The sequence below is a fragment of the Pseudomonas sp. MIL19 genome, from assembly GCF_028680365.1.
Classification (GTDB): domain Bacteria; phylum Pseudomonadota; class Gammaproteobacteria; order Pseudomonadales; family Pseudomonadaceae; genus Aquipseudomonas; species Aquipseudomonas spirodelae.
Genome location: NZ_JAPPVG010000023.1, coordinates 1 through 56502, shown reverse-complemented (window position 1 = coordinate 56502; position 56502 = coordinate 1). Strand labels below are relative to the sequence as shown.

Sequence of the window (56502 nt, the reverse complement as noted above, 5' to 3'; positions counted from 1 at the left end):
CTTTTGATCGATTTGCCGCTTTCAAAATCGGCGGAGGCTGAAGTTAGCCAGAAATACATGACTACTTCAGACCATCCCTAATGCGCACACCCGCTCGCGCATTAACCAAGAGCCCATAAAAAATGCCCGCATTGCGCGGGCATTTTTGTGTGCGGTAGAACCTGCCTGAGTTGACGCGGGTTAGACCACACCCTGCGCCAGCATGGCATCGGCAACCTTAACGAAGCCGGCGATGTTGGCGCCTTTAACGTAGTTGATCCGACCGTTCTCTTCGCCATAACGCACGCAGGCGCTGTGGATGCTTTGCATGATGCTGTGCAGACGCTCGTCCACCTCACCGGCGGTCCAGCTCAGACGCATGGCGTTCTGGCTCATCTCCAGACCACTGGTGGCAACACCACCGGCGTTCGAGGCTTTGCCTGGGGCGAAGCAGATGCCGGCGTCGATAAACAGGTCCACCGCTTCCAGGGTCGACGGCATGTTGGCCCCTTCGGCCACGCAGTAACAGCCATTACTCAACAGCGTGCGCGCGTCGTCGGCATCCAGTTCGTTTTGTGTGGCGCATGGCAGGGCGATGTCGCATGGCAGGTGCCACGGGCGCTGGCCAACCAGGAAGTTGAGGTTGAACTGCGCGGCCATTTCGCTGAGGCGACCACGGCGCACGTTCTTCAGGTCCATCAGGTGCTGCCACTGTTCTTCGGTCAGGCCGTCCGGGGTGTGCAGGGTGCCTTCGGAGTCCGACAGGGAGACCACCATGCCGCCCAACTCCATGACCTTCTGCGCGGCAAACTGGGCAACGTTGCCAGAGCCGGAGATCGCCACGCGCTGGCCGTCAACGCCACGATGAATGCGCTTGAGCATTTCCTGGGCGAAGTACACGCAGCCATAACCGGTGGCTTCCGGACGAACCAGGCTGCCGCCGTAGCTGATGCCCTTGCCGGTCAGCACCGAGGTGAACTGGTTAGCCAGGCGCTTGTACTGGCCGAACATGTAGCCGATCTCGCGGCCACCCACGCCGATGTCGCCCGCGGGCACATCCAGGTCGGCACCAATGTGGCGATACAGCTCGCTCATAAAGGCCTGGCAGAAGCGCATCACTTCGTTGTCGCTTTTGCCCTTTGGATCGAAGTCCGAACCACCCTTGCCGCCGCCCATGGGCAGCGAGGTCAGCGAGTTCTTGAACACTTGCTCGAAGGCGAGGAATTTGAGTACGCCCAAGTTGACCGACGGGTGGAAGCGCAGCCCGCCCTTGTAGGGGCCAATGGCGCTGCTCATCTGCACGCGGTAACCGCGGTTGACCTGCACGCGCCCGGCATCATCGACCCAGGACACCCGAAACATAATCACCCGTTCCGGCTCGACCATGCGCTCCACGATGCCCGCCTGCAGGTAACGCGGGTTGGCTTCCAGAAACGGCCAAAGTGTACGCAGGACCTCTTCCACAGCCTGATGAAACTCAGGCTGATCAGGGTCACGCTGCTTTAGGCGGGAGAGGAAAAGCTCGACGGATTCGCTCATGTGGATATCCCAACAATGCCCATTTAACCGGGCAGATCAACTGAAAAGTGCGCGGCACTTTAACAGCCAACAATGCACTTCGACAGCGCAAAATGTCGCCTTAATGAATCTTTTTAGTGCATTGATATAAAACAACAGTTCTAAAACGGGCATTTCCGCCGGCAGCATATCGCCCATATTAAGGGCGCTTGCGCACAGCCTTAAGGCACGCAGTCTTTCCCACGGAATCAATACAGGCGCTGGAACCGTTGCCAGGCGATCGCACACGCAAGCGCTGATACCCGCGCAATGGGGGCAGCGAGAATCAAGGCAGGCGATTAAAAGCGTACAGAGGTAAAGATGGCGTTCCCAACTGGATTCGAACCAGTATCTAGCCCTTAGGAGGGGCTTATTCTATCCATTGAACTATGGGAACCAAGGCTGGATAGGCGGGCTACCAGCGGGCGGCATCTTAGCGAGCCTGAGCGCGTTTGTCATGCCGCTGCCATTTTCGCCGCGCCATACTGCCCACTGGCGGCTAACCGGCCGTTATCAGGAGAGGAGATCGCCATGCGCCCCGCTGCTTCGCAGTCTTTGCCCGACTCGCCCTTTGCCGACTATCACCTGCGCGCCGCCAGCGTCACCGATGCCGCCGCCCTCGCCGCCTTGCTACAACAATTGGCGCCCGATGAACCGCGTGCCGATGCCAAGCTGCTGGCCTTGCGCTTGAGTGAGCTGCCAATAAGCCGGGTGGTGCTGGTGGCCGAGCGCGACGGCAAGTTGCTGGGCACCTGCACGCTCAACCTGATTGAACACCTGGCGCACAACTTCGCCCGCTCGGCGATTATCGAAGACGTGGTAGTGGACGCAGACGCACGTGGCCTGGGGATTGGCCAGGCGCTGATGGGCAAAGCCATCGAACGCGCCCGCGCCTGGGGCTGTTACAAGCTCGCGCTATCCAGCAGCCAGAGCCGCGAGGCGGCCCATGCTTTTTATGCGGGCCTCGGATTCAAACCGCATGGCATTAGCCTGGCACTGATGCTGGACTGAGAGGCCATTTCTAAAGCTATATCTGCTGTCGACAGGCCACTGCTTTTGTAGGAGCGGGCTTGCCCGCGAACCGAGGTCAGCGGAAAAGCATCGCGGCCAATAACTAGGCGTTCCCGCCCCTCCTACGGGTTTTGCGCAACGTGCTTGTAGTGCGGGCAACCCTTAGGCGTTTTTAACGGCCAAAACGTTCTTCGGCCAACTGATCGGCAATCTCGACGGTGGTTTTGCTCGCCGCATCGGCGCGCTGGAAGATCTGCTCCAAGGTCGCGCCAATGCCTTCGATGTGCGCATTGAGTTGCGCGGCGCTGCCGCCACTGCGGCCGTAGTACACATCGATAATGCCGCCGGCATTGATCGCGTAATCCGGCGCGTACAGGCACTCGTTGCGGCGCAGGGTTTCTGCCAGGCTGGGGTCGGCCAGTTGATTGTTGGCGGCCCCGGCGATAATCGGTGCGCGCAAGGCTTCCAGGGTGTGTTGGTTGATGATTGAGCCCATGGCGCACGGCGCGAACACATCAACATCCAGACCGAAAATCGCCTGCTGGGTAACAGCGGTGGCGCCCAACTGTTCGACCGCGCGACGCACATTGGCTTCGACGATATCGGTGACCCACAGCTCGGCCCCGGCGGCCTTCAACTGGCGCGCCAGGTCGAAGCCCACCTGCCCTACCCCTTGGATCGCCACCTTCAGGCCACGCAGGTCATCACGGCCCAGGCGGTGTTTGACCGCCGCCTGAATACCGATAAACACGCCATAGGCGGTGGACGGTGACGGGTCGCCATTGCGTTTACCGCCAGCTAAAGCCTCGCGCAGTTCAGCGCCGGATACATGGCGGGTGCGCTCGGCCATGATCTGCATTTCCGCCACGCCGGTGCCTGAGTCGGCGGCGGTGATATAGCGCCCGCCGAGGCTCTCAACAAAATCGCCCATGGCCTGAAACAGCGCCGTGCTCTTACCGGTATGCGGGTCGCCGATGATTACGGCTTTACCGCCACCCAGCGGCAAGTTAGCCAGGGCCGATTTATAAGTCATGCCGCGCGACAGGCGCAGCACATCGCGCAGCGCTTCATCGTCATTGGCGTAGGGCCACATGCGGCAACCGCCGAGGGCCGGGCCAAGGTTGCTGTTGTGAATGGCGATAATCGCCTTGAGGCCGCTGGCCTTGTCGTGGCCATAGACCAGCTGTTCGTGGTGGTCGAAATCGATATGGGAAAACACGGACATAAGTGCCTCGTTTTTTTGTTGTAAGTAGTCGCCCTCTCCCGCTTAAGGGAGAGGGTCAGTGTGATAAACGTTTGTTGGCGTTAAGCCGCTGGTTCAAACAGCTGTACCGCCGCAATCTCGCTGACGACCATGCGCGCTTTTAGCTGGCTGCACTGCTCGCGCACCTTGGCCAGGCTGCGTTCCTTGACGTGGCCATAGCCGCGAATCTGCTCGGGCAGTTCGGCCAGGGCCAGCGCGGTGCGGTAGTTGTCGGCGTTGAGTTCCTTGAGCAGGTAGTCCAGGTTCTGCTCGTAGTCGTCGATCAGCTGCAGCTCCAGCTTGCGCTCCGCGCTGTAGCCGAATACATCCAGCGGTGTGCCACGCAGAAACTTGAACTTGGCCAGTACGCCGAAGGCTTTGAGCATCCAGGCGCCGAACTGACGCTTGCGCGGCTCGCCAGTGCTGGCATCCGGCTTACTTAGCCAGCTAGGCGCCAGGTGGAATTCCAGGCGGTAATCGCCGCTAAATTGCGCTTCCAGCTGACGAATAAAACTGCCGTCGCTGTACAACCGCGCCACTTCGTACTCGTCCTTGTAGGCCAGCAGTTTGAAGTAGTAACGCGCCACGGCCTTGCTCAGTGCCTGGTCAGCGCTGCTATCAACCTGCTGCACCCGCGCCACCTGCTCGCGGTAGCGCTCGGCGTAAGCGGCATTCTGGTAGGCAGTCAGGCGCGCCATGCGGTCGTTGACGATTTCTTCCAGGGTTTGGCAATGCGGCGCCTCGTTCACGTCTGGCTTGGCTAAGCGCTCGACGGCAACCGCATCATGGGCCGCACGACGGCCCCATAGAAACGCCTGCTGATTGAGCTGCACGGCCACGCCGTTAAGCTCGATGGCCTGATTGATGGCTTCGGCGGACACCGGCACCAAGCCCTTCTGGTAAGCGAAGCCGAGCATAAACAGGTTGGTGGCGATGCTGTCGCCGAGCAGGCGCGTGGCCAGGCGGCTGGCATCAACAAAGTGGGTTTTGCTCGCCCCAACAGCCTCGACCAGCGCTTCACGCATGGCCGCACCGGGCACCTGAGCATCCGGGTTGCGGGTGAACTCAGCCGTAGCGGCTTCATGGCTGTTGACCACCGCATGGGCGATCTTGTCATTCAGCTTGGCCAGCGACTCTTCACTGGCGGCCACCACCAGATCACAACCGAGCAGCAGGTCCGCTTCACCGGCGGCGATACGCACGGCGAAAATATCGTCCTGCTTGGCGGCGACGCGGATATGGGTGATCACCGGGCCGAATTTTTGCGCCAACCCGGCCTGATCGAGCACCGTGCAGCCCTTGCCTTCGCTATGCGCCGCCATGCCGAGCAAAGCGCCAACGGTGGTTACACCGCTGCCACCCACGCCTGGTAGAAGGATATTCCAGGGCCGATCCAGCGCGGGCTGCCGGGGTTCCGGCAAGGCAACGAACAACGCGCCATGCCCCACGGCGCTGGGTTTACGCAACGCCCCGCCATGCACGGTGACAAAGCTTGGGCAAAAGCCATCAACGCAGCTGAAATCCTTGTTGCAGGTGTTCTGGTCAATCTCGCGCTTGCGCCCCAATTCGGTTTCCAGCGGCAGCACGGACAGGCAGTTGGACTTCACGCCGCAATCGCCGCAGCCCTCGCATACCGCCGTGTTGATAAAGGCACGTTTTTGCGGATCAACCAGCTTGCCGCGCTTACGCCGGCGGCGCTTTTCGGTGGCGCAGGTTTGGTCATAGATGATCACCGAACAGCCTTTGAATTCACGCAGCTCACGCTGCACGGCATCCAACTCGCGGCGATGGTGGAAGGTGACGATGGGCGCGAAGGTGGCGCGGGTCGGGTACTTCTCCGGCTCGTCAGTCACCAGGGCGATGCGTTTCACCCCTTCGGCATACACCTGCTGGCTGAGTTGATCGACGCGCAGTTCGCCGTCGATGGGTTGGCCGCCGGTCATGGCCACGGCGTCGTTGTAGAGAATCTTGTAGGTGATATTCACCCCAGCAGCCACGGCCGCACGCAAGGCCAGTTGGCCGGAGTGAAAGTAGGTGCCGTCACCGAGGTTCTGGAAGATATGCGGCGTGTCGGTAAACGGCGCCTGGCCGATCCAGGTCGCGCCTTCGCCGCCCATTTGGGTAAAGGTGTCGGTGCTGCGGTCCATCCATTGGGTCATGTAGTGGCAACCGATGCCGCCTTGGGCGCGGCTGCCTTCGGGGACTTTGGTCGAGGTGTTGTGCGGACAGCCGGAGCAGAAGTGCGGCGTACGCGCCGTGTGATGTTTCGGCGCCGCCAGGGAGGCTTCCTTGGCCGCGAGAAAGGCCAGGCGCTCTTCAATTTGTGCGCTGCTGTAGATCGGCGCCAGGCGCTTGGCAATGGCGCGCGCAATCATTGCCGGGGTCAGCTCGGAGAGGTTCGGCAGCAGCGAATGGCCAGCTTCGTCAAACTCACCGACCACCACTGGGCGCTTGCCCACCGGCCAGTTGTACAGCTGGCCGGTGAGCTGGTCTTCGATAATGCTGCGTTTTTCCTCGACCACCAGAATCTCGTCCAGGCCCTCGGCAAACTCATGCACCGAGACTGGTTCCAGCGGCCAACTCATGCCCACCTTGAGCACGCGCAGGCCCACCTGAGCGCACAGCGCCTCATCCAGACCGAGGTCATCCAAGGCCTGGCGCACATCCAGATATGACTTGCCGGCAGTGATGATGCCCAAGCGCGGGGTGGGCGAGTCGAGCATCACCTTGTTCAGCTTGTTGACACGAGCAAAGGCCCGCGCGGCATAAATCTTATAGGTGTTGAGGCGCGCCTCCTGCGCCAGGGGCGGATCTGGCCAGCGAATGTGCACGCCGCCTTCCGGCAGTTGGAAGTCTTCGGGGATGGTCAGCTGCATGCGCAGCGGGTCGACCTCCACCACGGCGGAGGAATCGACGTTTTCGGCGATGGTTTTCAGCGCCACCCAGCAACCGCTGTAACGCGACAGTTCCCAGCCGATGATGCCGTAGTCGAGGATTTCCTGAACGTTGGCCGGGTTGAGCACCGGGATCGACGCCGCGATAAACGCATGCTCGCTCTGATTGGCCAGCGTCGACGACTTGCAGCCATGGTCATCACCGGCCAGCAGCAACACGCCGCCATGCTCGGAGACCCCGGCTGAGTTGCCGTGTTTGAACACATCGCCGCAGCGGTCCACGCCCGGCCCCTTGCCGTACCACATGGCAAACACGCCATCGTAGCGAGCCCCAGGAAACAGATTGGTCTGCTGGCTGCCCCACACGGCGGTGCCGGCCAACTCTTCGTTGACCCCGGGCTGAAAGTGGATGTGGTTATCTTTGAGGTACTGCTTGGCGTCCCACAGGCTCTTGTCGAGGCCGCCCAGTGGCGAGCCACGGTAGCCGGAAATAAAGCACGCGGTATTCAAACCATGGGCTGCATCGCGTTGCTTCTGCAGCATGGGCAGGCGGGTCAGCGCCTGGGTGCCGGTCAGGTAAAGGTGACCGGTCGCAAGGCGGTACTTGTCATCCAGGCGGATCTCGGCCAGGGACATATCTGCGCTCCTTTTATTATTTTGGTGAGCTGCGGGGCAACGGTTAGTGCCGCCGCTTTAAGCCTGGCACGGGATCACCGCAGCAGACGTATGGCTAAGAATATGACCGAGCGGTACTGAGATTTTCTTTCTATTTGCTGGACGCTTTGCCGATACTGCGCATGATTAATCCAACAAGAACAAAAAATTGGAAACAGTCATGCAAGAAAAACTCAGCCCCATCGACCGCAAGATTCTCCGCCTGCTGCAACACAATGCCGACCTCTCCGCCGCCGAAATTGCCGAGAAGGTCGAGTTGTCACAATCGCCCTGCTGGCGGCGGATTCACCGCATGCAGGAAGAGGGCATCATCGAGCGCAAGGTCGCCCTGCTCAGCCACAAGCAGCTGGGCTTCAGCATCACGGTATTCGTCGACATCAAACTCTCGGCCCACGGGCGCAGCAACTTGGAAGAATTTGAGCAGGCGGTGGTCGGTTACCCCGAAGTGCTGGAGTGCTTCACCATGGCCGGCGGCTCGGATTACCTGCTCAAGGTAGTGGCCAAGGACATCGCCAGCTATGAGCGCTTCCTGCGCGACCACCTGCTGCAACGCCCGCACGTGCACGAAGCGCACTCGCACATCGCCATGAGCGAGGTCAAACGCACCACCGAGTTGCCGCTGGATTGAAGACCACCGGAACACCGTGGGAGGGGCGATGCCTCGTAGGGTGGGTTAGCGACGCCGAACACTGCACGATCATCCAACCTCGCTAGCAGCGCGGCGCGTAACCCACTAAACAATCGTACGCGGGGCGCCGGTGGCGGGTTACGCCGCGCCCTACATCGCATGACGCCTAACAAATGCGGTAGGCGGCTAACCCACCCTACGAACGGCATATCGCGGCTAAAGCTCCTGCCACAGCACCAGCAACGCAAGTCATAACACTTGCCCATCCACGGCCAAACTCACGCCGTGCGGCAAGGCATTTGGGTTATCCAGCAGCCAGGCATCAAAGCTGTGGCCAATATGGGTGAGCACGGTCTGCTGCGGTTGCAGCTGCTCGACCACCTCCAACGCGCGGGTCAGGTCATTGTGGTTGCGCGGCGCGATGGGTTGTGGCGCGGTAGTGCAATCCAGCACCAGCAGATCCAGCGGCTGCTGGCGCAGCACCTCGGCGCTGGCCTCCGGGATGCCGAGGGTGTCGGTGAGGTAGGCAATGCTCCGGCACTCACCATTAACCGTAGGGCCTTGCAGCAGGTAGCCAAAGGTCAGCTTGGAGTGATTCAGCGGCAACGCCGTGACACTCAACTCGCCTAACGGGCGCCGCTCGAACGCCGCAAAAGGTTGGCTAAAATCAAGAATGCCGGGGTGTTTGTACAGGTCGGCCAGCCCATCAGGATCATCCGGCCCATGCACCGGAATAATCAACCCTTGGCCCCAGCGCAGGTGCAGCAAACCCTGGGCGTGGTCGGCGTGATAATGGGTTTGCAGAATGCCACTCAGGCTATGGGGCGGGAAACGCTCGCACAGATCGGTCAGGCCCGAGTCGATCAGCCAGCGCTGCGTGCCGCATTCGATCAACGCGCTGCAAGGCCCGCGACGGCGCGACGGATAGACCCGCGCACTGTCGCAGGCAGGGCAGCTGCAGTTGTACACCGGTACCTGCCGCGCATCGCCGGTACCGAGCAAGGTCAAGCGCATGTGCGGCTGGCCCCGATCAGCGCCAGTAGGTTGTCCCGCGCCCGCTCAATCGCTCCCGAGTTATCCAGCAGATGCAGGCCATCACGCTCAGCGCTCGCGGCGTCGAACTGGGTATTACGCGCCAGCCGCTGCTCGATCTGCTCAAGGCTTTCCCGCCCGCGCCTGAGCAAACGCTCACGCAATACCGCAGGCTCGACTGTGAGAAACACGCCGATCAAGTCGGGATAACGCTGCCGCGCCTGCGGCAAATAAGCGCGCGAGCCGTTGACCAGCACATCCTGCCCCGCCGCCAGCCAGTCATCTATCTGTTTGGGGATGCCATAGGCCAAGCCATTGGCGCGCCAGCTCAGGGCAAAGCCGCCGGCCGCCTCCTGCTGATCAAACTCGGCAGGTGTAACGCCAATGGCGTCCTCGCCCACAGCCTCCGCCGAACGGGTGATCTCCCGCCGCGCGATCACACAATTGCGCTCAGCCAAACGCTCACGCGCGGCCTCCAACAGGCTGTCCTTGCCCGAGCCCGAAGGCCCCATCAAATAGATCAACCGGCCGCTCATCAGAACACCCTATTGGCTTGTCGCCACACTTGCTGGATCACCGCTTGGCCCTCATGCAGCCGTGCCTGGAGCAGATCAGCACGCAGGCCTACACGAATTTCACCCCGATCATGCAAACCCGCCGCATGGGCTGGCAGGCGGCTGACGGTGGCAATTGCCCGGGGCAGATCATAGCCGTTGTCTTGCGCCGCCAGGAGAAAAGCCGCCTGCAACAGGCTAGCCGGATAGTAGTCGCTGGAGAGGATATCCAGCACGCCATGCTGGGCCAGCTCAGCGGCGGCGATATTGCCCGAGTGCGAGCCGCCACGGACGATATTCGGTGCACCCATCAACACCATCAGCCCCAGCTCGTGGCTGGCCTTGGCGGCCTCCAGGGTGGTGGGAAACTCGGCGATGGACATGCCATAACCGGCCGATTCCTGCACATGGGCCAGGGTGGCGTCATCGTGGCTGGCCACCGACAGGCCGCGGGCGTGGCAATCCTCGACAATTGCCCGGCGATGACGGTCACTGAACTCGATGGAATTGGCCACCTGCTCCTTGATGAAGGCATCCATCTCGGCAGTGCTCAGGTGGTACTTGCCCATGTAGTACTCGCGGTATTTGTCCTCTTTAGCGAACTGACGCTGACCCGGCGAGTGATCCATCACCGACACCAGCGCTACCTGCGGGTGCTCCACCAGATCACGGAACACCGCCAGGGTATCGGGGTGGCACAACTCGCAGCGCAGGTGCAGGCGATGATCGACGCGGGTAAGCCCGGCACGACTCGCCTCGGCGATGGCTTCGAGCATGGCCGGCAGCTGCTGCATACGTTTGCCGCGCGGGTTGATATCGCCAATCGACAGCGCATCAAACACCGTGGTGATGCCTGCCGAGGCGATCTGCGCATCGTGGGTCAGCACCGCCGAGGCCGAGGGCCAATCCACCCCCGGCCGTGGGCTCATATATTTTTCCAGGTTGTCGGTGTGCAGCTCGACCAGGCCGGGCAGCAGGTAATCGCCGCCGAGGTTCTGCGCCTGGGGCAAGCCGCTGACGCCCTCTTCCACCTGGGCAATCAGGCCGTCACGCAGCACCAGGGTACCGACGAACTCCTGCTCGGCGGTGACGATCCGCGCGTTGGTCAGAATCTGTTCAACCGGCATATACATACTCCTGCTGCGCGGCAGCGCTCATATCAAGAAAGCGATCGGCCACGGCTTCACGGGCGGCGCGGTCGTGGAAGATGCCGATCAGCGCACTACCGGCGGCCTTGGCTTCATCAATCAGCTCCAGCACCACCTGACGGTTGGCGTCGTCCAGCGAGGCGGTCGGCTCATCCAGCAGCATCAGCGGCCAGGTGACCATAAAACCGCGGGCGATATTCACCCGCTGCTGCTCACCGCCGGAGAAGGTGCCCGGCGCCAACTGCCACAGGGCTTGCGGAATATTCAGGCGGCTCAGCAGACTTTTCGCCCGTGCCTCGGCATCGCTCTTGCTACAACCACGAGCCAAGGCCGGCTCCATCACCACATCCAGGGTCGCGACACGCGGGATCACCCGCAGAAACTGGCTGACATAGCCCAGGGTCTGCCGACGCACGGCCAGCACCTGGCGTGGTTCAGCACCGACCAGATCAACCCAGGCGCCGTTATGCAGTATGCGAATACTGCCGCCAGCGGCCAGGTAGTTGCCGTAAAGGGTGCGCAGCAGGGTCGACTTGCCCGCCCCGGACTGCCCATGCAGCACCAGGCATTCGCCAGCCCGCACGTTGAAATTCAGCCCGCTCAGTACATTCAGCACCACGCCGTGCTGCTGATGCAGGGTGAAGGTCTTGCTGAGGTTGGAGACCTCGATAAGCGTATTCATGACTTACCTCTTTTATCCCTGTAGGAGCGGCCTTGGCCGCGAAAAGCTGATCGCGGCCAAGGCCGCTCCTACACAAGGTCTCGTTAAGGCTGCAGCACCGAAGACACCAGCAGCTGCGAATAGGGATGCTGCGGGTCATCGAGAATCTGGTCGGTGAGACCGGCCTCGACCACATGGGAGCGGCGCATCACCATCAGCCGATCAGCGAGCAAGCGAGCCACCGCAAGATCGTGGGTGACGATCACCACCGCCAGGTCCAGCTCGCGCACCAGGCCGCGCAACAGGTCGAGCAGGCGCGCCTGCACCGACACATCGAGGCCACCGGTGGGCTCGTCCATAAAGATCAGCCGTGGGCTGGAAACCAGATTGCGAGCGATCTGCAAACGCTGCTGCATGCCGCCAGAGAAGGTGCGCGGCAGGTCGTCGATGCGCAGCGGGTCGATTTCCACCTGGCTCAGCCAGTCGATGCCCGCCGCGCGCAACTCGCCGTAATGGCGCACGCCCTGGGCCATCAACCGTTCGCCGATATTGGCGCCGGCCGACACGCCCATGCGCAGGCCGTCACGCGGGTTCTGCTCGACAAAGCCCCACTCAGTGCGCAGCAACGTGCGCCGTTGCGCTTCACTGGCGCTGTACAGATCAACCCAGTTGCCGCCGCTGTCGCGATAACTGACTGAACCGCGATCCGGCGGGCAGCGCCCGGAGAGCAGACTGAGCAGGGTCGACTTGCCCGAACCGGACTCACCGACGATGCCCAGCACCTCACCCGGATACAGGTCGAACGACACGCTCTGACAGCCCTTCTCCAAGCCGTACAGACGTGTCAGGTCACGCACGCTGAACAGCGGCTGCGCCGTGTCGGTGTGCAGGTGCAACTTCTCGGCCGCACTCATTGCGCGCCCTCCTCTTCAAGGTCACGGCGTTGCATGCAGTAGTCGGTGTCAGAGCAGACGAAGCGTTTGGTCCCCGCGTCGTCGACGATCAGCTCGTCGAGGTAGGAATCGTGGCTGCCGCAGAAGGCGCAGCACTCGTCCCAGCGCTGGATCTCGAACGGGTGGTCTGCGAAGTCCAGGCTGACCACCCGGGTATACGGCGGCACGGCATACAGGCGCTTCTCGCGACCGGCACCAAACAGCATCAACGCCGGGCTCATGTGCAGCTTGGGGTTGTCGAATTTAGGGATCGGCGAGGGGTCCATCACGTAGCGCTCATCGACCGTCACCGGGTAGGCATAACTGGTGGCGATATGGCCGAAGGTGGCGATGTCTTCGTACAGCTTCACGTGCATCACGCCGTAATCCTCCAGCGCGTGCATGGTGCGGGTCTCGGTTTCCGACGGTTCGATAAAACGCAGCGGCTCAGGAATCGGCACCTGATAGACCATGATCTGATCATTGCTCAGCGGAGTCTCCGGGATGCGGTGGCGAGTCTGAATCACCGTTGCTTCGGGCGTGCGGGTGGTGGTTTTCACCCCCGCTGTACGGGCGAAAAAGCGCCGGATCGATACAGCGTTAGTGGTGTCATCCGCGCCTTGGTCGATCACCTTGAGCACATCCTCGGCACCGAGAATCGCCGCGGTCAGCTGCATGCCACCGGTGCCCCAGCCATAGGGCAGCGGCATCTCGCGGCCACCGAAGGGCACTTGATAACCAGGGATGGCCACAGCCTTGAGCAGGCCACGGCGGATCATGCGTTTGGTTTGCTCATCGAGGTAAGCGAAGTTGTAGCCAACCTCAGTCGCGTTTTGTGTGTGGGCCTGGGCATTCATGCGCGTTGCTCCTCGGCGGCGGGCTGCTCACGCTCCTGCTTACGCAGCTTGCGGATCAGCTCCAGCTCGGATTGGAAGTCGACGTAGTGCGGCAATTTCAGGTGCGAGACGAAGCCAGCTGCCTCGACGTTGTCGCAGTGCATCAGCACGAACTCTTCCTGCTGTGCTGGGCCTTCCACCTCTTCGGCGTACTCAGCAGCGCGCAACGAACGGTCGACCAACGCCATGCCCATCGCCTTGCGCTCGGCATAGCCGAAGGCCAGGCCGTAGCCGCGAGTGAACTGCGCATCGATGCCTTTACCGCCGACGAACTGGTTGACCATCTCGCACTCGGTCACCTCGATATCGCCCAGCGGCACGGCGAAGCCGAGCTCCTCCGGCTCCAGCCAAACCTCGACCGCACCGATGCGAATCTCCCCGGCGAACGGGTGATTGCGCCCGTAACCGCGCTGAGTGGAATAGCCCAGCGCCAACAGAAATCCTTCATCACCACGGGCCAGCGCCTGCAAGCGCTGAGCACGGTTAGCGGGAAAATCCAGCGGCTCACGGGTGATATCTGGCACCGCGGCGCCATCGTCTACTTCGCGGGCCATCAGGCCTTCCTCGGAAAGGAACTCCAGTACCCGCGGGCACTCGCTCAACTCTGCGTCAGGCTTGACCTGTGGGCCGGGGTGCTCACCTTCCGCAAGCAAGGCAAAATCCAGCAGGCGGTGGCTGTAATCGAAGGTCGGGCCAAGTAATTGGCCGCCGGGCAAATCCTTGAAGGTCGCAGAGATGCGCCGAGTCAGCTGCATCTGCGTGGTCTCCAGCGCAGCACTGGCACCAAAGCGCGGCAGCGTGGTGCGGTAAGCGCGCAGCAGGAAGATCGCCTCCATCAAGTCGCCAGCCGCCTGCTTGATCGCCAGCGCAGCCAATTGCGGGTCGTACAGCGAGCCTTCGCTCATCACCCGGGCTACGGCCAGGGGCATTTGTTCGCGCACCTGGTCGACGCTGAGTTCGGGAATGGAAGTATCGCCACGGCGCTGTTTGGCCAGCAGCAAATGGGCATTGTCGATGGCGCGCTCGCCACCCTTAACGGCAACGTACATCAGGCAGCCTCCTCAGCATTGAGCAGTACGCGGGTACTGCGTGGCAGGCCGATGACCTGCTCGCCTGCCGCGAAGAAGGCATCCAGGCCGCGGGGGAAGGCACTGCGCGCTTGGCGTTGCTGCCAGAACACAGGAGCCAGCGGCAGTTCAACGCTGCGCACATCCTTGATCCCCGGCCCGCGCCAGCGCAGGGGCTCGCCGCCGCTCAGTGCATCGAGCTGAACCAGCAAGGTGCAGGACTGGTCGGGGTAACGCTCGCTGCCGTTATCGAAGGCGGAGAGGTCAGCGGCGCCCGCCTCATCGAGCAAGGCAAACAACGCCAGTTCACGCTCGGCGACGATCGGACAACCGCAGTGGAACGACAGGTTGGCGCGAATCGCCGGGGTGTCGAAGCACGGCGCCAACCATAGCGGCGTGTCGCCATCGAGAAAGGCCAGGCACAGGGCGTAGGTCGCCGGCTGCAGATTGCCCAACGCCAACGCACGATCCATGGGCTGTAGCAAACCCGGCTCCGACAGGGCTTTAAGCGCAGTGCGGAAGCTGGCCTGGGCATCCAGTACAGGATTGTTGAAGGCCGGTTGCAGCCATTGCGAGCTGTTCGCCGCGTTCATCAGTCTTCTCCTCTGACCAGGGTGAAAAATTCCACCTGGGTGGTTGCGGTTTCGGCGGCTTTGGCAGCCTGTTGGTGCTGTTGCGCGGCGGCCAGTGGTTCAATCAAACGGCTCAGCCAATGCGGCTGCTCGACGCCCTGCAAGTGCGCGTCGGCCAGGGCGGCCAGCTCGGCGTGCTGTTTGTCGCGACCGGCCACATAGCTGTATCCGGTACGGCCATCGGTCAGGCGCACCACGCAGCGGGTCACGCTCATTTCACCGAGGTTGAACGGGCTGCCGGTCCCCCCCATGCGCCCACGGACCAGGGTCATGCCGATTTCGGGCGCGCGGATCAGGCTGTACTCGGTTTCTTTCAAGGCTGACTCATAGGCCGCCAAGCCGTTACCGGCGCGGGCAAGTACGCCCATCCAGCGTTGACGTGCAGCAATGTGCGGGTCGCTGTGCAGCAGGTTGCGGTTCATCACAGGCCTCCATCAAAGAGCGAGCTGGTACTGGAAACGGTCGGCGCGGCTGGTCGATAACGACAGCTCCACCGGCTGGCCAGCCAGATCGCGGGAAAGGGTTTGCACACTCAGCAACGGAGCGTGTTTGGGCATTAATAAGCGCGCCGCTTCTTCACGGCTGGGCAGACGCGCGCCGATCAAGCTAAAGGTGCGGGTCAAGGGCAGGCCGCGCTGGCTGAGGTACTGGCGCAGCGAACCACCCTGGTAAGCCGCCAACAGCTCGGCGTATTGAGTACTGAATGCATGGCGAATCAGGCTGACGGGCTGCCCCTCGATTAAACGCAGGGTGCTCAGTACCAGCACATGCGCCCCCGGTGGCAGCTGTAGATAATTGCGCTCCTCGTGACTGGCCGGACGCACGTGCCGCTGCAGTAACTGCGCTTCCACCTGATGGCCGAGCGCCGATAACGAGGCGCTGTAAGCACTCCCCGCTTGCATGGGGTAAATCAGCGGTTTAGCCAGCACCCGTGTGCCTTTGCCCTGCTGGCGCAGCAGGCGGCCTTCGAGCACCAGCTCATCCACGGCGCGGCGCAAGGTGTGGCGATTGACCGCAAAACGCGCGGCCAGCTGTACCTCGGCTGGCAGGTAATCACCGGGGCTCATGCGCTGCAGTTCATCGCGCAGCACGCCCGCCAGTTCGCGGTAGAGCGGCTCGGGTTGTCTAGACAAGTGCATGGCTAAAAAAGGCATCCGTAGACGCCTATCTCCGTCAGATAAATTGCTTACGCAGACGCTGAGAAATGATGTCGAGCAGGCTCACCACCAGAATGATCACCAGCAGCAAGGCGCAGGTTTGGGCGAACTGGAAGCCGCGAATCGCTTCCCAGAGAATCACCCCGATCCCGCCCGCCCCAACCATGCCGACCACGGTGGCCGAGCGCACGTTGGACTCGAAGCGGTACAGCGAGTAGGAGATCCACAGCGGCAGGACTTGCGGGACCACCCCGTAGATCACTTCCTGCAGGGCGCTGGCACCGGTGGCACGCACGCCTTCAACGGGACCAGGATCAATCGCCTCCACCGCCTCGGCAAACAGCTTGGCCAGCACTCCAGTCGTGCCGATGAATAGCGCCAGCACCCCGGCGAATGGCCCCAGACCGACCGCCACCACGAAGAGCATGGCGAAGACCATTTCGTTGATCGAACGGCAGGCATCCATCACCCGGCGAACCGGCTGATAAACCCACCAGGGCACAATGTTCTCGGAACTGAGAATGCCTAGCGGGATGGCGCAGACAATCGCCAGCACCGTGCCCCAGAGGGCGATCTGCACAGTGACGATCATCTCCTTGAGGTACAGCTCCCAGTTGCTGAAATCCGGCGGGAAGAAGTCCGCGGCGAAGGTTGCCATGTTGCCGGAGTCACGGATCAGGCCGAGCGGGTTCATCTCCGCGCCCTGCCAGGACCAGGCCAGCACAGCGATAAACAGCCCCCAGCCAATCAGCTGCGGCCAGGAACGCTTGGCTGAAAAATCAGGCGCAGGTGCGGTAGTTAGGGTGGTCATAACGGCGTCTCGAATGGAGCAACAAAGAACATCGGCTCGCCCTTAGGCCATGCAGGGCAAGGCGAGCCGACTCAGGCCATCAACCCGCGCTGGCAGGGCTGTGCTTGGCAATTTCTGCCAGACGCTTTTCCAACTTGGCCAGCTCGGCATCCAGCGCCTTAAGCTGGGCTTGCTTGTCACTGTCGGACAGCGTGTCGCTGTTCGCCACTTCGGTGCGCTTCTTGAACAGCTCCAGCTGGCGAATCGGCAACAGCTGATCGTCATCCGAGGCTTTGAATTTGGCCCACTGCAGCCCAGCGAGTACCTTCAACTCAGCCGGCTTGTCGCCGTAAGTCATAAAGAACTCGCGCAACTTGTTCTTGGTGGCGTCATCGAGGTTCTTGCGCCATACCAGCGGGTCGGACGGAATCAGCGGCGAGGTCCAGATCACTTTCAGCTGGGCGGCCTTATCGGGCGCGGTCACTTCAAGGCGCTCCATGCCTTCACTGTTGAAGGTGCCGATATCAATCTGCTTGTTGGCCACCGACAGCGCGTTGACTTCATGGCTGCCATTGAGTGAGCGCTTGAAGATCTTGTTGGCGTCCGCGTTGTTCTGCGCAAACACGTAGTAGCCCGGCACCAGATAACCCGAGGTGGAATTCGGATCACCGTTGGCGAAGGTCAGGCTCGAGGCGTTTTTCAGCATGTCCTCGATCGAATTGATCGGGCTGTCCTTGTGCGCCACCATCAGGCTGTAATAGCCCTGAGAACCGTTGGCCGCGACGGTTTGCGCAAACACCTGGCCGCCGGCACGGTCCACGGCTTCCATCGCCGACTTGTTGCCGTACCAGGCCATGTCGACCTTGTCGAAACGCATGCCCTGGATGATCCCCGCGTAGTCAGGGGCGAAGAAGGCGTTGATCTTCAGCCCGGTCTGCTGGCTCATGTCGGCCAGAAAGGGATCCCACAGGGTCTTGAGGTTCTGCGAGGACTCGGTGGAGATGATGCCGAAGTTGATTTCCTGCTCAGCGGCTTGAGCAGCGCCCATAACCGAGCCTGCCAGCAACGTGGAGGCGACAAGAACGCGACTGATACGTTTGAACATGCAAAGCACTCCTAGTGCGGATGGACAGATAAGAATTGGCCTAACAGGCGTAACTCAAGCCTTAGCCAGAGCCAGCGGTACTTTCTGTGTGCGTGCGCGGCGGGCTTTCTCGATGGGCAGCGGCGCTACTTCAAGCTCGGCGCCATAGAGATCGTTAAGGAAGTTGGGGTGCAGCTCGGCGGCGGCGCCATCGAAATGAATCCGCCCCGCTTTCAACGCCACGGCGCGCTGGCAATAACGCATGGCGTAGTCGACCTGATGCAGGGTGACCACCACGGTGGTGCCGTCTTCGCGATTGATGTCGGCAAGGATCTGCATGACCTTGCGCGCAGACTCGGGGTCGAGTGAGGCGATGGGCTCATCGGCCAGAATGACCTTGGCGCGCTGGCACAAGGCACGGGCAATCGCCACACGCTGCTGCTGCCCAACGGACAGGGTCGAGGCGCGCTGCTGGGCCAAGTCGGCCAGACCTACTCGACCGAGTGCCTGCAACGCGCGCTGTTTTTCTTCAGCGCTGAACAGGCCCAACGTGCCGCGCCAGCGCGGCATACGGCCCAGGCACCCGAGCAGGACGTTCTGCAACACGCTGATACGCCCCACCAGGTTGAACTGCTGGAAGATATAGCCAATATCCGATCGCAGCCGGCGCACATCGGCATTCAAGCGGCCTTCAGCCTGCACGTCGCGGCCCAGTACCTGAATGCTGCCGCCGCCTGTGCGATCACAGCAGGCGAGACCTGCGACATGGCGCAGCAGGGTTGATTTGCCAGAGCCCGACGCCCCAATCAACGCCACCATTTCACCGGGTTCAACGGACAGCGCCAGATCAAACAGCGCCTGTTTACGGCCGAACGTTTTGTTCAGGCGCTCAACCCGGATCACTGCACTCATGGAATGCCTCCTTTATTAACGGTTACACCGCGGCTTGGGGCCGCCTTCTGGTGTAGACCAAGGTAGGCAAATCCTGTGTCAGGGCTATTAATGAGCAGTGACACTTACATGACGATTACTGGAAATTATCTCGATGCCGGGATTTGGTGCTTTTTGCACAGTAGGGCGCATTTCTTTCAGACGTAACCGACGAAGCGGCTACACCCATCGCCAAATAAAACATATAATTGACGCCAATTTATTGCCTACCCAGCAAGCGAGTCACAAGTAGATACCTAATCTACTTTCTGGCGGAACGGTTAGCGCTGGCGCTGGTCAAAACGCTGACTATGCTATAGCCCATTGCCAGTATCGCTTTCCTGAACTAACCGGTTTAATGTACGCGCCCTATGAAACAAGCACTCTATTCCAGCCGTACCGCTGACAAGTTCGTAGTTCGCCTGCCCGACGGTATGCGCGAACGTATTGCGGATGTCGCACGTAACCATCACCGCAGCATGAACTCGGAGATCATTGCTCGCCTTGAGCAAAGCATGCTCCAGGAAAGCGCCCTGGGTGATGACCTCAACATGCGTCTCGACAGCCCTGAGCTGTCGCTGCATGAACGTGAGTTGCTGCAGCGCTTTCGCCAGCTGTCACGTCGTCAGCAAAATGCCCTGGTGGCATTAATTGCTCACGATACCGAGATGGCTAACGAAGAAAACTGATTACAGCTTCGACTGAAAACCGGCCATGGCCGGTTTTTTTGTTGCTCATAAGTCACCCAAAACGCCAAATCACGCCCATAAAAAAACCGCCTACTCAGGCGGTTTTTTAAGGCGGTTTTTTATTGCAGTGCGAACTCAGCCGACAAAGTTGAGCAACACACCCGCCGCAACGGCCGAACCGATCACACCCGCCACATTCGGGCCCATGGCGTGCATCAACAGGAAGTTCTGCGGGTTGGCTTCCAGACCGACCTTGTTCGATACCCGCGCCGCCATTGGTACCGCAGACACACCAGCCGAACCGATCAACGGGTTGATCTTGTTGCTGCTGAACAGGTTCATCAATTTAGCCATCAACACCCCAGCTGCCGTGCCCGCGCAGAACGCGATCATGCCCAGGCTGAGAATACCCAGCGTCTTCAATTGCAGGAACGATTCCGCCGAGAGCTTCGAGCCAACCGTCAGCCCGAGGAAGATGGTGACGATATTGATCAGCGCATTGCGCGAGGTATCCGCCAGACGCTCGACCACACCCGCTTCACGCAACAGGTTGCCAAGGGCAAACATCCCGATTAGCGGCGCAGCGTCAGGCAGCAACAGGCCAATCAACAGACACAGCACGATCGGGAAGATGATCTTCTCGCCCTGCCCCACCGGACGCAGTTGCTGCATGACAATGGAACGCTCTTCCTTGGTGGTCAGCGCACGCATAATCGGCGGCTGAATCAACGGCACCAGCGCCATATAGGCATAAGCCGCCACAGCAATGGGGCCGAGCAAGTGCGGTGCCAGCTTGGAGGTCACGAAAATCGAGGTTGGGCCATCAGCACCGCCAATAATCGCAATCGAAGCCGCTTCCTTGAGCGTGAACTCCAACCCCGGAATGCCCAGCGCCGTCAGCGCCAGCGCCCCCATCAGCGTACCGAAAATCCCGAATTGCGCCGCCGCACCGAGTAGCAGGGTCTTTGGGTTGGCCAGCATCGGCCCGAAGTCGGTCATGGCGCCGACCCCGAGAAAGATCAGCAACGGAAAGATACTGGTGGGCAGGCCCACCTCGTAAATCATGTGCAGAAAACCGCTGCCTTCGGCCATATTGGCCACCGGAATGTTGGCCAACAGGCCGCCAAAGCCAATGGGCAGCAGCAGCAAAGGCTCAAAGCCCTTCTTGATCGCCAGGTAAATCAGCAGGATGCACACCGCGATCATAAACAGCTGACCGGCTTCGATGTGGTACAGGCCCGTGCTGTGCCAGAGCTTGAGGAGCTTATCCATTACTGCGCTCCCTTAACCGATGGCCAGCAGGCTGTCGCCCACCGCTACCGCGTCACCCACTTTTACGTTGACCGCAGCGACAGTGCCGGCCTTGAACGCGCGAATTTCGGTTTCCATCTTCATGGCTTCGAGGATGATCACCAACTGCCCTTCTTCTACAGCCTGACCAGGCTGCACCAATACCTTGAAGATATTGCCGGCCAGCGGAGCATTCTGCGGCTCACCAGCACCAACCGGCGCCGCTACCGCTGCAGTCGCAGAAGTCGCGCCGCCAACAGCTTTGAGCCCTTCGATATCACCACCTTCGCCCACCTGCACCACATAGGACTTACCGTTCACTTCAACGGTGTAAACCTCGGGCTTGCCAGCCTCGCGGACCAGTTGTTCCTTACCCGTCGGCACCGGCTCAAAGGCTGCTGGATTGCCGCGGTTCTCCAAGAATTTCAGGCCAATCTGCGGGAACAGAGCATAGGTCAGCACGTCGTCGACTTCATCGGCGGCCAGCTTGATGCCCTTCTCTTTAGCAATGCCTCGGAGCTCGGCAGTCAGCTTGTCCATTTCATCATCAAGCAGATCGGCCGGGCGACAGGTGATGGCCTCAGCACCATCGAGCACCCGCGCCTGCAAGGCTTTATTGAACGGCGCCGGCGCTGCGCCGTATTCGCCTTTCAACACTCCAGCCGTTTCCTTGGTGATCGACTTGTAGCGCTCACCGGTGAGCACGTTGATCACCGCCTGAGTCCCTACGATCTGCGAGGTCGGTGTTACCAGCGGGATAAAACCGAGGTCTTCGCGTACCCGCGGGATCTCGGCCAGCACTTCGTCGAACTTGTCCTGCGCGCCCTGCTCTTTCAGCTGGCTTTCCATGTTAGTCAGCATGCCACCCGGCACCTGAGCGACCAGAATGCGCGAGTCGACACCCTTGAGGTTGCCTTCAAATTTGGCGTATTTCTTCCGCACATCACGGAAGTAAGCCGCGATCTCTTCGAGCAACTCTAGGTTCAGGCCGGTATCGCGCTCGGAACCCTGGAAAATAGCCACCACAGACTCGGTTGGCGAGTGGCCGTAAGTCATCGACAGCGAGGAAATCGCCGTATCGACGTTGTCGATGCCCGCTTCAACCGCCTTGACGATGGCGGCGGTCGACAAACCTGCAGTGGCATGACAATGCAGATGAATCGGGATCGACAGGGTCGCCTTCAGCCGCGTGACCAAATCAAACGCGACATAAGGATTAAGAATGCCGGCCATGTCCTTAATCGCGATCGAGTCGGCGCCCATGTCCTCGATCTGTTTAGCCAGATCGAGCCACATATCCGGGGTATGCACCGGACTGGTGGTGTAAGAGATGGTGCCCTGAGCATGCTTACCCTGCTGTTTTACGGCTTTCAGCGCGGTCTGCAGGTTACGCGGGTCGTTCATCGCATCGAATACGCGGAATACATCGACGCCATTGAACGCGGCGCGCTCGACGAACTTTTCCACTACGTCATCAGCGTAATGGCGATAACCGAGCAGATTCTGCCCACGCAGCAGCATCTGCTGAGGCGTATTGGGCATGGCCTTTTTCAGTGCACGAATACGCTCCCACGGGTCTTCACCCAGGTAGCGGATGCAGGAGTCAAAGGTAGCGCCGCCCCAGGTCTCTACAGACCAGAAACCGACTTGGTCGAGCTTGCCAGCGATCGGCAGCATGTCCTCCAGGCGCACACGAGTGGCCAGGATCGACTGGTGCGCGTCACGCAGCACCACATCAGTAATTCCGAGGGCTTTCTTTACGGCAGTCATGCAGATGCTCCCTGTCGAACCTGGCTCACCCACGGCGGGCGCGGTGCTGGTGAATAGCGGATTGAATGGCGGCGAGCACATCGGCACTCGGCTCGTCCAAGGACGGCTTGACGGCCAATGGTGCAGCGAGGGGTATCGGTGTCTTCGCGGCAAACTGCCCAATAACCCACGACATCACGCGGATTACCAACACCAACAACACTAGAAAGAGAAATACGAAGCCCAGGCCGAATAGCATGAGCTCGACACCCTCGAGCAGGAGTTCACTAGGGGTCATCTTGGCTCCAATACCCGCTCGTGCGAGCTGCGTTAATTATTAGATAAGAGCGCCCGGGACCCTGTCCCAGGCAAAGCTGGCAAACCTTAGCGTGAAACGAACGTTTGAAGCAAACTCCATACGGACTACTTGCGCGATTTGCCAGCCACAGGCGCAGCGGGCAAAAACCAGCTCACTAGAGCAGGAACAGACTGGCCAAACCCAGGAAGATAAAGAAGCCGCCGCTGTCCGTGACCGCAGTAATCATCACGCTAGCCCCCAGGGCCGGATCGCGCCCCACGCGCACCAACGTCATAGGAATCAGCACCCCCATCAGCGCCGCCAACAGCAGGTTGAGCAACATCGCAGCGGTCATCACTACGCCCAGCGACCAGCTGCCATAGAGTAAATAGGCGACCACGCCAATAACCCCGCCCCAGACAATACCGTTGATCAAGGCGACCCCCAGCTCTTTGCGAATCAAGCGCGAGGTATTGCCAGTGCTCACCTGGTCCAGCGCCATGGCCCGAACGATCATGGTGATGGTCTGGTTACCCGAGTTCCCACCAATCCCCGCAACGATCGGCATCAGTGCAGCCAGGGCGACCAATTTCTCGATGGAATCTTCGAACAGGCCAATCACGCGCGAGGCCATAAACGCGGTCACGAGGTTGATCGCCAACCAAGCCCAGCGGTTACGCAGGGACTTCCACACCGAGGCGAAGATGTCTTCTTCCTCGCGCAAGCCGGCCATGTTGAGGACTTCGCTTTCGCTTTCCTCACGAATCAAATCGACCATTTCATCGATGGTCAGACGGCCAATCAGCTTGCCGTTCTTGTCCACCACCGGCGTGGAGATCAGGTCATAACGCTCGAACGCTTGAGCGGCGTCGTAGGCATTTTCATCCGGATGGAAGCTCACCGGATCGGTGGCCATAACCTCACTGACCAACTTCTCTGGATCGTTAACCAGCAGCCGCTTAACCGGCAACACACCCTTGAGCACACCGTCGTAATCCACCACAAACAGCTTGTCGGTGTGCCCCGGCAACTCCTTGAGGCGACGCAGGTAACGCAACACCACTTCCAGGCTGACATCTTCGCGGATGGTGACCATCTCGAAGTCCATCAACGCGCCGACCTGGTCATCCTCGTAGGACAACGCCGAACGCACGCGCTCGCGCTGCTGCGCATCGAGGGTTTCCATCAGCTCATGCACGACATCACGCGGCAGCTCGGAAGCCAGGTCGGCCAATTCGTCGGCGTCCATTTCCTTGGCTGCCGCGAGAATCTCATGGTCGTCCATGTCGGCGAGCAGGGTTTCACGCACTGCATCGGACACTTCGAGGAGGATGTCGCCGTCGCGCTCAGCCTTGACCAGCTGCCAGACAGTCTGGCGGTCATCCAGCGGCAACGCCTCGAGGATGTGGGCAACGTCAGCGGAGTGCAGGTCATCGAGCTTGCGTTGCAACTCGGCCAGGTTCTGCCGGTGCACCAGGTTTTCCACCCGGTCGTGGTGCTGGCCTTCCTGACGATGAGTCAGGTCTTCAACCAGCTTATGCCGATGCAATAGCTCGACCACCTGAGCCAGGCGGTCCTGCAGGCTTTCTTGCGGCTTTTTTGCTTCTACTTCAGTCATGGCGCACTCCACCCCCAGCGGCAGCGCACGCCAAAGAGGGTCAATCAGTCAACACGTGATTGCACAATCGAGATTCAACGTAACTACTGGGTAAGTCCATGGTGGTAATCCACAAGCCCCGGCGGGGCTGACGCGGCGAATGATACCACCGCACCGGCGCTTTGCATGCGGCAAACAAATAATCCAGGAACAAGCGCTTACAACACATATTTAAACGCGCCTGCATCGCTCATTGCGACGTGCCGGGCACTGGCAAAGGCACGCCTGGCACTGACATCGCTATCGACTACGCTTGCACATGCACCGTTAAGGAGGACGCACCATGCAAGGATTGCCCTGCGCAGCTATCTGCGCCATTTTGCTTTGCCCACTGCCGGCACTCGGTTCAAGCGTATTTCGCTGCGAAGACGCCAACGGCCACATCACCTTCACCCGCCAAGGCTGCCCCGACGACCACAGCAAGAGCCTGCAGCAGGCCTACAACCCTACGCCCGGCAGCGGCAAACCAGTACCGCTGGCAAAACCGCGCAAAGCGGCCCGCGAGAGCCAGAAGCAAGCTGAACAGGATTTGACGGTCATCGGAATCAAACAGGATGGCTGCGGCAACCACCTAAACAGTAGCGAACGTCGCGCAGCCATCATCAAGCAACAGATACGTGTAGGCATGAACCGCAGCGACGTTGAGAGCAGCCTGGGCAAGCCAGACAAGGTCAGCGAGCAGAATGGCCAGACTCGTTACGTTTATCAGGGCAAGAAAGGCAGCAAGCGCAACGTCAGCTTTGATGAAGCCGGCTGCGTCAAAGGCAAGGCCAAGCGCTAACCGGCGCGAACAATCACTAACCGCCGCCACCAGCGCCGGAAGGCGCTGGCCTGCAGGATGGCCGCCGTGATTGCGGCCATAAAAAAGGGCCTGCATCGCTGCAGGCCCTTCTTGTTTGGTGCACTCAGGAGGATTCGAACCTCCGACCGCTCGGTTCGTAGCCGAGTACTCTATCCAGCTGAGCTATGAGTGCATGTGGCGCTTTTAAACCAGATCACCGCTGGCTGAAACAAAATGGCTTGCATTGCTGCAGGCCATTCTTATTTGGTGCACTCAGGAGGATTCGAACCTCCGACCGCTCGGTTCGTAGCCGAGTACTCTATCCAGCTGAGCTATGAGTGCATGTGGCGCTTTTAAACCAGATCACCGCTGGCTGAAACAAAATGGCTTGCATTGCTGCAAGCCATTCCTATTTGGTGCACTCAGGAGGATTCGAACCTCCGACCGCTCGGTTCGTAGCCGAGTACTCTATCCAGCTGAGCTATGAGTGCATGTAACGTTCGCACTGTAGATATCCAAACCGCATCTACAACACTCAATAATGGCGGAGAAGGGGGGATTCGAACCCCCGACACCCTTTTGAGATGTACTCCCTTAGCAGGGGAGCGCCTTCGGCCACTCGGCCACCTCTCCGCAACACGGGGCGCATGATAACCATTTTTTCCCCGTTTGCAAAGCCAAAATTTCGATAAAAATTAGAGGCTTGGTTCTTCACCCTTCTCTTTCTGGATGCGCTGGTAGATTTCCTCACGGTGCACAGCAACTTCTTTTGGCGCGTTAACGCCAATACGCACCTGATTACCCTTCACACCCAGCACGGTGACAGTGACTTCGTCACCCACCATCAGGGTCTCTCCAACCCGACGAGTCAGAATCAGCATTCCTTTCTCCTTACGGATATCATTTCAAGACAACAGCAGTCTGCAAAAAAATGGTGGCAGCCCCGAACATCTCAAGCAGAGCCTTCACCCAAGTATTGACCAGTGTGAGCAGAAAGAAAGTTCCGGCCCACACCAGCCAAAAAAGACGAAAGGCGCGGGATAGCCCGCGCCTTTCGGATGATGCCTTAGTCGCCCTGTCGGGCCGGGGCATCCAGTTCAAAAGCAGTGTGCAGGGCGCGCACCGCCAACTCCAGGTATTTCTCCTCGATTACCACCGAGACTTTGATTTCCGAGGTGGAGATCATCTGGATGTTGATGTTTTCTTGAGCCAGAGACTCAAACATACGACTGGCAACCCCTGCGTGGGAGCGCATACCAACGCCCACGATGGAAACCTTGGCGATGTCGGTATTGCCAACCACTTCACGCGCACCCAATTCCTGAGCCGTTTTCTCCAGCACGAGCATGGCATTGCTGTAGTCATTGCGATGCACGGTGAAGGTGAAGTCGGTGGTGTTATCGTGCGCAACGTTTTGCACGATCATGTCCACCTCTACATTGGCGGCACTGATCGGCCCGAGGATCTTGAACGCTACGCCCGGAATATCCGGTACGCCACGGATAGTCAGCTTGGCCTCATCGCGATTAAAAGCGATGCCAGAGATAATCGGCTGTTCCATGGATTCCTCTTCATCAATAGTAATGAGGGTGCCCGGACCCTCTTGAAAGCTGTGCAACACGCGCAGCGGGACGTTGTATTTGCCGGCGAACTCCACCGCACGAATTTGCAGCACCTTGGAGCCCAGACTGGCCATCTCCAGCATTTCTTCGAAGGTGATTTTGCTTAAGCGCTGAGCCTTTGGCACAACCCGTGGATCGGTGGTGTAAACGCCATCGACATCGGTATAAATCTGGCACTCATCGGCTTTTAACGCAGCCGCCAGGGCCACACCCGTAGTATCGGACCCACCACGCCCAAGGGTGGTGATATTGCCGTGCTCATCAACACCCTGGAAACCGGCAACCACCACCACACGCCCGGCCTTAAGGTCGGTACGCAGTTTCTGGTCATCGATCTGCAGGATGCGCGCCTTGTTGTGCGCACTGTCCGTGAGGATGCGCACCTGGTTACCGGTATAGGACACCGCAGGCACGCCAATCTTGATCAGCGCCATGGCTAACAAGGCAATGGTGACCTGCTCGCCGGTCGAGACCATTACGTCGAATTCACGCGGTACCGGCTGACCATCACTAACCTGTTTGGCTAGCTCGACCAGGCGATTGGTTTCACCGCTCATGGCGGAAACCACAACCACAATGTCATCTCCGTTTTCACGGAATTTCTTCACCTTCGCGGCCACCTGCTGAATACGCTCAACAGTGCCGACGGAAGTGCCGCCAAATTTCTGTACGATCAAAGCCATTTCAAAGCCGCCTCAGCCCGTGAAGGGCGCCCATTAAACACATAACTCAATACCTACCAAGGCCCGCCGGGCGTAGATCGGGCCTCGGGCTGCACACCCAGAATCAGGCGCTTACAGACCTTGTTCGGCGAACGCAGCAGCCAAGCCCAGAGCAGCATCCAGCGCAGCAGCGTCAACGCCGCCACCTTGCGCCATATCCGGACGTCCACCCCCTTTGCCGCCTACGGCCGCAGCCGCTTGCTTCATCAGCTCGCCCGCCTTCAACTTGGCTGTCAGATCTTTCGTCACACCGGCAACGAGCACGACCTTTTCATCCTGCACGCCACCCAACAGAATCACCGCACTGCCAAGCTTGTTTTTCAACTGATCGACCAAGGCCAGCAACGCCTTGCCATCCACCCCATCGAGACGCGCACTGAGCACCTTGATGCCTTTCACGTCGATGGCAGAACCGGCCAGGTCATTACCCGCCGCACTGGCGGCCTTGGCCTTGAGCTGTTCCAGCTCTTTTTCCAGCTGGCGATTACGCTCCAGCACACCGGCAAGCTTATCCAAGAGATTTTCGCGACTGCCTTTGACCAGTACAGCGGCCTCTTTCAGCTGCTCTTCCGCCGCGTTGAGGTAGGCAAACGCGACAGCACCGGTGACCGCTTCAATACGCCGCACACCGGCAGCCACACCGCTCTCACTGATAATTTTGAACAGGCCGATATCGCCCGTACGCTTGGCGTGAATACCGCCACACAGCTCAACCGAGAAGTCGCCGCCCATGCTCAATACGCGCACCTGATCACCGTACTTTTCACCAAACAGCGCCATGGCACCTTTGGCCTTGGCGGTTTCGATGTCGGTTTCCAGGGTTTCAACGTCGCTATTGCCGCGCACTTCGCGGTTGACGATGGCTTCCAGTTCTTTCAACTGCGCCGGCGTGATCGCCTCGAAGTGACTGAAGTCGAAGCGCAGACGCTGACTGTCGACCAACGAGCCCTTCTGCGTAACGTGCTCACCCAATACCTGACGCAAAGCCGCGTGCAGCAAGTGGGTGGCCGAATGATTAAGTGCAGTGGCCTGGCGTACGCTGGCATCCACTTCGGCCTTGACCGAGGTGCCGACGCTCAGGCCACCTTTAACAGCAACCCCGTGGTGCAGGATCGCGCCACCCGCCTTAGTGGTATCACGCACATCGAAACGCACACCCGCGCCTTCAAGGAAGCCGCAGTCACCCACCTGGCCACCGGATTCGGCGTAGAACGGCGTTTGATCGAGGACCACAACGCCCTCCTCGCCTTCGCTCAGGCTATCGACTGCCTGACCGGCCTTGAACAGTGCAATGATTTTGCCGTTGCCACTGGTGCCTTGGTAACCGAGGAACGCGGTGTCGCTGTCGACTTTGACCAGCGCGTTGTAATCCATGCCGAACGAGCTGGCGGAACGAGCACGCTCACGCTGCGCCTGCATTTCGCGCTCGAAGCCTTCCTCATCCAGGGTCAGCTCGCGCTCACGGGCGATGTCACCGGTGAGGTCCATCGGGAAGCCGAAGGTGTCGTACAGCTTGAAGATCACATCACCTGGGATCACTGTGCCTTGCAGTTCGGCCAGATCCTGCTCAAGAATCTTCAGACCCTGCTCCAAGGTCTTGGCGAACTGCTCTTCTTCGGTTTTCAGCACGCGCTCGATATGCGCTTGCTGCTGCTTCAGTTCAGGGAAGGCATCGCCCATCTCGGCCACCAGCGCGGCAACGATCTGATAGAAGAAGCTGCCCTTGGCGCCCAGCTTGTTACCGTGACGGCAGGCGCGACGGATGATGCGGCGCAGCACATAGCCACGGCCTTCATTGGATGGCGTCACGCCGTCAGCGATCAGGAAGCCGCACGAACGAATATGGTCGGCCACCACTTTCAGCGACGCCTGGGCTTCGTTGGCACAACCGATGGCCTTGGCCGCGGCATTCAGCAGGCTCTGGAACAGGTCGATCTCGTAGTTCGAGTTGACGTGTTGCAGCACCGCGCTAATGCGCTCCAGGCCCATGCCCGTATCCACACTCGGCGCTGGCAGCGGATGCATCACGCCGTCAGCCGTGCGGTTGAACTGCATAAAGACGTTGTTCCAGATTTCGATGTAGCGATCACCGTCTTCTTCTGGCGAACCGGGTGGGCCGCCCCAGATGTGCTCGCCGTGGTCGAAGAAAATCTCGGTGCACGGGCCACACGGACCGGTATCACCCATGGCCCAGAAGTTGTCCGAGGCATACGGCGCGCCCTTGTTATCGCCGATGCGGATCATCCGCTCAGCCGGCACGCCGATTTCTTTGTTCCAAATGTCATAGGCTTCATCGTCGCTGGCATAGACGGTGACCCAGAGTTTTTCTTTCGGCAGCTTGAGCCAGGCGTCGCCGGTCAAAAACTCCCAGGCGAAATGAATGGCATCACGCTTGAAATAGTCGCCAAAGCTGAAATTACCCAGCATTTCGAAGAAGGTGTGGTGACGCGCGGTATAACCGACGTTCTCCAAATCGTTATGCTTGCCGCCGGCGCGTACGCACTTCTGGCTGCTGGTGGCGCGGGTATAGGCGCGCTTTTCCAGGCCGAGGAAGCAATCCTTGAACTGGTTCATCCCCGCGTTGGTGAACAACAGGGTCGGGTCATTGCCCGGAATCAGGGAGCTGGAGGCGACACGGGTGTGTCCCTTCTGTTCGAAGAAGCTGAGGAAGGCTTCACGGATTTCTGCGCTTTTCATAGGAATCTTCCAAAAACCAGCGGCCACAACAAAGCCGGCAAAGGGCCGCATTATATCGGCCCTGCGCCATGGGGCTAGTGACTTTATTGATAGATAACGGCTATTAAAAGCCCAGAGCTATTCAGCTCACGCGAAAAGCGGCAAAGGCCGCAATCACCTGTTCGATATCCGCAGCGGCGATATCCAGGTGCGTCACCATGCGCAAACGCGGCGCCGCCGAGAGCTTGATGCCCCGCGCGGCGCAGAACGCCTGCAATGCGCCAGCCTGCTCACCCACCGCGACGTAGACCATATTGGTCTGCACCGGCTCGACTGCATAACCCAACTCACGCAAGCCAGCGGCCAAACGCTCGGCATTGGCATGGTCGTCAGCCAGCCGCTGCACCTGATGCTCTAGTGCATACAACCCTGCTGCCGCGAGCATGCCGGCCTGGCGCATGCCGCCGCCGACCATCTTGCGCAAACGCCGCGCCCGACCAATCAGCTCGGCTGAGCCGCACAACACCGAGCCCACTGGCGCGCCGAGCCCCTTGGACAGGCACACTGACACCGAGTCAAAGTACTGAGTAATCTGCCGCGCCGGCACACCCAGCTTGACTGCCGCGTTGTATAGGCGTGCGCCGTCTAGGTGCAGGGCCAGACCGCGGCGCGTGGTCAGCTCGCGCGCTGCCTGCAGATACGCCTGCGGCAGCACCTTGCCCTGCATGGTGTTTTCAAGCGCCAACAAGCGGGTGCGGGCGAAGTGAAAGTCATCCTGCTTGATGGCCGCTTCAACCTTGGTCAGGTCCAGCGAACCATCAGCTTCACCCTCAATCGGCTGCGGCTGGATCGAACCGAGTACCGCCGCGCCGCCACCTTCATATTTATAGGTGTGCGCCTGCTGACCGACGATGTACTCATCGCCACGCGCGCAATGGGCCATTAGGCCAAGCAGGTTACTCATGGTGCCGGTGGGCACAAACAACGCAGCTTCGAAACCCAGCTCGGCCGCCAGGTACTGCTCCAGGCGGTTGACCGTAGGGTCTTCGCCGTACACGTCATCCCCCAGCTCAGCGGCTTGCATGGCCTCGCGCATACCCGGAGTCGGCTGGGTGACGGTGTCGCTGCGCAGGTCGATGATGGGCATGGAGGATGATCCTTGAACGAGGAAAACACCGATGCTAAGGCCCAGCGATGGCGACATACAAGGCACAGATCAGGCGAGAACGCGCAGGACAGATTGCGCCACAAAATCGCTACACGATCTCGCGAGCTAGAGTCTGCTTTTAACGCAGCAGGGCCGACGTGCAGCAGATCGTAACTGGCTCAGGCCAGCTGCACGTCTTCGGCGGGAACAATCAAGATGCCGGCCCGCAGGCCGTTTTTGACTTTGGGATTGGGAAAGATAATCCGCGTACCCGGCTCATCGATCACCCAGCGGGTATCACTGAGGTCTTCCGCCAGCAGGTAGCCAACGGGCAATTCGCTGAAATTCTCTATATCTGCCGGCAGGTGCAGCTGAAACGCATCGCTGTGCTTGATCACTTCGCGGGCCACGGCAAATAGCTTTAGCTCGCCCAGATCATCCGAAGCGCCTTCCAGCTCACGCCCTTCAATCAGCGCCTGCAGGTGCAGCTCAAGCAGATCCAGGTTGACCAGCGCGTTCTGCCCAAACGGCCGCGCCTTGCCCAGCTCCAGCGTGAACGCTTCCGCCCCGAGCTGGGTGTAGGTGTAGGCACTGAAGGTAACCGAGCTTTTGTTGTGCAGCAGCACGGCCTCAATCCCGGCGACACTTAAACGCGCCAGCTCACGCCGACTGCGCGGGCGACCTTCCTGGAAGGGATAAAGAGCAAACTGTTCAACCTTCGACGCACGAATAGCGGTGTGCAGGTCGTAATGCAGGCGGGTGCGCTCGGGCTTACTGAAAAATGCTGCCGCCAGATGCTCCAGCTCACAGGCGCGCAGCGCCTCGGGCCCGCTGTGTTGGTCGTGGCGCCCGTTGAATAGGCGGTTAATGTCCTGCTCGACATACCGCTCGCCGCGACGCATCGCGGCAGGGTTACCCAGCAGAAAGAGAATGCGTGCGCACGGCTGCAGCTGATTACGCGCAATGGCTTGCAGCAGGCGGTCGAGTAATTCGATGGGGGCTGTTTCATTGCCATGGATACCCGCCGACAGCAGCAGGTCCTGGCCGTTGTCGCGGGCCGCAGGCGGGGTGATTTCCACCGCACCTTCGGCCAGCCAACGCACACGCGTACCCTCGGGAGTCAGCTGAATTTTTGCTGCCGGCTCATGGCCGGCCAGGGTCAGTTCAAGCAATTTCCCAAGAGCAAGCATAGTGGTTCCTCAGTCGTGGGTGCAGTCTGGGCCGTGCACGTGCTCGTCGTCATCGCCCGGCTCAGCAGCTTCCATTTCCAGCTCCAGGCTGACCAGATTGGTGGCCAATGGACGCAGCAGCAGGTTGGCGTATTCGGCAGCACCCTCCTCAACGTCGACACCGATCATCAACTGGTTGTTACCAACCTGCTGGAACCAGATTTCCTGGCCCTGCCAGATCACGGCAAAGCGTGTGCAGGAGGTTTCCAGCTGGGTGCCGTCAGTGTCTTCGAGGATCAGTTGCAGGGCATCGCTCATAAAATCTCCACAGTTTTGGATGTAGGGTGGATGTCGTTTTTTCACATCCACCGGCGGATCGATAAAGCGCGACCCAGCCTAGTTAGCTAATTGAAAAGGATAAACCGCGCCCAGTTTAAGGATCTGCGTCAGTTCATCCAAGGCCGTACGGCATTCACTCAACAATTGTGGATCAGCCAAATCGTTTTCGCTCAGGCGATCGCGGTAGTGCTTGTCGACCCAAGCATTGAGGGTGTCGTACAGCGTCGGGGTCATGATCACGCCCTGATTGACCGCCGCCAGCTCGTCTTCCTTGAGCGCGACACGCAGGCGCAGGCAGGCGGGGCCACCGCCGTTCTGCATGCTTTGTTTGAGGTCAAACACCTGTACTTCACGGATCGGCCCGTTGCCGCTGGTCAGCTGCTGCAGGTAGTTCCAGACATTGCTGTTGTTGCGGCACTCTTCCGGCACGATCAGCAGCATGCCGCCGTCGGCGCGGCTGAGCAGCTGACTGTTAAACAGGTAGGATTTAACCGCGTCTTCAACCGCCACTGCATCACGCGGCACGCACACCGCCTGCAGGTTGCCGCCACGACGAGCGAGCTTGTCGCCCAGTTCGGCCAGCACCTTATCCGTGTCGAGGAAGGCGTCTTGGTGATAGAACAGCACCTCACCGTTACCCACGGCGATCACGTCATTGTGGAACACCCCTTGATCGATCACCGCCGGGGTTTGCTGAGCGTAAACCACACCGTCATCACTGAGGCCGTGCAGGCGCGCCACGGCTTGCGAAGCCTCCAGGGTTTGCCGCGCCGGGTAGCGCTGCGGCGCCGGGAAGCGGCTGTCAAAAGCACTGCGGCCGAATACAAAGAACTCCACACCCGCATCGCCATAGCCTTTGCAGAACCGCGTGTGATTTGCCGCACCTTCATCGCCGAACTGAGCAACGGCGGGCAGCGCGGCGTGGTGGGCGAAGTGCTGCTGATTGGCGAACATGGCGCCCAGCACACGGCTGGTGGTTGGGTGTTCGATGGAGCGGTGGAATTTGCAGTTGAGGTTGGCGGCGGTGAAATGCACGCGACCATCCGCAGTATCAGCACTCGGGCTGACGGTGCAGGCATTGGCCGTCCACATACTGGAAGCCGAGCAGCTGGCGACCAGCAGCGGCATGGCCTCTTTCGCAGCCTTTTGGATCACCTGCGCGTCAGTGCCGGCAAACCCCAAGCTGCGCAGCACCGCGACATTCGGCCGTTCCTGCGGGGCCAGTACGCCCTGCTTGAAGCCCATCTCCATCAAGGCCTTCATCTTGGCCAGGCCTTGCTTGGCGGCCTCTTTCGGGTTCGACCCTACCTGGCTGTTGCTCTGCGAGGCCACGTTGCCGTAGGACAGGCCGCCATAGTTATGGGTCGGCCCGACCAAACCGTCAAAATTGACTTCATAGGCGTTAGTGCTGGCGACTGGGCTCATAGACTGACTCCCGGAGTCAGGGTGGCCGGCAGGCTGAGGTTGTCGGCTTCCAGCGACGCCACCGGGTAAGCGCAATAATCAGCCGCGTAATAGGCGCTGGCGCGGTGGTTACCGGACGCCCCCACGCCGCCAAACGGCGCGGTGCTGGCAGCACCAGTCAGCTGCTTGTTCCAGTTAACGATACCCGCGCGGCTATGCAGCCAGAACTGCTCATAACGCGCCTTGGAGTCAGACAGCAGCCCAGCAGCCAACCCGTATTGGGTGTTGTTGGCCTCAACAATCGCGGCAGCAAAATCGGTGTAGCGAATCACCTGCAGCAGCGGGCCGAAGAACTCCTCATCCGCCCGCTCGGCCAGGTCCGTTACGTCAATAATGCCGGGCGTGAGCAAAGCCGCGCCCTGCAACGGCTGAGACATTTTCAGCAGCGGCTTGGCGCCCTGGGCCAGCAGGTGTTGCTGGGCCTTGAGCAAGTGCTGAGCCGCATCGAGAGAAATCACCGAACCCATAAACGGCGCTGGCTGAGCGTCGAAACTACCGACTTTGATACTCGCCGCTACTTCCACCAGGCGTTCCAGCAAGCTGTCACCCCACGCGCCTTGCGGCACCAGCAGGCGCCGCGCGCAGGTGCAGCGCTGGCCAGCGGAAATAAACGCCGACTGGATGATGGTGTACACGGCGGCATTGATATCGCTGACCTGCTCGACCACCAGCGGGTTGTTGCCGCCCATTTCCAGTGCGAGAATTTTGTCCGGACGACCGGAGAACTGCTTGTGCAGCAGGTTGCCCGTGCGGCTGGAACCGGTGAAAAACAACCCGTCGATACCCGCATGGGCCGCCAGCGCCACACCTGTCTCGCGCGCACCTTGCACCAGGTTGAGCACGCCCGCCGGCAAGCCGGCCTCAATCCAGCACTTAACCGTTAACTCGGCGACTTTCGGCGTCAATTCGCTGGGCTTGAACACCACACAGTTGCCTGCCAGCAGCGCCGGCACAATGTGGCCGTTGGGCAGGTGACCGGGGAAGTTGTACGGGCCAAACACGGCAACCACACCATGCGGCTTGTGCCGCAATACTGCTGTGGCATCGCCCAATGGGCCGCTCTTCTCACCGGTACGCTCGCGGTAACTTTGCACCGAGATGGCGACCTTATTGGCCATGCTGGTGACTTCGGTGGCGGTTTCCCACAGCGGCTTGCCGGTTTCCTCACCAATGCAGTAGCCCAGCGCGTCAGCCTGCTGCTTGAGGGTGGCGGCAAACTGCTCAAGCACGGCAATGCGTTCATCCAGCGAGCGCGAGGCCCAAGCGGGGAATGCCGCACGGGCAGCCTGCACGGCAGCATCAACCTGCGCAGCACTGGCGGCCTGGCCGTGCCAGATGGCTTCCTGGCTGACCGGATTGAGCGATTCCAGGGCTTCACCCTGACCTGCGTGCCAGGCACCGGCAATGTAATGAGTGCTCATCTTGTTTTATCACTCCCAGCAAGGTGTAGACCCGGCTAGCCGCCGAATCAGCAATTTAGACACAGCCTTAGCGCACGCAGTGGCGCATAGCCTTTAACCGCGAGCGGAGACCGCTACCGCGCGCACTTGATCGCCTGCCGACAGCTGCAGGCGCTTGGCCGTTTGTGCATCGACCACCAGCGTGCCGGCAGCCAGACGCGCCGGGGCGACGGTAATCCGACAGTCTTCGCGCTTGCGGTTATGAATCAGGTAGTGGGTAACGTCATCGCCTGGCGTACCGATGGCCAGCACCAGCACTTCGCTGTCCTGTACCGCGCGGATCTTCGCGGTTTGCGCCTCGATGGCCGGGCCCGCGTCGAAGATGTCGACATAGCCCTGATAACTGAAACCTTCGGCCTTGAGCATGGCCAGCGCCGGCTCGGTGTCCGGGTGGACACGGCCGATGGTGTTGCGCGCATCCTCGGAAAGGAAGCAGGTGTAGAGCGGGAACTTGGGCATCAGCTCGGCGATAAAGGCCTTGTTGCCGACACCGGTAAGGTAATCCGCCTGGCTGAATTCCATTCTAAAAAAGTGCCGACCCAGGCACTCCCAAAACGGCGAACGGCCCTGTTCATCGGACATGCCGCGCATCTCGGCGATCACCTTGTCGCCGAACAGCTCACGGAATTCGGCGATAAACAGAAAGCGCGCCTTCGACAACAACCGACCGTTAAGCCCGCTGCGCTGGTCGCTGCGCAAGAACAGCGAGCACAGCTCGGAATTGCCGGTCAGGTCGTTGGCCAAGAACAGGGTGGGAATCTGCCGATGGATATTCAGCTCCTGCGAAGCGCTGACGGTCAAACCAACCCGGTAGTTGTACCAGGGCTCACGCAGGCCGACGGCACCGGCGACAGCGGAAATACCGACCACCTCGCCATTGTCGTCTTCGAGCACAAACAGGTAGTCGGCATCGCCGCGGGCGGCCTCACCGCGGAAGGCTTTTTCAGCCCAACCAACGCGGTGCGCCAAGCGCTCCTCATTGGCGGGCAAGGTAGTCAAACCAGCGCCGGTACTGCGTGCCAGTTGAAACAGAGCCGGCAGATCGGTGCTGCGAACGGGACGAACGATCATGCGCTAACTCCTTAAACCGCAACCAGGCGAACACTGACGCCCTCGCCGACGCCCAGGGCTTCGGCGGCCGCAACACTCAGGGTGACCGGCTTACCCGGGACCCAATCCAGCTCCGCGACAATCGCGCGAAAATCCTGCAACTGACCATTACTGACCAAGTACGGCCGCCCGCCTTTGCTCGGCTCGGCTTTCTCAGCCGCCAGGCGCACCGGCACTACGCGGCTCTGAGCAATCGAACGAATCCCCGAGGTGCGCGCATGCACGGTCGGGCCGCCATCGAAAATGTCGATGTAGTGGTCGGTCTCGAAGCCTTCGCGCATAAGGATGTCAAAGCTGACCTGCGCCCGCGGATGCACCTGGCCCATAGCTTCTTGAGCTTCGTCCGGCAGCAGCGGCACGTAGATGGGGTAATGCGGCATTAATTCAGCGAGGAAGGTGCGGCTTTTCAGGCCACACAGGCGCTCGGCTTCGGTGTAGTTCATGTCGAAGAAGTTACGCCCCACCGCATCCCAGAACGGCGAGTCGCCGGCCTCATCGCTGTAACCGACGATCTCTACCACTACGGCATCGGCAAAGCGCTCCGGATGGTTGGCCAGGAACAACAAACGCGCCCGCGAGTTGAGGTCGGACCAGACGGTGTTCACCAGCGGTTGCTCGACGTAGAAGCTGGTCAGCAGGCTGTTGCCGGTCAAGTCGTGGCACAGTGAGAGCACGTGGATCTTGTTATGGATCTTCAGCTCGCGGGAGTTGTGCACGAAGGTTTCGTTACGGAAGCTGTAGAACGGCTCCGAGTAACCGGCCGAGGCGACGATGCCGGAGCAGCCGACCAGGCGTCCGCTGTCGCTGTCTTCGAGAACGAAGAAGTAGCTCTCTTCACCGTTGAAGCTGACTTCGGCGGCAAACGAGGCTTCCGAGGCGGCAATCTTTTCACGCAGACGGTCACTGTCGTCGGGCAGTGAAGTCACACCAACCGGGCTGTCCGCGGCGAGACGCTGCACTTCAGTGAGGTCGGCCATTTGCGCGGGGCGCATCACCAGCATGGTGTCACTCCTTTGGATAAAAGCTCCAAGCGGCTCTCACGAGCGACCCAGAGAAAACCGCAAGCCAAGGCCGCGGCACACACAGAGACGGGCTTCCTTGCTGTTTAGCTCAACCCGTCCTGGGTTGAGCGGGCACAACCTGAGCCTCCGTTATTACGGCGGCTCAGGCCGGCAATCAGGCCTGAGTCAGCTTGGCCACGGCACGTTCTAAACGTGCCAGACCTTCATCAATATCGGCGTCTTCCACCACCAGGCTTGGGGCAAAGCGCACCACGTCCGGGCTGGCCTGCAGCACCATCACACCTTCCACCGCTGCGGCGTCGAGAATCGCCTTGGCCTTGCCTTTCCAGGCATCGGACAGCACCGCACCGATCAGCAAGCCTAGGCCGCGCACTTCGCTGAACACGCCGTACTGCTGGCCAATCTGCTCCAGCTTGGTTTTGAAACGCTGATGTTTGGCTTTGACACCCTCCAGCACTTCAGGGGTGTTGATGGTGTCGATCACCGCCTCGCCCACCGCACAGGCCAGCGGGTTGCCGCCGTAGGTGGTGCCGTGGGTGCCGACCGCCAAGTGCTTGGCCAGCTCAGTAGTGGTGAGCATCGCGCCGATCGGGAAACCACCGCCCAGGCTCTTGGCGCTGGAGAGAATGTCCGGGGTCACGCCGTAGTGCATATAGGCGAACAACTCGCCGCTGCGACCCATGCCGCTCTGCACTTCGTCGAACACCAGCAATGCGTTGTGCTTGTCGCACAGCTCACGGGCCGCTTGCAGGTAAGCCAGGTCAGCCGGCAGCACGCCGCCTTCACCTTGAATCGGCTCCAGCACCACGGCGCAGGTCTTGTCCGATACCGCGGCCTTGAGTGCCTCGATATCGTTATAAGGAATGTGGCTGATGCCCTGTATCTTTGGGCCAAAACCATCGGAATACTTCGGCTGACCACCGACGCTGACGGTAAACAGGGTACGACCGTGGAAGCTGTTGGTCGCGGCGATGATTTCGTGCTTGTCCTCGCCGAACTTATCGAAGGCCACGCGACGGGCCAGCTTGAACGCAGCCTCGTTGGCTTCGGCGCCGGAGTTACAGAAGAACACGCGGTCGGCGAAGGTGGCGTCAATCAGTTTCTTGGCCAGGCGCAGCGCCGGCTCATTGGTGAACACGTTGGACACATGCCAAAGTTTGCCGGCCTGCTCGGTCAACGCGTTAACCAGCACCGGATGGGCGTGGCCGAGTACGTTGACGGCGATGCCACCGGCAAAGTCGATCAGCTCACGACCGCTCTGATCCCATACACGCGAACCGGCGCCGCGGACTGGAATAAAAGCTGCGGGTGCGTAGTTGGGCACCATCACCTGGTCGAAATCGGCGCGCTGCACCGGGTCGTGCTGAACAGACATCTAAGCTCTCCTAACGAGGAACACCTGCATTGACTAGCAGGCGACGTGACGGATTGTAGGGACTGATCCAGAGCCGGCATTGCCGCCATGCGACAACTTCTTATAGCGCCGACCCGAGGAAAACCACTGCTTTCGCAAATGCGACAGAAAGCATCGGGAAGGCGCAGTTTAAATGCAGCCCGCCACCCTTGGCGCGGTTTTATCCGCGCCACGCTAAAGGATTTTGATGACAGGCCATCCCTGGCGGCCATTCAAGACGCCGTCCTATTTAGGCAGGCTCAGCGACACCGGCCGGCACGGGCGGACTGTCGAGGCTAAGAAACTCGATCAGGCGGGCTTTCTGGGCCATGGCGTCCTGATAGCCCAGCTCGATCAGTTCGTTGCAGTAACCCGGCTCAAATAGCAGGTAACTCAGCACCCCCGCACCACTGGCCTTGGTCGCCCCTGGCCCACGTAGAAACAGGCGCAGCGCCTTGGGCAGCTCATGCCGATGACGGGCGGCGATCAGGTCCAGCGGCTGGCTGGGGGAAATCACCAACACGTCCACCGGTTTAAGCCCCAAGCCACGCGGGTGGAGCTCGGCGGGAATCAAACGGCCCATTTGGTTGAGCCGTTCAAGCATCTCGATGTCGCTTTCCAGGTTATCGATAAAGGTGCTGTTGAGCATATGCCCACTGATTTGCGCCAAGCTGGGCTGGCGGCTTTCCTTGGGGCGGAGCACCGGCACCTGAGCCTGCAGTCCTACCGGGTTGTCGCTGACCCCTACCACCAACACCCGGCTGGCGCCCAAGTGCAAGGCGGGGCTGATCGGTGCGGACTGGCGCACCGCACCGTCGCCAAAGTATTCGCGGTTGATCTTTACCGGCGGAAAAATCAACGGAATCGCCGCACTCGCCAGCAGGTGTTCAAGCGCAAGACGGGTAGGCGCACCGACCCGACGATGGCGAAACCACGGATCGATGGTGGCGCGCCCCTGATAAAAGGTCACGGCCTGACCGCTCTCATAACCAAACGCGGTGACGGCCACCGCGCGCAGCTGACGGTGGCGTACGGCGGCGGAAATACCACTGAAATCCAGCTCACGCGCCAGCAGCTTGGCCAGCGGCGAACTGTCGAGCAAGGCCACCGGCACCGGGCCGCCCAACCCCAGCAGGCTGTGACCGACAAAGCGGCTGGCCTGGCGCAACACACCCGGCCAATCGCTGCGATACACCTGATGGGTGTGAAAGCCCTGCCAAACACTCGTCAGCCGGCGCACCGCTTCAGTGAAGTGCAAGGCACCACAGGCCAGCCCCACCGCATTAATCGCCCCCGCAGAGGTGCCGACTATTACCGGGAAAGGGTTGTGCGCAGCATTAGGCAAGAGGTCAGCGATGGCAGCCAGCACACCGATTTGATAGGCCGCCCGTGCACCACCGCCGGAGAGAATCAGCCCGGTGACTGGCTGATCGGTTGAAGCCGTGTGCGGCATTGGCGAGTTCCCATTGTTTTTCGCCAGTATAGGAGCCCGTCAGGCGCGCACGGAACCCGCAAACACCAAGAAAGCCGACTTAAGCGCTGAGCCCGCTAAAGGGGATCGGCTTAGCGCTTCTTTTTATACAGCTTCGGCTCGCCCTCGGGGCGGGTCTTGAAACGCCGATGCGCCCACAGGTACTGCTCAGGGCAAGCACTGATGGCTTGCTCGATCCACTGATTAACCCGCAGGCAATCGGCTTCTTCGCTGCCACTGGGAAAGTCTGCCAGCGGCGGATGAATCACTAAGCGGTAACCCTGACCATCAGGCAAGCGCTGCTGGGTAAAGGGGATAACCTTGGCCCGCCCCATGCGCGCAAATTTGCTGGTGGCCGTGACGGTAGCCGCCGGCACCCCAAACAACGGCACAAACACGCTGCGCTGCGCGCCGTAATCCTGATCGGGCGCATACCACACCACCCCGCCGGCGCGCAGCAGCTTGAGCATGCCGCGCACATCGTCACGGCCAATCACCCCGAGCAAACGCTGCTCGCGGCCACGGCGCTGGACATAGTCGAACAGTGGATTTTTGTGCGGGCGGTACATGCCGTACATATCCTGGGCCAGGCCGAGCAGGCCACCGCCCATTTCCAGGGTGGTGAAATGCAGCGCCATGAGAATTACCCCCTGCCCATCGGCCTCGGCCTGACGCAGGTGCTCCAGCCCCTCAATCGTCCCCAGGCGACGCAAACGCTCAGCCGGCCACCACCAGGCAATGGCCATCTCAAAAAAGGTAATCCCGGTGGAGGCGAAGTTTTCCTTTAATAACGCCTTGCGCTCGACAGCGGACATCTGCGGAAAACACAGCTCCAGGTTACGTGCAGCGATCTTGCGCCGCGCGCTGGCCAGGCGGTACATCAGCGCCCCCAGGCAGCGCCCCAACCACAGCAGCACCTTATAAGGCAGCTGCGCGACCAACCACAGCAAGCCCAGCCCCAGCCATAACAGCCAGAAACGCGGATGCAGGAAATAAGCACGGAAAACAGGGCGATCCATAAAGCAGGTCCGAGGCACGCAATAAAGCGCGGCATTCTATCAGGACTTTCCCTGAGCCTTGGTTTCGCCGCACGCAACTTGCGAGCGCGCGGCGTTCTCGTTATAAGACCGGCTTACTTTCCCCCAGTTTCTAAACAAGGGCCGTATCAGGCAGACCATGAGCCAAGCTGATCTTCTCGAGCAAGACCCCGTATTCCAGCTAAAAGGCAGCATGCTGGCCATCACCGTCATGGAACTGGCACACAACGATCTCACTCGCCTCGACCTGCAACTCAGCGAAAAAGTCGCCCAGGCGCCGGCTTTTTTCAGCAACACCCCGCTGATCCTGGCCCTCGACAAGCTGCCGGAAAGCGAAGGCTCCCTCGACCTGACTGAGCTGATGGCCGTTTGCCGCAAGCACGGCCTGCGCACCCTGGCGGTCCGCGCCAACCGCGAAGCCGACATCAACGCCGCGCAAGCGCTGGACCTGCCCGTACTGCCGCCGTCCGGTGCGCGCGAGCGACCGATTGAACTGGCACCTGCAAAACCGGAAAAACCGGCTGAGCCGGAGTTCAAACCGAGCAAAATCATCACCAGCCCAGTGCGCGGCGGCCAACAAATTTATGCCCAGGGCGGCGACCTGATCGTTTTAGCCCCCGTCAGCGCCGGCGCGGAACTTCTCGCCGATGGCAACATCCATGTTTACGCCCCCATGCGCGGCCGTGCATTGGCCGGCATCAAGGGCAACCTCAAGGCGCGGATTTTCTGCCAGCAAATGGGCGCAGAACTGCTCTCCATTGCGGGCCACTATAAAGTTGCCGAAGACTTGCGCCGCGACCCGCTCTGGGGCCAGGCCGTGCATGTCTGCCTGTCGGGTGACGTGTTGAACATCACACGCCTTTAACGGATACTGCGGCCACTTTCAAACAGGGCAGCCGGAAGCCTGAAATGGGCCATGGAACCTGCGTTATCTCTACATTTTAGGGTGAATCACCTTGGCCAAGATCCTCGTTGTTACGTCCGGCAAAGGTGGCGTTGGTAAAACCACCACCAGCGCTGCCATCGGTACCGGCCTCGCCCTGCGCGGGCACAAGACTGTCATCGTCGACTTCGACGTCGGCCTGCGTAACCTTGACCTGATCATGGGTTGCGAGCGCCGCGTGGTGTATGACTTCGTCAACGTGGTCAACGGCGAAGCCACCCTGTCGCAGGCGCTGATCAAAGACAAGCGCCTGGAAAACCTCTACGTGCTGGCCGCCAGCCAGACCCGCGACAAAGACGCGCTGACCGAAGAAGGCGTTGAAAAAGTCCTCGAAGAACTGCGCCAGAACTTCGAATACGTGGTTTGCGACTCGCCAGCCGGCATCGAAAAAGGCGCGCACCTGGCCATGTACTTCGCCGATGAGGCGATTGTCGTGACCAACCCAGAAGTGTCCTCGGTACGTGACTCCGACCGCATGCTGGGCCTGCTGGCGAGCAAATCGCGCCGCGCCGAGAAGGGCGAAGAGCCGATCAAGGAACACCTGCTGCTGACCCGCTACAACCCTGAGCGCGTGATCAAAGGCGAAATGCTCGGTGTTGAAGACGTTGAAGAAATCCTCGCCATCCGCCTGCTCGGCGTGATCCCTGAGTCGCAAGCCGTACTCAAGGCCTCGAACCAGGGCGTACCGGTGATTCTCGACGACCAGAGTGATGCAGGCCAAGCCTACAGCGACGCGGTTGACCGCCTGCTGGGCAAGGAAGTGGCGCATCGGTTCCTCGATGTGCAGAAGAAGGGATTCATGCAACGCCTGTTTGGAGGTCGTGAATGAACATTTTTGACTTCTTTCGTGAACGCAAAAAAGAAACCACAGCGTCCATCGCGAAAGAGCGCCTACAAATCATCGTCGCCCACGAGCGCGGCCAGCGCAGCCAGCCGGACTACCTGCCGGCCCTGCAGCAAGAGTTGGTCGAGGTGATCCGCAAGTACGTCAACATCGACTCGGATCAAGTCCAGGTCGCACTGGAAAACCAAGGCAGCTGTTCCATTCTGGAACTCAACATCACCCTGCCCGATCGTTGATTGTCTAACACCCCGAAACGGCGGCCCTGGCCGCCGTTTCTATTTGTGGAATGCCCATGCCGCTGTCAAATGTCGTAATTCTCCACCAGGACGCCGCCCTGCTGGTGATCAACAAGCCCACCCTGCTGCTCTCGGTGCCCGGCCGCGCGGAAGATAACCGCGATTGCCTGGTTACCCGTCTGCAGGAGAACGGTTACCCGGAAGCGCGCATCGTCCATCGCCTGGACTGGGAAACCTCAGGAATCATCGTCCTGGCACGTGACGCCGACAGCCACCGCGAACTGTCGCGCCAGTTCCACGACCGCGAAACCGAAAAAGCCTACACCGCACTGTGCTGGGGCCAACCCGAGCTGGACAGCGGCAGCATTGACCTGCCGCTGCGCTACGACCCACCGACCAAGCCACGCCACGTTGTCGACCATGAGCTGGGCAAACATGCGCTGACCTACTGGAAAGTGCTGGAGCGCCACGCCGAGCATTGCCGCGTCGAGCTGACGCCGATCACCGGCCGCTCGCATCAACTGCGCGTACACATGCTCTCCATCGGCCACCCGCTACTCGGTGACGGCTTGTACGCGCACGAACAAGCCCTGGCCGCCTATCCGCGCCTGTGCCTGCACGCCAGCATGCTCAGCCTGACCCACCCGCAAACGGGCGAGCGGATGCGTTTCGAGTGCCCAGCACCGTTCTGATCAGCTGCTTATTCGCGGCGTAGCCGGGATGAAACCCGGGACATTGGTGACAGATTGAAGGGCGCTCCCGGCTTGCATCCGGGCTACGATCACGCCTGCTTACGCGGCCAGATCAGGGTAAAGCACGCACCACCCAGCCCTGTACTGCGACTGATCTGTGCACGGCCTTCGTGCCAGTAGATGATCCGCCGCACGATCGACAAGCCCAAGCCATGCCCACCCGAGGCGCGGGTGCGGCTGTCGTCCAGACGCAGGAAAGGGGTAAAAATGTGCTCCCAAGCCTCTTCCGGCACACCGGGGCCGTCATCCTCGACATCCACCCGGCAACGCTGCGAACCGATCTGGTAACTCACCCGCACGCGCGACTCAGCATGGCGCATGGCGTTGCTCACCAGGTTCTGCAAGGCACGGTGCAGGTAGCGCAGCTCGGCCTCAACACAGGCACCGCCACCATCCAAGGCGTCGCGTGAGGGGCCGCGCTCAACCCGTACACTGGCGCGCAGCGGGGCCAGTTCGGTGATCACCTGATCGATCAGCTCATTCAGGTCGACCTGCTGGAAGTTCAGCGCCGGCGCGCCCTGCTCCAGGCGCGCGTAGGTGAGCATCTCGTCAACCAGCTTGTCGAGGTCTTGGATATCGTTGTCCATGCCCTCCATGTATTTGCGCCGCGCCGCGTCGGTTTCCGCATCGCCGATCATTTCCAGGCCGAAGCGCAACCGCGCCACCGGCGTGCGCAGCTCATGCGATACCGCGCGGACCAGCTCCCGCTGAATACCCAAAGAACGCTGCAAGTGCTCGGCCATGGCGTTAAAGGCCGCCGCCAAGCGCCCGACCGAGTCGGTACCGCTGGTCGGCACACGGGCATCCAGACGACCACTGGCAATCAAGGTCGCGGCGGCCTCCACATCCCGTAAGCGCTGCTCCAGCGGCCGTACCAACAGGTAAACCATCAGGCCGATCAGGCTCAGGCTCAGCGCACCAATCAGTACCAGCCACTGCGCCGGATAAGGGTCCATCTGGTACAGCGGGCCGATTTCCAGCACCCAGGGTGTGTCGACGATGCCGGAGAACACATAAATGCTGTCACCGCCCCGGCCCAAGGCCATCACCGTATCGCCCTCGTCCACGCGGCGGCGCTGGTCGGGGTCGAGGTCGGCCTGATCGAGGCGCACCAGGCGCAAGTCGAAGCCAAAGCGTTTATCACGTTTGAGCGCGGCCAGCCGGCTTGGCTGCTCATCCCAGGGGTAGCGCACCAGCTCATCAATCAGCAAAAAGCTGGTGGCGCGCGCCAACTGCTCGCTGACCTGCTGCACATCGGCAACCAGCAGCAACGGCAGCTCACCCAACTGGCTGTAAATACGCGCTTCGTGCGGGCCGGTTTGCTGCACCAGCACCAAGCCACGGCGCAGGTTGTTGCGCGCACTGCTATCTAGGCCAGCCTCAGCCAGCGCGGTGACTTGCATGGGGACACCAAGCAAACGCCCCCATACCGCGACAGCACGGCGCCGCTCCACCTCCACCATGGGCGTGAGGTTATCGGCCATCAGGCGGAAAGTGCCCTGAGCCAGACGTTCGCGGTATTGATCCACGCGCACGTCGTTGAGCAGCTGCAGCGCGCCGACACCCAGCAATGCCACCAGCACCAGCACGGCCAGCATGCCGCCATAGATGCGCAGGAAGATCGAATTCACGAGCGGATCACCGCGCCACTCATGCCATGGCCTCGGCCGCTTCGGCGACAAACAGGTAGCCCTTGCTGCGCACCGTCTTGATCAGGCGCGGGTGCATCGGGTCATCACCGATCTTCGGCCGAATACGGGAGATGCGCACATCGATGGAGCGGTCCTGGCCGTCGTACTCGATGCCGCGCAGGGCATTGAAGATTTCCTCGCGCGAGAGAATCCGCCCGGCGTTAGAGGTCAGCAGCCACAACAAATCGAATTCCGCACTGGTCAGCTCAATCCCCTGCTCGCCCAGCCAGGCTTCACGCATGGCGCTGTCGATCACCAGCGGACCAAACTGCAAGCGCCGGCGCTCACTCGGCACCTGCACCTCACTGCTTTCATGGCGGCGCAGCAGCGCCCGGATACGCGCCAGCAGCACACGCGGGCGCACCGGCTTATATACATAGTCGTCCGCGCCCATCTCCAGGCCGAGCACTTGGTCCATGTCATCGGTACGCGCGGTGAGCATCAGGATCGGCCCCTCGTATTGCCCGCGCACCTTGCGGCAGATCGACAAGCCGTCTTCGCCCGGCAGCATCAGGTCGAGAATCACCAAGTCCGGCTGCTCCTGCAAAATGCGCGCGGCCGCCTTGGCGCCGTCCATTTCGATGGCCACATTAAGGCCATTGCCCTCCAGGTACTCACGGGTCAACTCGGCCAGGCGCTGGTCGTCTTCAACAATAAGGATGTGCCACGACTGCTGCTCCACAACTAACTCCCTAGCACTGCTCACCTGGCCAAAACGGCGCCGGCATTGTAGCAACGCGGCCTACACCGCGCTGCCCTTACAAGCACCTTAACGAGCGGCAACGTGGCGCTAAAAAAACCGCCAACCCAGCCCCTGGCAATAGGCCAGCCATGCCGGCAAAAAGACTACATATTGTGTTTATCTGATTGACTAAAAAACCGCCTTAAGGGTGGCTAAAAAAGCACAAGCCATGACGACGAACGGTATATAGGGGGCAACCCCAGCAACTACGCGGCCTTGCGAAAGTTACCCCAAAGTAACCCACAGCTTTATCCACAGGCGGCGCAAATTTATCAACTTGCCTTCACACCTACACCGCACTATCTTGTATCCCCAGCGCGACAAACACCTACATATTGGGTTTTAGCACACAGAATCACACAAGCACATTTGCCCCAAAGCAGTCCATACAACGGACTGAAAAAGTGCAAAAAATAGCTTAGATGGGCGTTTGAGCATCACCGATCCAGATCAGGCCACTGACCCGCCAGAAGAGCGTGGACGCCTTGATCAGAACAGGCCGTATACCCGACGTGCCACAACATCTAGTGGTACAGGTCGAATGCCTGTACAAGACTTGAAGAGCCAGGAAGGCGCTTAGTCGTACCTTACCTGCCCAGATTGCAAGTCCCGAACGAACGGCCTAGCGCTGTTCGTGCGGCGTTGTTGAAATGGAATGAACGATGGTACGGCGCACTGATCAACTGTTCGGCGCCCCTCTAAAACCAGAAGAACGGAGACTTTCATGCACACCGACACCTCCCGCGAGAACTCGCAGGCCGACGCGCCGCAGGCCACCGCTGACAACCAGAACCTGAGCGCCACCGCGCCAGGCCAACTGCGCGTGATCAAGCGTAACGGCACCGTGGTGCCTTACACCGATGACAAAATCACCGTTGCCATCACCAAGGCCTTTCTCGCTGTTGAAGGCGGCACCGCTGCCGCCTCGTCGCGTATCCATGAAACGGTTGAGCGCCTGACCGAGCAAGTCACCGCCACCTTCAAACGCCGCATGCCGTCCGGCGGCACTATCCATATCGAAGAAATCCAGGACCAGGTCGAACTGGCCCTAATGCGTTCCGGTGAGCAGAAAGTCGCCCGCGACTACGTGATCTACCGCGAACTGCGCAGCCAAGAGCGTAAGCGCGAGAGCGTTGAAACTCCGGCTCAGCCGCACCCAAGCATCCGCGTCACCCACCTCGACGGCAGCGTTGCGCCGCTGGACATGGGCCGCCTGGACACCATCATCCGCGAAGCCTGCGAAGGCTTGGCTGAAGTCGATGGCGCACTGATCCAGAAAGAAACCCTGAAGAACCTCTACGACGGCGTCGCGCAGAGCGATGTCAGCACCGCTCTGGTGATGACTGCCCGCACCCTGGTTGAGCGTGAGCCGAACTACAGCTACGTCACCGCCCGCCTGCTGATGGACAACATTCGCGCCGAAGCGCTGAACTACCTCGGCGTCGCGGCCAGCGCTACCCATCACGAAATGGCTACTTTCTACGCCCAAGCGCTGCCGGCCTACATCACCAAAGGCATTGAGCTGGAATTGCTCAACCCCGTGCTAGGCACCTTTGACCTGGAAAAACTCGGCCAGGCGATCAACCACGAGCGCGATCAGCAGTTCACCTACCTGGGCCTGCAGACCCTCTACGACCGCTACTTCATCCACAAAGATGGCGTACGCATCGAGCTGCCACAGGTATTCTTCATGCGCGTGGCCATGGGCCTGGCGATTGAAGAGAAGCAGAAAGAAGAACGCGCCATCGAGTTCTACAACCTGCTGTCCTCGTTCGACTACATGTCGTCCACGCCGACCCTGTTCAACGCCGGCACCCTGCGTCCGCAGCTGAGCTCGTGCTACCTGACCACCGTACCGGATGACCTGTCGGGCATTTATCACGCCATCCACGACAACGCCATGCTCTCCAAGTTTGCCGGCGGTCTGGGTAACGACTGGACACCAGTGCGTTCGCTGGGCGCCTACATCAAGGGCACCAACGGCAAATCCCAGGGTGTTGTGCCCTTCCTTAAAGTGGTCAACGACACCGCAGTTGCAGTTAACCAGGGCGGCAAGCGCAAGGGCGCGGTCTGCGCCTACCTGGAAACCTGGCACATGGACATCGAAGAGTTCATCGAGCTGCGCAAGAACACCGGTGACGACCGTCGCCGCACCCACGACATGAACACCGCCAACTGGATCCCAGACCTGTTCATGAAGCGCGTCTTCGACGACGGCCCATGGACTCTGTTCAGCCCGTCCGAAGTGCCAGACCTGCACGACCTCACCGGTAAAGCCTTCGAAGAGCGCTACGAGTACTACGAAGCCCTGACCCAGTACGGCGGCAAGATCAAGCTGTTCAAGACCATCCAAGCCAAAGACCTGTGGCGCAAGATGCTCTCCATGCTGTTTGAAACTGGCCACCCATGGCTGACCTTCAAAGACCCATGCAACCTGCGCAGCCCGCAGCAGCACGTCGGCGTGGTGCACAGCTCGAACCTGTGCACCGAGATCACCTTGAACACCAACAAGGATGAGATCGCCGTGTGCAACCTCGGCTCGATCAACCTGCCGAACCACATCGTCGACGGCAAGCTGGACACCGCCAAGCTGGAAAAAACCGTCAACACCGCTGTACGCATGCTCGATAACGTGATCGACATCAACTACTACAGCGTGCCGCAGGCGCGTAACTCCAACTTCAAGCACCGTCCAGTCGGTTTGGGCATCATGGGCTTCCAGGACGCTCTGTACCTGCAGCACATCCCATACGGTTCCGACGCGGCTGTTGAGTTCGCTGACAAGTCGATGGAAGCGGTCAGCTACTACGCCATCCAGGCCTCCTGTGACCTGGCCGACGAGCGCGGCAGCTACGAAACCTTCCAGGGTTCGCTGTGGAGCAAAGGCATTCTGCCGCTCGACTCGCAGCAGATCCTTATCGAGCAGCGCGGCCAGAAGTACATCGACGTTGACCTGAACGAAACCCTCGACTGGGCGCCAGTGCGTGCCCGTGTGCAGAAAGGTATTCGTAACTCCAACATCATGGCCATCGCACCGACCGCGACCATCGCCAACATCACCGGCGTATCGCAGTCGATCGAACCGACCTACCAGAACCTCTACGTGAAATCGAACCTCTCGGGCGAATTCACCGTGATCAACCCGTACCTGGTTCGCGACCTCAAAGCCCGCGGCCTGTGGGACTCGGTCATGATCAACGACCTCAAGTACTACGACGGTTCCGTGCAGCAGATCGAGCGCATCCCGCAAGAGCTGAAAGACCTCTACGCCACCGCGTTTGAAGTCGACACCAAGTGGATCGTCGACGCCGCCAGCCGTCGCCAGAAGTGGATCGACCAGGCGCAGTCGCTGAACCTCTACATCGCCGGCGCTTCGGGCAAGAAGCTCGACGTGACCTACCGCATGGCTTGGTACCGTGGCCTGAAAACCACCTACTACCTCCGTGCCCTGGCCGCGACCAGCACCGAGAAGTCCACCATCAGCACCGGCAAGCTGAATGCCGTGTCCAATGGTGGCAACGATGGCCTCAGCGCCGCACCGGCCAAAGCCCCGGAAGTAGAAATGAGCGCCGGTCCAGCGCCCGTACCAAAGGCCTGTGCCATTGACGAACCAGACTGCGAAGCGTGCCAATAGTGTTCGGCAGCGCGCGGAGCTGAGCGGCATTCGCGGCGTTACCTGCCGGAGCGGCCCCCATCACGTACAGGCGTACGCTCAGGGGCTCCACTCCAGCAGGTGCCTTGCGACTACTCGCTCAGCTTCACGCTCGAACGTCGGGCAAAAAGCAAAAGCGTTAAAGCAACACTCGGGAGAGGGCCAAGCAACACTGCCCCCCCCCCCACTCATTACTAGCCACCGCCCTCACCGGCGTGGGCCTCGGGGCAACGGCCAGTCATTAGAGCCACCCCGACCAGCGGCACCCGTTTTACCCTTGCGCGCTGTACGCAACGGAACACAATTAATCTGTATATCCACACAGGTCGGTTATTTCACCGGCCCGCAAGCAGGAGCCAAGCCATGCTGAGCTGGGATGAATTTGACAAGGACGACGACGCCGACGTCGCCGTAGCCAACAAAGCCTCTGTCCAAACGGCAGACATGAGCATCGACAAACTCGACCAGGTCGGCGGTGCTGCTGCAGTTGAAGCCCGCGCCGTAGCCAGCGACGACAGCGCCGCTGTCGCCCGCGCCAAAGCCTCGCTTGACCAACTCGATATCGCCGAAGGCCTGGCCGAGCTGGAAGGCACCGCCGCGCGCGTAGCCGTCGACGAAAAACGCATGATCAACTGCCGCGCAGACCTCAACCAGCTCGTACCCTTCAAGTACGACTGGGCCTGGCAGAAGTATCTGGATGGTTGCGCCAACCACTGGATGCCGCAGGAAGTAAACATGAACGCGGACATCGCGTTGTGGAAAACTCCGGACGGCCTGACCGACGACGAGCGCCGCATCGTCATGCGCAACCTCGGCTTCTTCTCCACCGCCGACAGCCTGGTTGCCAACAACCTGGCCCTGGCCGTGTACCGCCTGATCACCAACCCGGAGTGCCGCCAGTACATCCTGCGCCAGACCTTCGAAGAGGCGATCCACACCCACGCCTACCAGTACTGCATCGAATCGCTGGGCATGGATGAAGGCGCGATCTTCAACATGTACCACGAGATTCCATCGGTCGCGAAGAAAGCCAGCTGGGGCCTCAAGTACACCCGTTCGATCTCCGACCCGACCTTCAACACCGGCACCGTTGAGACCGACAAAGAACTGCTGCGCAACCTGATCGCCTACTACTGCGTACTGGAAGGCATCTTCTTCTATTGCGGCTTCACCCAGATCCTCTCCATGGGTCGCCGCAACAAGATGACCGGCGTCGCCGAGCAGTTCCAATACATCCTGCGTGACGAGTCCATGCACTTGAACTTCGGCATCGACGTGATCAACCAGATCAAGATCGAAAACCCGCACCTGTGGGATGCCCAGCTCAAAGACGAAGCCACCCAGATGATCCTGCAGGGCACTCAGCTGGAAATCGAATACGCACGCGACACCATGCCGCGCGGCGTACTGGGCATGAACGCCGCGATGATGGAGGACTACCTCAAGTTCATCGCTAACCGTCGCCTGACCCAGATTGGTTTGAAGGAAGAGTACCCAGGTACGACTAACCCGTTCCCATGGATGAGCGAAATCATGGACTTGAAGAAAGAGAAGAACTTCTTCGAGACGCGGGTTATTGAGTATCAGACAGGTGGGGCGTTGAGCTGGGATTGATTCCGGCTTACTCACTGAAGAGTTAAGAGCGCTTTACCTAAAATGGATGTTTGGGGTGGCGAGTTAAATTAAAAGCCCCGCCTAGTGCGGGGTTTTTATATTAAAGGGAACGCTAATGCACGAATCACTCGAAAACCTTTGCTCTGAACTACATGACCTTGCAGAACTCGTAGAAAAATCATGGACGGACGACAGAACCCTCACAGAGGTCTATGGCTGGAATTGCCCATCAATTACAAGGCATGACCTTGCATTTATCCCAACATCTATTGCCAAAAAAATTGAGGACGCCTCACCAGCTGAAATAGAGGAAGCCCTAGAAGAGACGATAGATGAAATACCAAACAAAATTTTAATGCTTAAAACGCATACCGTACCCCAACTATTCAGCGGAAACTGTACGCAAGCAGTTCCAGCCTATATGGCAACGCTCTCCTGGATAGAACAAGCTATCTCTTCTATTATTTCTTGGAAAGAGCTTGACGACAACAAACTACTGCCACCAAATATCTCAAAGCGCCTAAGAACAATTAAAGCCCAACTAGACCAATTAACACCTGACAAAGACGAACTGACCAAGCAAATAACACTTATCAAAGAAGCAACTGAAGCAGCCGAATCATTACCAACAGACTTACAAGAATTAATCGAAGCAAGAAAGAAAATTGAAAAACTCTCTGACGAATCAATAAAACTACATGGTGCAATAGAAAAAAGTAGCTTACAGACCGAGAAGCACCAGAAAGAAATATTGCTAAGGAAAGATGAGGCAGAAAAACTCGTTTCACAATGCGAAGAAGCATATCGCATTACAACGACAAAAGGCCTTGCCGCAGGCTTTGACCAAAAAGCATCAAGCCTCAGTAACTCCATGTGGGTATGGGTTGGCGGCTTGGTGATATCGCTAATCACAGGTGCAATTTTAGGGACTATCCGAATATCCAGTCTTACCTCAGCTCTTGAAGCACCAAGTTCAAGAATGGAAATAGTCGTAATACAAGCAATACTTTCATTTCTGAGCATTGGGGCACCCCTTTGGTTTGCATGGGTATCCACAAAGCAAATTGGTCAAAGATTTAAACTAGCTGAAGACTATGCATTCAAAGCATCAGTAGCAAAAGCATATGAAGGTTACAGGCGAGAAGCAGCACGAATTGACCCTTCTTTTGAAGCAAGACTATTTAGCTCAGCCCTAACAAGACTTGAAGAAGCACCTCTTAGATTTGTCGACGATGAAAACCACGGAAGCCCTTGGCAAGAATTAATAAGCTCAAAACAATTTCAATCCGCAATGGATATCGTCCCAGAACTTAAAGATAAATTCATCAACATAACGAAAACCAGTCTTGAATCACTAACACAGGACAGGCGCACATCAAACAAACCGACTCCAGAGGATTAATTAAAAGATCTAAAACTTCGTAGCCTGAAAGGGACAGACTTATTTTCTCCGTCACCCTCCTCTTCCGGTTTCGACCTTACGACGAGTCACTTGGTTCGCTGCGCTCACCCTTCGGGCCAGCCTGCGGCTGTTACTGCGCTTCGCTCCGTATCTCTTTGCCCGCGCAGAAAGTAACCAAAGAGAAAGCGCGCCCGGCATCCGGGTTTCGCTGCGCTCAACTTCCCTCGCTCCGGCGCTGTTCCGAGGGTCGGCGTGACGGGCCATCCATGGCCCGGCACGCCTCGTTTGGCATCCATGCCAAACGCCCCTCTCCACAACACCTCCACTCGGCCTCCTGACGGGATTCGGGGATCGCGTTGTTTGGGCGATTTGTGGACGGCAGAGCAACAGCAAAAGCATCGCGGGCAAGCCCGCTCCTACGTAAGCGCTCCATAAACCCCACCTGCCCATAGCCCGCATATCATTGGATGCTGAGCTCCCGTTTTAACTGGAGTTCATCCCATGATGCGTCCCGATGCCAAGGTGCAGAAGGTCTACCTCTACCCAAAGCCCGTCGACTTCCGCAAATCCATCAACGGCCTGGCCGCCCTGGTCGAACTGGAGTAAGCGCTCCATAAACCCCACCTGCCCATAGCCCGCATATCATTGGATGCTGAGCTCCCGTTTTAACTGGAGTTCATCCCATGATGCGTCCCGATGCCAAGGTGCAGAAGGTCTACCTCTACCCAAAGCCCGTCGACTTCCGCAAATCCATCAACGGCCTGGCCGCCCTGGTCGAACTGGACATCAAGGTAGAAGTGTTCAACCCGGTGCTGTTCGTGTTCCTCAATCGAACCCGTAGTCAGGTCAAGATCCTCTACTGGGAGCGCAATGGCTTCTGTCTGTGGCTCAAGCGACTGGAAGCCGAGCGTTTCAAGACCAAACCCGATGCGGGTGACGAAGCCATCGAACTGACGGTCGACGAACTGAACTGGCTACTTGATGGCATCGATCTGTGGCGCAACCGTCCGCACCAGATACTGACGCCGCGCTTCGTGACCTGAGCCGGTATAATCCACGGCCATGATCGCCGTGCCCGAATCCCTTCCTGACGACCCAATCCTGCTCAAGCATTTACTGCTGCTGGCCAGTGAACAGGCGGCGGCGAAAGATGCTCGCATAGAACAACTTCAAGAACAGGTCGCCCTGCTGCGCCACAAACTGTTCTCGCCCAAGTCCGAGCGCAGCCCTGAAGATGCCGACTCGCCGCAGTTGGCCATGTTCAACGAGGCCGAAGAGCTGATCGAAGCGCCGGCCGCCGCGCCAGCAGAAGCCGAAGCCGAAGAAGTCGTTGCGCCGGTCAAACGTCGTGGCAAACGCAAGCCGCTGCCGGCCAATCTGCCGCGCGTGGAAGTCGTCCATGAACTGCCCGAACACGAACTGACCTGCGCCTGCGGTGCCTGCAAGCAGGTGATCGGCGAGGAAACCAGCGAGCAGCTGGAGATCATCCCGATGCAGGTGCGGGTCATCCGCCACATCCGCAAGACCTACGCCTGCAAGGTCTGCGAAGCCGCGCCGGTCACCGCCGACAAGCCGGCACAACTTATCGAAAAGAGCCAGGCCAGTCCCAGCGTGCTGGCGATGCTGCTGACCACCAAGTACGCCGACGGTATTCCGCTATACCGCTTCGAGAAGATGCTCAGCCGCCACGGCGTCGATATTCCGCGCCAGACCCTGGCGCGTTGGGTGATCCAGTCCGGCGAGCAACTGCAACCGCTGCTCAATCTGATGCGCGACAAGTTGCTGGAGCACCCGGTGTTGCACTGCGACGAAACCCGCCTGCAGGTGCTGCACGAGCCGGGACGCGATCCCACCGCGCAGTCCTGGATGTGGGTGCAAAGCGGTGGCCCGCCAGACAAGCCGGTGATCCTTTTCGACTACAGCACCAGCCGCGCGCAGGATGTGCCCTTGCGCCTGCTTGACGGCTACCGTGGCTACCTGATGACCGACGACTACGCCGGCTACAACGCCGTGGCCGCGCAAGACGGCATCAAGCGCCTAGCTTGCTGGGCGCACGCACGACGCAAGTTCGTCGAGGCGCAAAAAGTGCAGCCCAAGGGCAAGACCGGCCGTGCCGACATGGCGCTGAACCTGATCAACAAGCTCTACGGCATCGAGCGCGACCTGAAAGAGGCCGACGACAGCGAGCGCCTGGCCGGCCGTCAGCAGCGCAGCCAGCCGCTGCTCGATCAGCTCAAAGCCTGGCTGGACAAGACCCAGCCGCAGGTCGCCGGGCAGACGGCCCTGGGCAAGGCGGTGAACTACCTGACCAGCAACTGGAGCAGGCTGGTGCGCTACGTCGAAGGCGGACATCTGCCGATCGATAACAACCGCGCGGAGAACGCCATCCGCCCGTTCGTCATCGGCCGCAAGAACTGGCTGTTCAGCGACACGCCCAAGGGCGCTATGGCCAGCGCGCAGATCTATAGCCTGATCGAAACCGCCAAGGCCAATGGCCAGGAGCCTTACGCCTGGCTGCGCCACATCCTCGAACACCTGCCAGCGGCGAGCAGCGTTGAGGATTACGAAGCGCTGCTGCCGTGGAACTGCTCGCCGGCTTCTGCTCCAGCCACCTGAAACAAGCCATCGTCCTGGCGGACGGGGTTTATGGAGCGCTTACG

Annotated in this window: 49 protein-coding genes and 5 tRNA genes; 14 read left to right on the top strand and 40 right to left on the bottom strand. The window is 60.0% G+C overall.

Annotation, left to right across the window (positions count from 1 at the left end; translation table 11 throughout):
- Positions 1-180 precede the first annotated feature (180 nt).
- Positions 181-1518, bottom strand: a complete 1338-nt coding sequence (gene gdhA, locus N1078_RS14560; protein ID WP_274088882.1) for an NADP-specific glutamate dehydrogenase — start codon at positions 1516-1518, stop codon at positions 181-183.
- Positions 1519-1858: 340 nt separating this feature from the next.
- A tRNA-Arg gene (locus N1078_RS14555) sits at positions 1859-1933 on the bottom strand.
- 134 nt (positions 1934-2067) lie between these two features.
- Here N1078_RS14555 and N1078_RS14550 point away from each other — a divergent pair.
- Positions 2068-2547 (top strand): GNAT family N-acetyltransferase, encoded by a 480-nt coding sequence (locus N1078_RS14550; protein ID WP_274088881.1) that lies wholly within the window; start codon positions 2068-2070, stop codon positions 2545-2547.
- 172 nt (positions 2548-2719) lie between these two features.
- Here the strand turns inward: N1078_RS14550 and N1078_RS14545 are convergent, their stop codons facing one another.
- Both N1078_RS14545 and N1078_RS14540 read right to left on the bottom strand, forming a co-directional pair.
- Positions 2720-3772, bottom strand: a complete 1053-nt coding sequence (locus tag N1078_RS14545; protein ID WP_274088880.1) for a Glu/Leu/Phe/Val dehydrogenase dimerization domain-containing protein — start codon at positions 3770-3772, stop codon at positions 2720-2722.
- Between the two features lie 80 nt (positions 3773-3852).
- The gene (locus N1078_RS14540; RefSeq protein ID WP_274088879.1) at positions 3853-7320 is read right to left on the bottom strand and encodes an indolepyruvate ferredoxin oxidoreductase family protein; all 3468 of its coding nucleotides are present in this window, start codon (positions 7318-7320) and stop codon (positions 3853-3855) included.
- A 199-nt stretch (positions 7321-7519) separates the two neighbouring features.
- On the opposite strand from N1078_RS14540, the gene N1078_RS14535 reads away from it, so the two are divergent.
- On the top strand, positions 7520-7987 hold the full coding sequence (locus N1078_RS14535; RefSeq protein ID WP_136665833.1) for an Lrp/AsnC family transcriptional regulator: 468 nt from the start codon (positions 7520-7522) through the stop codon (positions 7985-7987).
- Between the two features lie 249 nt (positions 7988-8236).
- Here N1078_RS14535 and phnP read toward each other — a convergent pair whose 3' ends face one another.
- The 13 genes from phnP to phnC form a co-directional block, all read right to left on the bottom strand.
- Positions 8237-9001 (bottom strand): phosphonate metabolism protein PhnP, encoded by a 765-nt coding sequence (gene phnP / locus N1078_RS14530; protein ID WP_274088878.1) that lies wholly within the window; start codon positions 8999-9001, stop codon positions 8237-8239.
- Complete coding sequence (phnN, locus tag N1078_RS14525; RefSeq protein ID WP_274088877.1) at positions 8992-9555, bottom strand: phosphonate metabolism protein/1,5-bisphosphokinase (PRPP-forming) PhnN; 564 nt, start codon at positions 9553-9555, stop codon at positions 8992-8994. The genes phnP and phnN overlap by 10 nt, the downstream gene beginning before the upstream one ends.
- The gene (locus N1078_RS14520; protein ID WP_274088876.1) at positions 9555-10700 is read right to left on the bottom strand and encodes an alpha-D-ribose 1-methylphosphonate 5-triphosphate diphosphatase; all 1146 of its coding nucleotides are present in this window, start codon (positions 10698-10700) and stop codon (positions 9555-9557) included. Before N1078_RS14520 ends, phnN begins: the two co-directional genes overlap by 1 nt.
- On the bottom strand, positions 10690-11403 hold the full coding sequence (gene phnL, locus N1078_RS14515) for a phosphonate C-P lyase system protein PhnL (RefSeq protein WP_274088875.1): 714 nt from the start codon (positions 11401-11403) through the stop codon (positions 10690-10692). The genes N1078_RS14520 and phnL overlap by 11 nt, the downstream gene beginning before the upstream one ends.
- 83 nt (positions 11404-11486) lie before the next feature.
- Positions 11487-12296 (bottom strand): phosphonate C-P lyase system protein PhnK, encoded by an 810-nt coding sequence (gene phnK / locus N1078_RS14510; protein WP_274088874.1) that lies wholly within the window; start codon positions 12294-12296, stop codon positions 11487-11489.
- Entirely contained in the window at positions 12293-13171 is an 879-nt protein-coding gene (locus N1078_RS14505; RefSeq protein ID WP_274088873.1) for an alpha-D-ribose 1-methylphosphonate 5-phosphate C-P-lyase PhnJ, read from the bottom strand. Before N1078_RS14505 ends, phnK begins: the two co-directional genes overlap by 4 nt.
- A complete protein-coding gene (locus N1078_RS14500; protein WP_274088872.1) occupies positions 13168-14259 on the bottom strand; it encodes a carbon-phosphorus lyase complex subunit PhnI in 1092 nt (363 codons plus the stop codon). The genes N1078_RS14505 and N1078_RS14500 overlap by 4 nt, the downstream gene beginning before the upstream one ends.
- Complete coding sequence (gene phnH, locus N1078_RS14495; RefSeq protein WP_274088871.1) at positions 14259-14870, bottom strand: phosphonate C-P lyase system protein PhnH; 612 nt, start codon at positions 14868-14870, stop codon at positions 14259-14261. Before phnH ends, N1078_RS14500 begins: the two co-directional genes overlap by 1 nt.
- The gene (gene phnG, locus N1078_RS14490) at positions 14870-15331 is read right to left on the bottom strand and encodes a phosphonate C-P lyase system protein PhnG (protein ID WP_274088870.1); all 462 of its coding nucleotides are present in this window, start codon (positions 15329-15331) and stop codon (positions 14870-14872) included. Before phnG ends, phnH begins: the two co-directional genes overlap by 1 nt.
- A 12-nt stretch (positions 15332-15343) precedes the next feature.
- Positions 15344-16048, bottom strand: a complete 705-nt coding sequence (gene phnF, locus N1078_RS14485) for a phosphonate metabolism transcriptional regulator PhnF (RefSeq protein ID WP_274088869.1) — start codon at positions 16046-16048, stop codon at positions 15344-15346.
- 34 nt (positions 16049-16082) lie between these two features.
- On the bottom strand, positions 16083-16877 hold the full coding sequence (phnE, locus tag N1078_RS14480) for a phosphonate ABC transporter, permease protein PhnE (protein WP_274088868.1): 795 nt from the start codon (positions 16875-16877) through the stop codon (positions 16083-16085).
- A gap of 79 nt (positions 16878-16956) precedes the next feature.
- Positions 16957-17961 (bottom strand): phosphonate ABC transporter substrate-binding protein, encoded by a 1005-nt coding sequence (gene phnD, locus N1078_RS14475; RefSeq protein ID WP_274088867.1) that lies wholly within the window; start codon positions 17959-17961, stop codon positions 16957-16959.
- Positions 17962-18015: 54 nt separating this feature from the next.
- Positions 18016-18852 (bottom strand): phosphonate ABC transporter ATP-binding protein, encoded by an 837-nt coding sequence (phnC, locus tag N1078_RS14470; RefSeq protein WP_274088866.1) that lies wholly within the window; start codon positions 18850-18852, stop codon positions 18016-18018.
- 389 nt (positions 18853-19241) lie between these two features.
- Between phnC and N1078_RS14465 the strand changes: the two genes are divergently transcribed.
- Entirely contained in the window at positions 19242-19559 is a 318-nt protein-coding gene (locus N1078_RS14465; RefSeq protein WP_274088865.1) for an Arc family DNA-binding protein, read from the top strand.
- Between the two features lie 135 nt (positions 19560-19694).
- On the opposite strand, the gene N1078_RS14460 is transcribed toward N1078_RS14465, so the two are convergent.
- The 4 genes from N1078_RS14460 to mgtE form a co-directional block, all read right to left on the bottom strand.
- A complete protein-coding gene (locus tag N1078_RS14460) occupies positions 19695-20831 on the bottom strand; it encodes a sodium ion-translocating decarboxylase subunit beta (protein ID WP_274088864.1) in 1137 nt (378 codons plus the stop codon).
- 12 nt (positions 20832-20843) lie between these two features.
- Positions 20844-22619, bottom strand: coding sequence for a sodium-extruding oxaloacetate decarboxylase subunit alpha (gene oadA, locus N1078_RS14455; RefSeq protein WP_274088863.1), 1776 nt, complete (start codon positions 22617-22619; stop codon positions 20844-20846).
- 25 nt (positions 22620-22644) lie between these two features.
- Positions 22645-22896, bottom strand: a complete 252-nt coding sequence (locus N1078_RS14450; protein WP_274088862.1) for an OadG family protein — start codon at positions 22894-22896, stop codon at positions 22645-22647.
- Positions 22897-23071: 175 nt separating this feature from the next.
- Positions 23072-24514: a magnesium transporter gene (gene mgtE, locus N1078_RS14445; protein WP_274088861.1), complete on the bottom strand. Its 1443-nt coding sequence runs from the start codon at positions 24512-24514 to the stop codon at positions 23072-23074.
- 322 nt (positions 24515-24836) lie between these two features.
- Between mgtE and N1078_RS14440 the strand changes: the two genes are divergently transcribed.
- A complete protein-coding gene (locus tag N1078_RS14440) occupies positions 24837-25334 on the top strand; it encodes a DUF4124 domain-containing protein (protein ID WP_274088860.1) in 498 nt (165 codons plus the stop codon).
- A 116-nt stretch (positions 25335-25450) separates the two neighbouring features.
- Here the strand turns inward: N1078_RS14440 and N1078_RS14435 are convergent.
- From N1078_RS14435 to N1078_RS14355, 17 genes are all read right to left on the bottom strand, one after another.
- Positions 25451-25527: transfer RNA gene (locus tag N1078_RS14435), tRNA-Arg, on the bottom strand.
- Positions 25528-25599: 72 nt separating this feature from the next.
- Positions 25600-25676 (bottom strand) — tRNA-Arg (locus N1078_RS14430).
- A gap of 72 nt (positions 25677-25748) precedes the next feature.
- Positions 25749-25825: transfer RNA gene (locus N1078_RS14425), tRNA-Arg, on the bottom strand.
- Between the two features lie 51 nt (positions 25826-25876).
- Positions 25877-25967, bottom strand: a tRNA-Ser gene (locus tag N1078_RS14420).
- 62 nt (positions 25968-26029) lie between these two features.
- Complete coding sequence (gene csrA, locus N1078_RS14415; protein WP_274088859.1) at positions 26030-26215, bottom strand: carbon storage regulator CsrA; 186 nt, start codon at positions 26213-26215, stop codon at positions 26030-26032.
- A 185-nt stretch (positions 26216-26400) separates the two neighbouring features.
- Entirely contained in the window at positions 26401-27639 is a 1239-nt protein-coding gene (locus tag N1078_RS14410) for an aspartate kinase (RefSeq protein WP_274088858.1), read from the bottom strand.
- A gap of 111 nt (positions 27640-27750) precedes the next feature.
- On the bottom strand, positions 27751-30375 hold the full coding sequence (gene alaS, locus N1078_RS14405) for an alanine--tRNA ligase (RefSeq protein WP_274088857.1): 2625 nt from the start codon (positions 30373-30375) through the stop codon (positions 27751-27753).
- Positions 30376-30496: 121 nt separating this feature from the next.
- On the bottom strand, positions 30497-31501 hold the full coding sequence (ltaE, locus tag N1078_RS14400; protein ID WP_274088856.1) for a low-specificity L-threonine aldolase: 1005 nt from the start codon (positions 31499-31501) through the stop codon (positions 30497-30499).
- A gap of 179 nt (positions 31502-31680) precedes the next feature.
- Entirely contained in the window at positions 31681-32691 is a 1011-nt protein-coding gene (astE, locus tag N1078_RS14395; protein ID WP_274088855.1) for a succinylglutamate desuccinylase, read from the bottom strand.
- A 9-nt stretch (positions 32692-32700) separates the two neighbouring features.
- A complete protein-coding gene (locus tag N1078_RS14390; RefSeq protein ID WP_274088854.1) occupies positions 32701-32988 on the bottom strand; it encodes a topoisomerase II in 288 nt (95 codons plus the stop codon).
- Positions 32989-33066: 78 nt separating this feature from the next.
- Complete coding sequence (astB, locus tag N1078_RS14385; protein ID WP_274088853.1) at positions 33067-34434, bottom strand: N-succinylarginine dihydrolase; 1368 nt, start codon at positions 34432-34434, stop codon at positions 33067-33069.
- On the bottom strand, positions 34431-35894 hold the full coding sequence (gene astD / locus N1078_RS14380) for a succinylglutamate-semialdehyde dehydrogenase (protein ID WP_274088852.1): 1464 nt from the start codon (positions 35892-35894) through the stop codon (positions 34431-34433). Before astD ends, astB begins: the two co-directional genes overlap by 4 nt.
- Before the next feature lie 93 nt (positions 35895-35987).
- The gene (gene astA, locus N1078_RS14375) at positions 35988-37004 is read right to left on the bottom strand and encodes an arginine N-succinyltransferase (protein ID WP_274088851.1); all 1017 of its coding nucleotides are present in this window, start codon (positions 37002-37004) and stop codon (positions 35988-35990) included.
- 11 nt (positions 37005-37015) lie between these two features.
- Positions 37016-38044, bottom strand: coding sequence for an arginine/ornithine succinyltransferase subunit alpha (gene aruF / locus N1078_RS14370; protein ID WP_274088850.1), 1029 nt, complete (start codon positions 38042-38044; stop codon positions 37016-37018).
- A 175-nt stretch (positions 38045-38219) separates the two neighbouring features.
- The gene (locus tag N1078_RS14365) at positions 38220-39440 is read right to left on the bottom strand and encodes an aspartate aminotransferase family protein (protein ID WP_274088849.1); all 1221 of its coding nucleotides are present in this window, start codon (positions 39438-39440) and stop codon (positions 38220-38222) included.
- A gap of 268 nt (positions 39441-39708) precedes the next feature.
- The gene (locus N1078_RS14360) at positions 39709-40911 is read right to left on the bottom strand and encodes a patatin-like phospholipase family protein (RefSeq protein ID WP_274088848.1); all 1203 of its coding nucleotides are present in this window, start codon (positions 40909-40911) and stop codon (positions 39709-39711) included.
- Positions 40912-41021: 110 nt separating this feature from the next.
- The gene (locus tag N1078_RS14355; protein ID WP_274088847.1) at positions 41022-41948 is read right to left on the bottom strand and encodes a lipid A biosynthesis lauroyl acyltransferase; all 927 of its coding nucleotides are present in this window, start codon (positions 41946-41948) and stop codon (positions 41022-41024) included.
- 157 nt (positions 41949-42105) lie between these two features.
- On the opposite strand from N1078_RS14355, the gene minC reads away from it, so the two are divergent.
- The 4 genes from minC to N1078_RS14335 all read left to right on the top strand — a co-directional run bounded on the left by minC (position 42106) and on the right by N1078_RS14335 (position 44681).
- A complete protein-coding gene (minC, locus tag N1078_RS14350) occupies positions 42106-42831 on the top strand; it encodes a septum site-determining protein MinC (RefSeq protein WP_274088846.1) in 726 nt (241 codons plus the stop codon).
- Between the two features lie 91 nt (positions 42832-42922).
- The gene (minD, locus tag N1078_RS14345; protein ID WP_274088845.1) at positions 42923-43738 is read left to right on the top strand and encodes a septum site-determining protein MinD; all 816 of its coding nucleotides are present in this window, start codon (positions 42923-42925) and stop codon (positions 43736-43738) included.
- On the top strand, positions 43735-43989 hold the full coding sequence (gene minE / locus N1078_RS14340) for a cell division topological specificity factor MinE (protein ID WP_025165363.1): 255 nt from the start codon (positions 43735-43737) through the stop codon (positions 43987-43989). Before minD ends, minE begins: the two co-directional genes overlap by 4 nt.
- Before the next feature lie 56 nt (positions 43990-44045).
- On the top strand, positions 44046-44681 hold the full coding sequence (locus N1078_RS14335; protein ID WP_274088844.1) for an RluA family pseudouridine synthase: 636 nt from the start codon (positions 44046-44048) through the stop codon (positions 44679-44681).
- 89 nt (positions 44682-44770) lie between these two features.
- On the opposite strand, the gene N1078_RS14330 is transcribed toward N1078_RS14335, so the two are convergent.
- A complete protein-coding gene (locus N1078_RS14330; protein WP_274088843.1) occupies positions 44771-46372 on the bottom strand; it encodes an ATP-binding protein in 1602 nt (533 codons plus the stop codon).
- A 19-nt stretch (positions 46373-46391) separates the two neighbouring features.
- Positions 46392-47114, bottom strand: coding sequence for a response regulator (locus tag N1078_RS14325; RefSeq protein WP_274088842.1), 723 nt, complete (start codon positions 47112-47114; stop codon positions 46392-46394).
- A 784-nt stretch (positions 47115-47898) separates the two neighbouring features.
- Here N1078_RS14325 and N1078_RS14320 point away from each other — a divergent pair.
- From N1078_RS14320 to tnpC, 6 genes are all read left to right on the top strand, one after another.
- Positions 47899-50808, top strand: coding sequence for a ribonucleoside-diphosphate reductase subunit alpha (locus N1078_RS14320; protein ID WP_274088841.1), 2910 nt, complete (start codon positions 47899-47901; stop codon positions 50806-50808).
- Positions 50809-51189: 381 nt separating this feature from the next.
- Positions 51190-52440, top strand: coding sequence for a ribonucleotide-diphosphate reductase subunit beta (locus N1078_RS14315; protein ID WP_274088840.1), 1251 nt, complete (start codon positions 51190-51192; stop codon positions 52438-52440).
- Positions 52441-52555: 115 nt separating this feature from the next.
- Entirely contained in the window at positions 52556-53842 is a 1287-nt protein-coding gene (locus N1078_RS14310) for a hypothetical protein (RefSeq protein ID WP_274088839.1), read from the top strand.
- Between the two features lie 501 nt (positions 53843-54343).
- Positions 54344-54448, top strand: coding sequence for an IS66 family insertion sequence element accessory protein TnpB (tnpB, locus tag N1078_RS19545; RefSeq protein ID WP_337993326.1), 105 nt, complete (start codon positions 54344-54346; stop codon positions 54446-54448).
- 77 nt (positions 54449-54525) lie between these two features.
- The gene (gene tnpB / locus N1078_RS14305) at positions 54526-54885 is read left to right on the top strand and encodes an IS66 family insertion sequence element accessory protein TnpB (RefSeq protein WP_003460146.1); all 360 of its coding nucleotides are present in this window, start codon (positions 54526-54528) and stop codon (positions 54883-54885) included.
- Positions 54886-54904: 19 nt separating this feature from the next.
- Entirely contained in the window at positions 54905-56458 is a 1554-nt protein-coding gene (gene tnpC, locus N1078_RS14300; protein ID WP_274088838.1) for an IS66 family transposase, read from the top strand.
- The last annotated feature ends 44 nt before the right edge of the window (positions 56459-56502 follow it).

What these genes read in the sequence shown, in the direction of transcription:
- N1078_RS14355 (WP_274088847.1), bottom strand. Translation starts at nt 41,948, where the DNA reads ATGGATCGCCCTGTTTTCCGTGCTTATTTCCTGCATCCGCGTTTCTGG.
- N1078_RS14410 (WP_274088858.1), bottom strand. Translation starts at nt 27,639, where the DNA reads ATGGCTTTGATCGTACAGAAATTTGGCGGCACTTCCGTCGGCACTGTT.
- N1078_RS14465 (WP_274088865.1), top strand. Translation starts at nt 19,242, where the DNA reads ATGAAACAAGCACTCTATTCCAGCCGTACCGCTGACAAGTTCGTAGTT.
- N1078_RS14500 (WP_274088872.1), bottom strand. Translation starts at nt 14,259, where the DNA reads ATGTACGTTGCCGTTAAGGGTGGCGAGCGCGCCATCGACAATGCCCAT.
- N1078_RS14365 (WP_274088849.1), bottom strand. Translation starts at nt 39,440, where the DNA reads ATGTCTGTTCAGCACGACCCGGTGCAGCGCGCCGATTTCGACCAGGTG.
- tnpB (WP_003460146.1), top strand. Translation starts at nt 54,526, where the DNA reads ATGATGCGTCCCGATGCCAAGGTGCAGAAGGTCTACCTCTACCCAAAG.
- phnD (WP_274088867.1), bottom strand. Translation starts at nt 17,961, where the DNA reads ATGTTCAAACGTATCAGTCGCGTTCTTGTCGCCTCCACGTTGCTGGCA.
- phnH (WP_274088871.1), bottom strand. Translation starts at nt 14,870, where the DNA reads ATGAACGCGGCGAACAGCTCGCAATGGCTGCAACCGGCCTTCAACAAT.
- N1078_RS14460 (WP_274088864.1), bottom strand. Translation starts at nt 20,831, where the DNA reads ATGGATAAGCTCCTCAAGCTCTGGCACAGCACGGGCCTGTACCACATC.
- minE (WP_025165363.1), top strand. Translation starts at nt 43,735, where the DNA reads ATGAACATTTTTGACTTCTTTCGTGAACGCAAAAAAGAAACCACAGCG.
- oadA (WP_274088863.1), bottom strand. Translation starts at nt 22,619, where the DNA reads ATGACTGCCGTAAAGAAAGCCCTCGGAATTACTGATGTGGTGCTGCGT.
- astE (WP_274088855.1), bottom strand. Translation starts at nt 32,691, where the DNA reads ATGCTTGCTCTTGGGAAATTGCTTGAACTGACCCTGGCCGGCCATGAG.
- phnN (WP_274088877.1), bottom strand. Translation starts at nt 9,555, where the DNA reads ATGAGCGGCCGGTTGATCTATTTGATGGGGCCTTCGGGCTCGGGCAAG.
- phnG (WP_274088870.1), bottom strand. Translation starts at nt 15,331, where the DNA reads ATGAACCGCAACCTGCTGCACAGCGACCCGCACATTGCTGCACGTCAA.
- gdhA (WP_274088882.1), bottom strand. Translation starts at nt 1,518, where the DNA reads ATGAGCGAATCCGTCGAGCTTTTCCTCTCCCGCCTAAAGCAGCGTGAC.
- astB (WP_274088853.1), bottom strand. Translation starts at nt 34,434, where the DNA reads ATGAGCCCAGTCGCCAGCACTAACGCCTATGAAGTCAATTTTGACGGT.
- csrA (WP_274088859.1), bottom strand. Translation starts at nt 26,215, where the DNA reads ATGCTGATTCTGACTCGTCGGGTTGGAGAGACCCTGATGGTGGGTGAC.
- N1078_RS14335 (WP_274088844.1), top strand. Translation starts at nt 44,046, where the DNA reads ATGCCGCTGTCAAATGTCGTAATTCTCCACCAGGACGCCGCCCTGCTG.
- mgtE (WP_274088861.1), bottom strand. Translation starts at nt 24,514, where the DNA reads ATGACTGAAGTAGAAGCAAAAAAGCCGCAAGAAAGCCTGCAGGACCGC.
- phnF (WP_274088869.1), bottom strand. Translation starts at nt 16,048, where the DNA reads ATGCACTTGTCTAGACAACCCGAGCCGCTCTACCGCGAACTGGCGGGC.
- N1078_RS14505 (WP_274088873.1), bottom strand. Translation starts at nt 13,171, where the DNA reads ATGAATGCCCAGGCCCACACACAAAACGCGACTGAGGTTGGCTACAAC.
- phnE (WP_274088868.1), bottom strand. Translation starts at nt 16,877, where the DNA reads ATGACCACCCTAACTACCGCACCTGCGCCTGATTTTTCAGCCAAGCGT.
- astD (WP_274088852.1), bottom strand. Translation starts at nt 35,894, where the DNA reads ATGAGCACTCATTACATTGCCGGTGCCTGGCACGCAGGTCAGGGTGAA.
- N1078_RS14320 (WP_274088841.1), top strand. Translation starts at nt 47,899, where the DNA reads ATGCACACCGACACCTCCCGCGAGAACTCGCAGGCCGACGCGCCGCAG.
- N1078_RS14550 (WP_274088881.1), top strand. Translation starts at nt 2,068, where the DNA reads ATGCGCCCCGCTGCTTCGCAGTCTTTGCCCGACTCGCCCTTTGCCGAC.
- N1078_RS14540 (WP_274088879.1), bottom strand. Translation starts at nt 7,320, where the DNA reads ATGTCCCTGGCCGAGATCCGCCTGGATGACAAGTACCGCCTTGCGACC.
- N1078_RS14390 (WP_274088854.1), bottom strand. Translation starts at nt 32,988, where the DNA reads ATGAGCGATGCCCTGCAACTGATCCTCGAAGACACTGACGGCACCCAG.
- N1078_RS14450 (WP_274088862.1), bottom strand. Translation starts at nt 22,896, where the DNA reads ATGACCCCTAGTGAACTCCTGCTCGAGGGTGTCGAGCTCATGCTATTC.
- aruF (WP_274088850.1), bottom strand. Translation starts at nt 38,044, where the DNA reads ATGCTGGTGATGCGCCCCGCGCAAATGGCCGACCTCACTGAAGTGCAG.
- alaS (WP_274088857.1), bottom strand. Translation starts at nt 30,375, where the DNA reads ATGAAAAGCGCAGAAATCCGTGAAGCCTTCCTCAGCTTCTTCGAACAG.
- N1078_RS14545 (WP_274088880.1), bottom strand. Translation starts at nt 3,772, where the DNA reads ATGTCCGTGTTTTCCCATATCGATTTCGACCACCACGAACAGCTGGTC.
- phnK (WP_274088874.1), bottom strand. Translation starts at nt 12,296, where the DNA reads ATGAGTGCGGCCGAGAAGTTGCACCTGCACACCGACACGGCGCAGCCG.
- astA (WP_274088851.1), bottom strand. Translation starts at nt 37,004, where the DNA reads ATGATCGTTCGTCCCGTTCGCAGCACCGATCTGCCGGCTCTGTTTCAA.
- N1078_RS14360 (WP_274088848.1), bottom strand. Translation starts at nt 40,911, where the DNA reads ATGCCGCACACGGCTTCAACCGATCAGCCAGTCACCGGGCTGATTCTC.
- N1078_RS14535 (WP_136665833.1), top strand. Translation starts at nt 7,520, where the DNA reads ATGCAAGAAAAACTCAGCCCCATCGACCGCAAGATTCTCCGCCTGCTG.
- N1078_RS14440 (WP_274088860.1), top strand. Translation starts at nt 24,837, where the DNA reads ATGCAAGGATTGCCCTGCGCAGCTATCTGCGCCATTTTGCTTTGCCCA.
- N1078_RS14310 (WP_274088839.1), top strand. Translation starts at nt 52,556, where the DNA reads ATGCACGAATCACTCGAAAACCTTTGCTCTGAACTACATGACCTTGCA.
- ltaE (WP_274088856.1), bottom strand. Translation starts at nt 31,501, where the DNA reads ATGCCCATCATCGACCTGCGCAGCGACACCGTCACCCAGCCGACTCCG.
- N1078_RS14520 (WP_274088876.1), bottom strand. Translation starts at nt 10,700, where the DNA reads ATGCCGGTTGAACAGATTCTGACCAACGCGCGGATCGTCACCGCCGAG.
- tnpB (WP_337993326.1), top strand. Translation starts at nt 54,344, where the DNA reads ATGATGCGTCCCGATGCCAAGGTGCAGAAGGTCTACCTCTACCCAAAG.
- tnpC (WP_274088838.1), top strand. Translation starts at nt 54,905, where the DNA reads ATGATCGCCGTGCCCGAATCCCTTCCTGACGACCCAATCCTGCTCAAG.
- minC (WP_274088846.1), top strand. Translation starts at nt 42,106, where the DNA reads ATGAGCCAAGCTGATCTTCTCGAGCAAGACCCCGTATTCCAGCTAAAA.
- phnC (WP_274088866.1), bottom strand. Translation starts at nt 18,852, where the DNA reads ATGAGTGCAGTGATCCGGGTTGAGCGCCTGAACAAAACGTTCGGCCGT.
- N1078_RS14315 (WP_274088840.1), top strand. Translation starts at nt 51,190, where the DNA reads ATGCTGAGCTGGGATGAATTTGACAAGGACGACGACGCCGACGTCGCC.
- phnP (WP_274088878.1), bottom strand. Translation starts at nt 9,001, where the DNA reads ATGCGCTTGACCTTGCTCGGTACCGGCGATGCGCGGCAGGTACCGGTG.
- phnL (WP_274088875.1), bottom strand. Translation starts at nt 11,403, where the DNA reads ATGAATACGCTTATCGAGGTCTCCAACCTCAGCAAGACCTTCACCCTG.